The 54,094-nt window shown below is 67.3% G+C and carries 27 protein-coding genes and 1 pseudogene; 8 read left to right on the top strand and 20 right to left on the bottom strand.

Annotated elements, in window-relative coordinates; all coding sequences use genetic code 11:
* Positions 1–141: 141 nt before the first annotated feature.
* From cysC to RMP06_RS21475, 20 genes and pseudogenes are all read right to left on the bottom strand, one after another.
* Entirely contained in the window at positions 142–1,674 is a 1,533-nt protein-coding gene (gene cysC, locus RMP06_RS17490) for an adenylyl-sulfate kinase (RefSeq protein ID WP_310463073.1), read from the bottom strand.
* Positions 1,675–1,687: 13 nt separating this feature from the next.
* Complete coding sequence (locus RMP06_RS17485) at positions 1,688–2,464, bottom strand: 3'(2'),5'-bisphosphate nucleotidase CysQ (RefSeq protein WP_310463072.1); 777 nt, start codon at positions 2,462–2,464, stop codon at positions 1,688–1,690.
* Positions 2,465–2,513: 49 nt separating this feature from the next.
* Entirely contained in the window at positions 2,514–3,314 is an 801-nt protein-coding gene (locus RMP06_RS17480) for a sulfite exporter TauE/SafE family protein (protein WP_310463071.1), read from the bottom strand.
* A 54-nt stretch (positions 3,315–3,368) separates the two neighbouring features.
* Positions 3,369–5,606, bottom strand: coding sequence for an HAD-IIIC family phosphatase (locus tag RMP06_RS17475; RefSeq protein WP_310463070.1), 2,238 nt, complete (start codon positions 5,604–5,606; stop codon positions 3,369–3,371).
* 34 nt (positions 5,607–5,640) lie between these two features.
* Complete coding sequence (locus tag RMP06_RS17470; RefSeq protein ID WP_310463069.1) at positions 5,641–5,880, bottom strand: acyl carrier protein; 240 nt, start codon at positions 5,878–5,880, stop codon at positions 5,641–5,643.
* 57 nt (positions 5,881–5,937) lie between these two features.
* On the bottom strand, positions 5,938–6,798 hold the full coding sequence (locus RMP06_RS17465) for a 3-hydroxyacyl-CoA dehydrogenase family protein (protein ID WP_310463068.1): 861 nt from the start codon (positions 6,796–6,798) through the stop codon (positions 5,938–5,940).
* Positions 6,799–6,889: 91 nt separating this feature from the next.
* Positions 6,890–24,859 (bottom strand): non-ribosomal peptide synthetase/type I polyketide synthase, encoded by a 17,970-nt coding sequence (locus tag RMP06_RS17460; RefSeq protein ID WP_310463067.1) that lies wholly within the window; start codon positions 24,857–24,859, stop codon positions 6,890–6,892.
* A 79-nt stretch (positions 24,860–24,938) separates the two neighbouring features.
* On the bottom strand, positions 24,939–32,384 hold the full coding sequence (locus RMP06_RS17455; protein WP_310463066.1) for a non-ribosomal peptide synthetase: 7,446 nt from the start codon (positions 32,382–32,384) through the stop codon (positions 24,939–24,941).
* A 63-nt stretch (positions 32,385–32,447) separates the two neighbouring features.
* Positions 32,448–33,536: a hypothetical protein gene (locus RMP06_RS17450; RefSeq protein WP_310463065.1), complete on the bottom strand. Its 1,089-nt coding sequence runs from the start codon at positions 33,534–33,536 to the stop codon at positions 32,448–32,450.
* Between the two features lie 174 nt (positions 33,537–33,710).
* Positions 33,711–34,280: a YcjF family protein gene (locus RMP06_RS17445; RefSeq protein WP_310463064.1), complete on the bottom strand. Its 570-nt coding sequence runs from the start codon at positions 34,278–34,280 to the stop codon at positions 33,711–33,713.
* A 188-nt stretch (positions 34,281–34,468) separates the two neighbouring features.
* The gene (locus RMP06_RS17440) at positions 34,469–34,705 is read right to left on the bottom strand and encodes a hypothetical protein (protein ID WP_310463063.1); all 237 of its coding nucleotides are present in this window, start codon (positions 34,703–34,705) and stop codon (positions 34,469–34,471) included.
* 22 nt (positions 34,706–34,727) lie between these two features.
* The gene (locus RMP06_RS17435; protein WP_310463062.1) at positions 34,728–36,737 is read right to left on the bottom strand and encodes an ABC transporter substrate-binding protein; all 2,010 of its coding nucleotides are present in this window, start codon (positions 36,735–36,737) and stop codon (positions 34,728–34,730) included.
* Positions 36,734–37,666 carry a prohibitin family protein gene (locus RMP06_RS17430; protein WP_310463061.1) on the bottom strand — a complete coding sequence of 311 codons (933 nt, stop codon included), beginning with the start codon at positions 37,664–37,666 and terminating at the stop codon, positions 36,734–36,736. Before RMP06_RS17430 ends, RMP06_RS17435 begins: the two co-directional genes overlap by 4 nt.
* A 32-nt stretch (positions 37,667–37,698) precedes the next feature.
* A complete protein-coding gene (locus RMP06_RS17425; protein ID WP_310463060.1) occupies positions 37,699–39,330 on the bottom strand; it encodes a cyclic peptide export ABC transporter in 1,632 nt (543 codons plus the stop codon).
* Positions 39,327–41,024 carry a cyclic peptide export ABC transporter gene (locus RMP06_RS17420; RefSeq protein ID WP_310463059.1) on the bottom strand — a complete coding sequence of 566 codons (1,698 nt, stop codon included), beginning with the start codon at positions 41,022–41,024 and terminating at the stop codon, positions 39,327–39,329. The genes RMP06_RS17425 and RMP06_RS17420 overlap by 4 nt, the downstream gene beginning before the upstream one ends.
* Positions 41,025–41,419: 395 nt before the next feature.
* A complete protein-coding gene (locus tag RMP06_RS17415; RefSeq protein WP_310463058.1) occupies positions 41,420–42,211 on the bottom strand; it encodes a thioesterase II family protein in 792 nt (263 codons plus the stop codon).
* 10 nt (positions 42,212–42,221) lie between these two features.
* A complete protein-coding gene (locus tag RMP06_RS17410) occupies positions 42,222–43,013 on the bottom strand; it encodes a 4'-phosphopantetheinyl transferase family protein (protein ID WP_310463057.1) in 792 nt (263 codons plus the stop codon).
* A gap of 2 nt (positions 43,014–43,015) precedes the next feature.
* The gene (locus RMP06_RS17405; RefSeq protein WP_310461412.1) at positions 43,016–43,165 is read right to left on the bottom strand and encodes a hypothetical protein; all 150 of its coding nucleotides are present in this window, start codon (positions 43,163–43,165) and stop codon (positions 43,016–43,018) included.
* A 231-nt stretch (positions 43,166–43,396) separates the two neighbouring features.
* Positions 43,397–44,401, bottom strand: a complete 1,005-nt coding sequence (locus RMP06_RS17400; RefSeq protein ID WP_310463056.1) for a fibronectin type III-like domain-contianing protein — start codon at positions 44,399–44,401, stop codon at positions 43,397–43,399.
* 28 nt (positions 44,402–44,429) lie between these two features.
* Positions 44,430–44,876 (bottom strand): annotated as a pseudogene (locus tag RMP06_RS21475) (glycoside hydrolase family 3 protein); the annotation flags it as partial.
* Here RMP06_RS21475 and RMP06_RS17395 point away from each other — a divergent pair.
* The 8 genes from RMP06_RS17395 to RMP06_RS17360 all read left to right on the top strand — a co-directional run.
* Positions 44,823–46,283 carry a GMC family oxidoreductase gene (locus RMP06_RS17395; protein WP_409050194.1) on the top strand — a complete coding sequence of 487 codons (1,461 nt, stop codon included), beginning with the start codon at positions 44,823–44,825 and terminating at the stop codon, positions 46,281–46,283. The pseudogene RMP06_RS21475 and the gene RMP06_RS17395 overlap by 54 nt on opposite strands.
* Positions 46,284–46,331: 48 nt before the next feature.
* Positions 46,332–47,825 (top strand): aldehyde dehydrogenase family protein, encoded by a 1,494-nt coding sequence (locus tag RMP06_RS17390; RefSeq protein ID WP_310463055.1) that lies wholly within the window; start codon positions 46,332–46,334, stop codon positions 47,823–47,825.
* A 3-nt stretch (positions 47,826–47,828) separates the two neighbouring features.
* Complete coding sequence (locus tag RMP06_RS17385) at positions 47,829–48,443, top strand: alpha/beta hydrolase family protein (RefSeq protein ID WP_310463054.1); 615 nt, start codon at positions 47,829–47,831, stop codon at positions 48,441–48,443.
* Positions 48,412–48,762, top strand: a complete 351-nt coding sequence (locus RMP06_RS17380; RefSeq protein ID WP_310463053.1) for an alpha/beta hydrolase family protein — start codon at positions 48,412–48,414, stop codon at positions 48,760–48,762. The genes RMP06_RS17385 and RMP06_RS17380 overlap by 32 nt, the downstream gene beginning before the upstream one ends.
* Positions 48,763–49,024: 262 nt before the next feature.
* Complete coding sequence (locus RMP06_RS17375) at positions 49,025–50,611, top strand: ATP-binding protein (RefSeq protein ID WP_310463052.1); 1,587 nt, start codon at positions 49,025–49,027, stop codon at positions 50,609–50,611.
* A gap of 63 nt (positions 50,612–50,674) precedes the next feature.
* Entirely contained in the window at positions 50,675–53,002 is a 2,328-nt protein-coding gene (locus RMP06_RS17370) for a phage integrase family protein (protein ID WP_310463074.1), read from the top strand.
* A gap of 146 nt (positions 53,003–53,148) precedes the next feature.
* The gene (locus RMP06_RS17365; protein ID WP_310463051.1) at positions 53,149–53,847 is read left to right on the top strand and encodes an ISL3 family transposase; all 699 of its coding nucleotides are present in this window, start codon (positions 53,149–53,151) and stop codon (positions 53,845–53,847) included.
* A 55-nt stretch (positions 53,848–53,902) separates the two neighbouring features.
* Positions 53,903–54,094 (top strand): transposase (locus RMP06_RS17360; RefSeq protein ID WP_310463050.1); only part of this gene is annotated, 192 nt, incomplete at its 3' end.

Here is a 54,094-nt window from a genome sequence, read left to right as displayed (position 1 = left end):
GCCCAGGCCCTGCGACCGGATCATCTGCACGACCTGCAGCTTGAAGCTCGCGTCAAAGACTCTTCGTTTCGTGTTCGTCACGTTCGTTGCCCAGGTGATTTCCACCTATCGGTGTGTGCGAAATCATTAGATCAGGACACTTCAGGTTGGAGACCGCCGTGCCTCAGAAATGAAACGAACTACGTACTCATATACCTGATGCGCTGCCATGTCGGCACTGGTCACCGCGGACTCGATCAGAATATCAGGGCCCAGTGGCTCTTCATACGGTGAGTCAATGCCGGTGAAATTCTTCAACAGGCCACTTCTTGCTTTTTTGTACAAACCCTTGACATCACGCTGCTCGGCCACCTCCAAAGGGGTTCTGACATAGACTTCACAGAATTCATTCTTGCCGAACATGTTTCTGGCCATGTCTCGTTCCGCGCGGAAGGGCGAAATGAAGGCCGTGATGACGACAATGCCCGCGTCCACCATCAATCGGGCGACTTCGGCGACGCGACGAATGTTCTCGACGCGGTCCTCTGCGGTGAATCCAAGATCCTTGTTCAGGCCATGTCGAACATTGTCTCCGTCCAGCAGATAAGTCCTGAGCCCTGCCGCATAGAATTTCTTTTCGAGCAGATTGGCAATCGTCGATTTGCCCGCTCCCGACAAACCCGTCAACCAGATCACGCCGCTGCCGTGTCCATTCAGTGTTCTGCGGGCTTGCTTGTTGACGTCAAGGGCCTGCCAGTGAATGTTGTCTGCCCGACGCAATGCAAAATCGAGCATCCCGGCTCCGACCGTCGTGTTGGTCAGTTGATCGACCAGGGTAAAGCCACACATGTCGCGATTCCTGCTGCAGGTGGAATATTCGATCGGCTGGTCCAGTTCAAGCTCGACGACCCCAATCTCATCGAATTCCAGTTTTTCGATAGCGGCTTTTTCCCGGGTGCTGGTGTTGAGGTGATGTCTGAGGCGCTGCACGGAGGCCACCACGGTTCTGGTGCCGACCTTCATCCGATATTCGCGGCTCCTCAGCAAGGGGGCGTCGTGCAGCCATACCACCGTCGCCTGAAACCGATTGGCCAAATCGGTGCGGGTCAGGGACACACGCTGCCTTGCGTCGCTAGGGTCCGACTCGTTGTGGGTTGAACCAATTCGGGTGACAGTGCTTTCAAGTCTGGTCGCCTGAACTCGGCGCTCAAGGTCAGCGGCTTCCTGGTGATGCAGCAGTGTGGGGCTTTGGTACCAAGGTGTGTTCCTGCTTCCTTCAACGATATTGAAGCCCTTGGCACTGGATATTGGCAGCACGGTGATATTGGCGATGCCAAATTCCTGTAAAAAGCCAAAACACTGTTCCTTGATCCGGCCGAAAACTTCCTTGGAATAATCGACCAATTCCATCTGATCGACGGCGACCACCACTTGGCGGATTCCAGCCAGATGTGCCAGATAAATATTTCGACGGATCGGTGCCGCCATCCCCGTGTGCGCATCGGTCAGGATGATCACCAAATCGACTTTAGCGGCGTCGGGCATCCAGTGGCCGGAGGTATTCGGTTCCTCCAGACACCACTTGGATTCATTCCGGAGCTGTCCGATCAACGTGCCCAGGTCATTGTGGTTACTGCCGCATATGATGAAACGCGACGGTGGTTGATTGGCAAAGAGATCCGATGAGGCAACCATGGTCGATGTTCCTTCAGACATGATTTTTTGGGATGGGTTTCAGCGTCTCGCCAATCGCTTCGAGGAACAGGAGGGCCAATTCCGACCGACACACCAGCAAATCGGGCATCCAGGTATTTTCCTGGTTGTAAATGCACACGCTGCCATCGATTCGGCTGGCATGCAGTCCCGCAGCCAGTGCCACACCCACCGGCGCACAGGAATCCCATTCATGCTGCCCACCTGCATGCAAATAGGCATGCGCCTGCCCATTCAGCACCGCCATGGCTTTCGCTCCGGCAGACCCCATCGGGACCAGTTCCGCATCCAGCGCCTTTGCCACATGGGATGCGAAGTCCGGGGTGCGGGTCCGACTGACCACGATCTTAAGTTTCTCCGCGGGGGCTGCGGGGCGGGCGGGCGGTGGTGCGGTGGAATGGACGGTGCCGGTGGCGGGCAAGGCCACTGCGCAGGCGGCGGGAATACCGCGAATCGCCAACGCGACATGCACGGCCCAATCCGTTCGCGCCTGGTTTACCTCGCCATATTCGCGCGAACCATCCAGCGGATCAATGACCCAGACCCGCTCCTTGGCCAGACGTGCCGGGTCCGGGGCAGATTCTTCGGACAGCACGCCGTCGTCCGGGCGGTGGGTTTGCAGCAGGCGCAGGATCACCTGATTCGCGATGGCGTCGCCTGCCAGAGCCAATGCTTTGCCCTCCAGCAGCGGTGATCTGCGCAGCGCATTCAGCACATCGCCTGCACATCGCGCCACTTCAGCCGCCAATGCATGGTCATCCAGGAACTTCATGGTTGCCCGATCAATGAGATTTGATTCATTCAATTTGAGTCAAGCCAACTCAATGCAATTGCGCGAATGCGAGCTTCGATCCCACGGCCAGCAGGACAGTGGCCAGACCGAACTTGAGTACCGAATGCGGCAACCTCGTCGCCAGCCTGGCGCCCAACATGGCACCGGGTATGGACCCCAGCAGCAGGGTTCCCAACAGCGGGAAATTCACGTTGCCGATCATCAGGTGCCCGAATCCTGCCAACACAGCCAGGGGAATGGCATGCACGATGTCGGTGGCGACCAGTCGTGGCGGGGTCAGCCGCAATGGATACAAATAGGTCAGGAATACAGCACCCAAGGCCCCGGCCCCCACGGAGGTCAGGCTGACGAGAATGCCCAGAACACCGCCGGCCATGCCGGTCAGCGGGCCTTGCCAGTGTTTGAATTGCTCGGCGTCGTTCAGCCTGAACCGCCTGCCGAGCGCGTGCAATTGGCGCTGGAACACGAGGCCCAGCGCGGTGACCATGATGGCGATGGCGATCGTGGCATTGAGAAAACCTGCGGATGCCGTCCAGGAGGGATACAAACGAATCAGGCCCACGGTGACCAACGACATGGTCAGGCTGCCCATCCACATTTTCCGGAGTATCCCCCAATCGACCAGATTGCTCTTGTGGTGGACCTGTGATGCAAACAGTTTGGTGATCGCGGCGAACCACAGATCGGTACCGACCGCCGTGAGCGGTGCAACACCGAACACGATCAGCAGAAGAGGGGTCATCAGCGCACCCCCGCCGACGCCGGTCAAACCGACCAGCAATCCGGTGCACGATCCGGCGAGCACCTGCAAGAAGTCGATATTGATCATTGGAGTTGCTGAAATCGGAAGCTGGTGCAGTGCAGCGGGATTATCCGGACGAGGTCAGGCCATCCGGATGGTCAGGTAGGCAGGAAACTCGTGAATCTGGTTCAAGTCATTTTCCAGGACAATGCGCCCGCTGTCAGCCGCTGCCGGCCGCTCACTGAAATGGGCGAATTTGTAGGTCATGTACATCATCCGGTTGCGGTCGTTGGCGACAAACTCCGCCAGCAGTTGCACGCCTTTGGCGCGGGCCGCGTTGCGGATGTAATTGATCAGCACGCCACCGACACCGCGGGACATCACACGGCAGGACATGAGTAGCAACTTGATGGTCCAGATCTGCTCGCCGCACTCGATCAGCACCAGCCCGATCTTTCCGTACGTCCCGTACCGGTCCTCCAGCCCCGCAATCAGCAGCAGGTGCCGATCCGACTGCCGCAGGCGGTCCAGTTCCTCATAGGAATAGGTGTCACCCGTGGTATTGAGCTGGTGCGTGCGCAGCGTGAGTTCCTCGGCCCGTTTCAGATCCTCCTCACGGGCAGGTGTGATCGTCAGCATCATGTTCAGCGTGGCGAGGAATTCGTTTTTCGGGCCGGCGAATTTTTCTTCCACTGTGTTGCGCTGCAGGTCGCTGAGGTACATCTGCCGACGCTTGGCGGAATCGTCGGTGATGAAACGGGGATGCATGCGCGGCAGCTCCGCCACCTTGTCCAGGTCGGTCGCATCGATGCACAGCACGTCCGGCAGCGAGAAATTCACCTCCTCGCGCTCGAAGGGCTGGTCGTCGATGAAGGCAAAGGTGTCCAGGCCGATGTTGAGTTTCTGGGCAATTGCCTTGATGTTGTCGGCCTTGGAACTCCAGTTGATCTGCGGATACAGGAAATAATCGGCCAGCCCCAGATCCTCCAGCTTGGTCATGGCGTGGTGATGCTCATTGCGACTGGCGATGGATTGCAGAATGCCGCGCTGGTCCAGGGCCTTGATGGTCTCGACCACGCCGTCGCGCAGGCGGACTTCCGTGTCTTCCAGCAGCGTGCCGTCCCACAGGGTATTGTCCAGATCCCAGACGAGGCACTTGATTTTCTGGGCTGCCTTTTCTGTTTTGACTTCTGCTTCTATTGCCAGTGGCTTGGGGGCTGCCTTGGCTTTTCTGGCCCGGCGCTGTTCCAGCAGCATTTGCTGGTAGCCGTTCTTGGCGATGATGATCTGCTGGATCTGGTTGCTGCCTTCGATGATTTCCATGATGCGGGCGTCGCGGAAATAACGCTGCACGGGGAAGGCGCTGTGGCAGCCGTTGGCGCCGTGGATCTGCACCGCGCTGTTGGCCGCGCGCGTGGCGGCGCGCGACGCAAAGTACTTGGCCGTCGAGGTTTCCATGATCATCGACGGATCGCCCTGGTCTTTCAGGCCGGCGGCGTGGTAGCACATCAGTCGCGTGGCCTTGGCATCGGTGAGCATGTCCGCCACCAATTGCTGGATGAGCTGGTGCCCCTTGAGGAATTCGCCGAACTGCTTGCGTTCGCTGGAATAACGAAGGGAAGCCTCGACACAGGCCTCGACCAATCCCAGGCAGCCCCAGGCCACGCAATAACGCCCGTGGTCCAGCGCAGAACCGGCGACATGGGAAAAACCGAACCCGATGCGGCCGACCAGTTGGTCAGCAGGAATCTGGCACCCGTCGATTTGCAGTTTGGCCAGCATCGCCGAGCGGAAACCCAGCATGCCCTTGATCGGCTCCGTGGAGAATCCCGGCGTGTCGCGTGGCAACAGAAAGGCCGACGGTTTCCCCTCGCACTGGGCGATGACCACGAACAGATTGGCCACCTGGCCGAACGAAATCCAGCGCTTCTCACCGGTCAGCACATAGCCGCCGTCCACCGCCACCGCGCCGGTCTGCACGGAACCCGCGTCGCTGCCGAATTCCGGCTCCGTCAGGCCAAAGGCGCCAATGCGCTCGCCGGTGGCCAGTTTCGGCAGCCAGGTGGTTTGCTGCTCGTGGGTGCCCCATTTCAGGATGGACTGGCAGACCATGCCATGCACGATCACCAGGCTGAGCAAGGAGGCGCTGGCCCGGCCGATTTCCTCGCACAGCAACCCGAAGGTCATGGCGTCCATGCCTTGCCCGCCGTACTGCGCGGGCACGGTGGCGCCCAGCCAGCCGGTGTCCGCCAGTGTCCGGATGAGGCCCTCGGGCATGTGTTCGTCCTGGTCGTGCTGATCGGCGAACGGAACGACTTCCCGGGCCGCGAAGGCGCGGAAGGCGGCTCGGGCTTCTTGTTGCTGTGCGGTCAATGCCATGTGAAATGCTTCCGAAGATTTCCGATGCGTTACGTCACGCGGTCTTTTGTTGAATGAAGCTGGTGATGGCGTTCACCGAACGGAAATTGGCGATGTCGAGGTCCTGGTTTTCGACCTTGATGGCAAATTCCTTTTCCACGAACAGGACCAGTTGCATGGCGAACAGGGAATTCACCAGCCCGGACGCAAACAGGTCTTCATCGTCTTCCACATCGACACTGACAAACTGTTCGAGGAACGACAGGGTTTTTTCGCGGATGTCTTGAGCGCTCATGGGTAGTCCTGGCAGGAAGGTATTGAAAGGGGGAATAAATTGGAAGGAAATGGAGAATCAGGCTTTTGGGTAATGGTAAAAACCTTGGCCGCTCTTGCGACCATGCAAGCCTGCGCGCACCATTTTCTGCAGCAGCGGCGAGCACCGGAACTTGCTGTCCTGCAAATCGTCGTAGAGCACCTGCAGGGTATCGACCACGGTGTCCAGGCCGATCAGGTCGGCGGTTTCCAGCGGCCCCATCGCGTGCCCATAGCATTTCTTGAAGATGTCGTCGATGTCCCGGGCCGTGCCGACGTTCTCCAGCACGAGATTGGCCGCTTCGTTCATGAACAGGTGCGAGAGCCGGTTGGCGACAAACCCCGGCGAGTCGTTCACCAGGATGCCGTCCTTGCCCATCTGCTTGAGGAACTGCCGGGCCGTCGCGATGGTGGCCTCCGAGGTATGAAACCCCCGGATCGTCTCGACGGTCTTCTTCATCGGCACCGGGTTCATGAAGTGCATGCCGATGACCCGGTCGGGCCGCTGGGTGAGTGCGGCCAGGCGGGTGATCGAGATGGCCGACGTGTTGGCCGCGAAGATGCAATGCGCCGGGCAGACCGCGTCCAGCGCCGGATACACCGACTGCTTGACGGCCCATTGCTCGCTGACGTTCTCGACCACGAAGTCCGCTTCGCACAGGCGCCCGAGGTCGGTCGTGCCATGGATGCGCGCCAGCACGCTGTCGGCGTCCACCTGCGGCGCCGCCTTGCTGAACATCCCCTGAAAGCGCAGGTTATTGCGGATCTGCGTGCGGGCCTTGTCCAGGACCGCGTCGTTCAGGTCAATCAGCACGACCTGGTGCCCGGTCTGGGCCAGGCTGTGCGCCACGCCGATCCCCATGACCCCGGCGCCGATCACCCCCACGGTGCGAATGTCCATGTGATCTCCTTGGTTTCCTTGGCTGTCGTTCATCAATGCAGTCGTCATGTCAGTCGTCCATTCGGTGATGGATCCGGTTGTTCTGTTGGCATCAGGCCGGCACCACGTCCGGTGCAGGCAGCCGGGCCGTGCGCTGGCGCAGCTCCAGACCCGCCTTCAGCCGTTGCGCCAGCACCTCGACGTGCGGCCGGCTCACCATCGTGTGGTGCTGCCCGGGCACGACCACCACCTCGACCGGGCCGGTGGTGCAGGCCCGCCAGCCGTGGTCGGCCGGCAGCGCCGGATCCTCGGGGCGACGCTCGGTGGCCTGGAACAGCGTGATGGCCACCGACAGCGGCTTCGGGTGGTGGCGCAGAGCGGCGGCCATGTTGCTGCGGTAGGTCCGCACGAGGCGCCGGGTCTGCGCGACCTCCACGTCGGCCGGGAAGACGCCGAGCTGGCGGCCCTGCTCGACGACGTGGTCGAGCTGCGCCTGCGGGTCGAGCCGGCGCAGGTGGTCGAGGTCGAGCGTGGCGTCCGACGCCGCGAAGTAATCGGCGAAGAACTGCGCATCGTCCTCAGGCTCGGGCGTCAGGTCGCGGATGACCTGCGGTGCGATCGCGTCGAGCATGCCCAGGAAGCTGACCGACTCGTGCCGGGCCTGCAGTTGCGCCGCCATCTCCGCTGCCACCAGGCCACCGAACGACCAGCCGGCGAGCTGGTACGGCCCGTGCGGCTGCACCTCTTTCATCGCATGGAGGTAGGTGCGGGCCATCTCCGCCACCTCGGTGGACGGGGTCTGGCCGTCCTCCAGACCTTCCGCCTGGAAGGCGTGGACCGGCTGGTCGGTGCCGAGCTGCTGCGCCAGTTCGAGGTAGCACAGCACGTTGCCGCCGGCCGGGTGGACCAGGAACAGCGGCGTGGCCTGACCCGCCGGCTGGATCGGCACGCGGCAGGACCACGGCCGTGCGTCGGTGCGCTGGCGCAGCACGGTGGCCAGCGACTCGATGGTGGTGTGGTGGAACAGCGTCGTCAGGCTCAGGCGCTGGCCGAAGACCTGCGCGATCTGCGCCACCATGCGCACCGCCAGCAGCGAATGCCCGCCCAGCTCGAAGAACGGGTCGCGGATGCCGACCGGGCGCACCTTGAGCAGGTCTTCCCAGATCTGCACCAGTTGCAGCTCGACCGTGTCGCGCGGCGCGTGGTGGGTCGTGTCGCGGCGCTGCGAGTCCGGCGCCGGCAGCGCCTTGCGGTCGATCTTGCCGTTGGGCGTGAGCGGCAGGCGGTCGAGCACGGTGAAGCTGGCCGGCACCATGTAGGCGGGCAGCCGCTGCTGCAGATGCTCCCGCAGCATGGCCACCAGCGCGGTGCGGTCGAGGATGTCGAAGGCCGGCGTGTTGGCGTAGCTGCGCCACGAACGCGGCGCCGCCGTCGAGGCCTCGGCCATCGCGCGCGGCAGGATTGGTGCGGGCGTGTCGGTGCCGGGCACGACGCGCTGCAGCACCGCGGTGTAGTGGAAGCGGTCCGCGTGGTGCAGCGCGCAGTGCCATGACGCCTCGCGCGCCAGCGCCCGCAGCGTCGCCGGATCCACCCACTCGTCGCCTAGCACGTCCACCTGCTGCTTCAGATCGGCCACCGTGCCGTCGAAGTGGTCGAGCCGCTCCAGCACCTGCTGCTCCGTGGCCAGACGGGCGTTGGGGATGCACTCGATCTCGATGACATCGGCCTGCAGCTCGGACAGCCGCTGGCCGAGCTGCGCCAGCGTCAGCCCGTCGCCGGCCCAGTCGAGGCGACGCACCGGCGGCTGCGCACGCACCGCCGCCGCCGCCGCGCCACCGACCTGCAGCGTCACATCGACGCGGAAGCAGCTCATCTCGTTGTGGGCGACGCCGCGCCGGAGCTGGACGTCCACCCCGGTGATGGCCGGCAGGTGCTGGCGCAGCGCGGTGAAGAAGGCCGGATCGACCAGCAGCTCGCGCTCGCGGGCCAGGCTGGCGCGCACGCGCTGCTGCAACTCCTTCACCGACAGGCCGTCCTGCGCCTGGAAGAGCTGGATCGAGGCGTGGAAGGCCTCCATCCACTGCAGGTTGCGCACGTCGCCGACGAAGATCCGTCCGCCCGGCGCCAGCAGCGCGACCGCCCGGCGCAGCACCTCGACCAGGTACTCCACCGACGGGAAGTACTGGATGACCGAGTTGATGATGACCAGGTCGACCGAACCGGGCTCGACCCCTTCGATGCGATCGGCCGCCGCGTGCAGCAGCGTGACGCGGTCGCCGAAGTCCCAGCCGGCTTTCTGCTGCTCGATCCAGTGCAGTGCCTGGGCCGAGATGTCCGCGCCGGTGTAGTGCGCGCAGTGCGGCGCCAGGCGGAACAGCAGCATGCCGGTGCCGCAGCCGATCTCCAGCACCCGCTTCGGGGCCAGCGCCAGGATCGGCTCGATCGTCGCGTCGAGCCAGTCCTTCATCTCGGCTTCGGGGATCGGCTCCAGCGTGTAGCTGCTGTTCCAGCCGATGGCGTTGCGCTGCCGGTCCTCGATGTCGTCGCCGGACTGGCTGTAGGCGTCGCTCCAGACCTGTTCCCAGTGCCGGATCTGGTCCTCGCGGCCTTCCGGTGCAGCGTCTTCGGACGAGGCTTCGTCCTGCGGCACCACGTAGGCGAGCAGGCTTTCGCGTGTCGCATCGGTGATGACCGCCGATTCGCGCACGCGGGGATGCTGGTTGAGCACCTCCTCGATCTCGCCGAGTTCGATGCGGAAGCCGCGCACCTTGACCTGGTGGTCGATGCGGCCCAGGCATTCGAGCGTGCCGTTGCGCAGCCAGCGCGCCAGGTCGCCGGTGCGGTAGAGCATCGTGCGCTCGCCGAACAGGTCGATCTCGATGAAGCGCTCCGCCGTCAGGTCGGGGCGGCCGAGGTAGCCGCGCGCCAGCCCGTCACCGCCGATGCACAGCTCGCCGGGCATGCCCGGCGGCACGACGCAGCCCTGCGCGTCGAGGATGTGGACCAGCGTGTTGCCGATCGGCTGGCCGATGAGCTGCGGGCGCTCGGGGTGACTCGTCACGTCCTGCATCGACGACCAGATGGTCGTCTCGGTCGGGCCATAGACGTTCCAGAGCTGCCGGCTGTTGGCGAGCAGCTTGCGGCCCAGCTCACTCGGCATCGCCTCGCCGCCGCACAGGAGGGTCAGCGGCGTCTGCTGCTGCCAGCCGCTCTGCAGCAGCAGCTTCCAGGTCGCCGGCGTGGCCTGCATGACGGTGATCTGGCGCTCGGCCATCTCCTGCATCAGCCGCTCGCCGTCCATCGCCGTCTCGCGCGAGACGATGACGACCGGGCTGCCGCTGACCAGGGGCAGCCACAGCTCCAGCCCGGCGATGTCGAAGGACAGCGTCGTCAGCGCGAGCAGCCGGTCCTGCGGCTGGACGCCCAGGCGCTGCTGCATGTAGCCCAGGAAGTTCAGCAGCGCGCCGTGCCCGATCATCACGCCCTTGGGTCGGCCAGTGGAGCCGGAGGTGAAGATCACGTAAGCGAGATCGCCGGGGCCGCTGCGCCGGGGGGGCGCTTCGGCAGGCTGTTGTGCGATGGCCGCGGCGTCACGGTCCAGGCAGACCATGGTCGTGTCGCTCGGCGACAGCAGCGGGCACAGGGACTCCTGGGTCAGCAGCACCGCCATCGCGGCGTCCTCGCGCATCATCTGCAGGCGTTCGCGCGGGTACTCCGGATCCATCGGCACATAGGCGCCGCCGGCCTTCAGGATGCCGAGCAGGCCGACGAGCATGTCGAGCGAGCGCTCCACGCACAGGCCGACCAGCGCGTCCGGCCCGACGCCCAGCCCCATCAGGTGGTGCGCCAACCGGTTGGCGCGCTGGTCGAGTTCCGCGTAGGTGAGCGCCTCGTCGCCGAAGCGGGCCGCGACCTCGCCGGGACGCTGCGCGACCTGCGCCTCGAACCGGTCCACCAGGGTCTGCGTGCGCGGGTAGTCGAACGCGGTGCGGTTCCAGCCCTGCAGCTCTTGTGCTTCCGCCGGCGTCAGCAGCGAGAAGCTGGCATACGGCTGCTGCGGTGCCTGCACCAGCCGGCGCAGCAGCGCCTCGAAGTGGCCCGCCATGCGCCGGATGCTCTCTGCCTCGAACAGGTCGGTGGCGTATTCCCAGTCGCACAGGAACTGCCCGCCTTGCTCGGTCATGCTCAGCGTCAGGTCGAACTTGGCCGTCGTCAGCTCGGTTTCCAGCACCGACACCTCGGTCTCGCCGAAGGACAGCGCGCCCATCGGCGTGTTCTGCAGGATAAACATCACCTGGAACAGCGGCGAGTGGCTGGTGCTGCGTGCCGGGTTGAGCTTCTCGACCAGGTACTCGAAGGGGATGTCCTGGTGGCTGTAGGCGCCCAGCGCGGTGCGGCGTACCTGGCGCAGCAGCGCCTCGAAGCTCTCACCGGCGTCGAGCCGGCTGCGCATCACCAGCGTGTTGACGAAGAAGCCGATCAGGTCCTCGGTCTGGCCCTGGGTGCGGTTGGCGATCGGGCTGCCGACCAGCAGGTCGGTCTGGCCGCTGTAGCGGTACAGCAGCACCTTGAACGCCGCCAGCAGCGCCATGTAGGGCGTGACACCCTGTTCGCGGCAGAGGCGGCGGAGGTCCGCGCCCAGGTCGGCCGGCAGCACCGAGCCGAGGTGACGCCCTTGATACGTCTTGACCGCCGGCCGCGAGAAGTCGGTCGGCAGTTCCAGCAGCTCCGGCGCCTCGGCCAGCGTGTCGCGCCAGTAGCCGAGCTGCTCCTGCAGCGCCGGGCCGGACAGCCAGCGTTTTTGCCAGGCGGCGTAGTCGGTGTACTGGATTGCCAAGGCGGGCAGCACGGGCGCCTGCTGCTGGCGCGCCGCGTCGTACAGCGCGCTCCAGTCGCGCACGATCACGCCCATCGACCAGCCGTCACTGATGATGTGGTGCATGTTGAACAGCAGCACATGGTCGTGCGCGTCCAGCTTCAGCAGGTGCAACGCGAACAGCGGCCCGGCGTCGAGGTCGAAGGCGGCCCGACCGTGGCGGGCAAGCTGCGCGTCGAGTTGCTGCTGACGCTCGGCCTCAGGCAGCGCCGAGAGGTCTTCCCGGCTCAGCGGGTCGTAGACCGGCAGGCGCTGCACGGTGCCGCGGCCGTCCACCTCGGGGAAGCACAGCCGCAGGCTCTCGTGGCGCTCGACCAGCGCACACGAGGCCTGGCGCAGTGCCGCTTCGTCCAGCACACCGCGCAGGCGCAGCCCCAGCGGCATGTTGTAGGCCGCGTTCTGGCCTTCCAGATGCGACAGGAACCACAACCGCTGCTGGGCGTAGGACATCACGCGCGGGCCGTCGCCGGCCGGCGTCAGGGGGAGTACCTCGGCGGTCTGGCCGCGCTGCTGTTGCTCCAGCCAGCGGGCCTGCTGGGCCAGCACCGGTTGCTCGAACACCGTCTGCAACGACATCGCGACGCCGAAGCCCTCCCGGATGCGCGACACGAGCTGTGTGGCCAGCAGCGAGTGGCCGCCGATGTCGAAGAAGTGGCTGTGCGTGTCGGTGATGTCCTGCTTCAGCACTTGCGACCACAGCGCGCACAGCATCTGCTCGACGGGGGTCTGCAGCGCCTGGGCCGGGCCGCTGGCCCCCGCGCTGGAGAGGTCCGGCTCGGGCAGCGCCTTGCGGTCGATCTTGCCGTTCGGGTTCAGCGGCATGGCCTCCAGCAGGGTGATGCTGGCCGGCACCATGTAATCCGGCAGGCGGCCACCGAGCCAGCCCTTCAGCTCGGCGGACTGCACCGGCGCGCAGGGCACGACGTAGCCGGCCAGGGATTTGACCCCTTCGCGCTCGTGCAACACGACCACGGCCGCGCTCACCGCTGCATGGGCATTGAGCGCCGACTCGATCTCGCCCAGCTCGATGCGGAAACCCCGCAGCTTGATTTGGTGGTCGAGGCGACCGAGGTACTCCAGATCGCCATCCGCGCTCCAGCGCACCAGGTCGCCCGTGCGGTAGAGCCGCTCCGTGCAACCGAGCAACTCGCGGGTGATGAACTTCTCCGCCGTGAGTTCGGGGCGATTCAGGTATCCGCGCGCCAGGCCCGCGCCGGCGATGCACAGCTCGCCAGGAACCCCGGGCGGCAGCGGGTTCAGGTCACGGTCCACGATGTAGACGCGCGTGTCGGGCAGCGGTCGCCCGATCGTGGGCTCGCTGCAGGCCCCGCGTCCGGTCGTGGTCCAGGTCGAGTAGGTCGTGTCTTCCGAGGGACCGTACAGGTTGTTCACCGCCTCGATGTGCGGCAATGCATAGATCTGCTGCACCAGCGCGTTCTGCAGCGCCTCGCCGGCCAGGTTGACCACCCGCACCGAGCGGGGCACCTGCGCGCTGCGCACCAGCTCGGCCATGGCCGACGGTACGGTGTTGATCAGCGTGACCTCATCGCGGCAGGCCATCTCGGGCAAGTGCAGCGCATTGCGCGCCAGCAGCACCCGGCCACCGAAGCACAGCGGGCCGAACAGCTCGAACACCGACAGGTCGAAGTTGATCGAGGTCGAGGCCAGCATGCCCTGCAGCAGCGCGGCATCGAAGTGTTCGCGTACCCAGAACAGGAAGGTGGCGGTGCTGCGATGCTCGATGGTCACACCCTTGGCACGGCCCGTGGAACCGGAGGTGAACAGCACATAGGCCAGGTCGGTCGGCGCGGCGCGGCGCGCCAGCCGGGTGTCGGGCCAGACCTGCCAGAGCGCCGGCGCGTCGATCAGCAGCCTCCGCGCTGCGCCGTCGGGCAGGCGCTGCTCGACCTCGGAGTGCGTCAGCACCACCGTGGCCTGCGAGTCCTCGACCATGGCGGCCAGGCGGTCGGAGGGATAGGCCGGATCCAGTGGCACGTAGGCCCCGCCCGCCTTGAGGATGCCCAGCAGGCCCGTGACCATCTCCAGGGAGCGGGGCATGCACAGCCCCACCAGCGCGTCGGCTCGGACGCCCTGGGCGACGAGACCGTGCGCGATCCGGTTGGATTGCCGCTCCAGCTCGGCGTAGCTCAGCGACGCACCGTCGAAGACCACCGCGATGGCCTCGGGCGTGGCGTTGACCTGCCGCTCGAACAGATCGACCAGTGTCAGATCCTGGGGATGCGCCGACTCGGTCCGGTTCCAGGCCAGCAATTGCACCTGGTCGGCCTCGGTCAGGATGTCGATGTCGCGCACGGGCGTGTCGGGCTGCCGGGTGACCGCCCGCAGTACCTGCTCGAAGTGCGCCGCCAGCCGCTCGATGCGTGCCGGCGTGAACAGATCGGTGGCGAACTCCCAGTCGCAGACCAGCCCCTCGGGCGTCTCCAGCGCGTTCAGCGTGAGGTCGAACTTGGCCACGCTGCTCGTCCGCGCCACCGGCGTGATCTGCAGGCCCTCCAGGCGCGTGTCGATCTGCTCGTTGTTCTGCAGCACGAACAGGACCTGGAACAGCGGCGCGTGGGCCAGGCTGCGCCCGGGCTGCAGTGCCTCGACCAGCCGCTCGAAGGGCTGTTCCTGGCGCGCGAAAGCGCCGAGCGCGGTCTGGCGAACCTGCGCCAGCAGCGCCGTGAAGGGCTGCTGCGGGTCGATGCGGCTGCGCAGCACCAGCGTGTTGACGAACAGGCCGACGAGGTGCTCGGTCTGCGCGTGGCCACGGTTGGCCACCGGGGTGCCGACGCTGATGTCGTCCTGGCCGCTGTGGCGCTGCAGCACGACCTGCAATGCCGCCATCAGTGTCATGAAGACGGTGGCGCCCTGCGCACGGGCGAGGGCCGCGACGGCCTGGCTCAGTGCCGGATCGAGGGTGCGGGCAAAGCTCGTCCCCCGGTAGCTCTGCCGGGCCGGACGGGGGAAGTCGGTCGGCAGCTCCAGCAGCGCGGGCGCGCCGCGCAACTGCGCCGTCCACCAGGCGAGCTGCTCGGCCGCCGCCGGGCCGAGGCTCCAGCGCTGCTGCCAGGCCGCCACGTCGCGGTAGGCCACCGGCAGTGGCGCCAGCGTTGGCGCGGTGCCCCGGCAACAGGCGTCGTACAGCACGCCCCATTCGCGCACCAGCACGGCGATCGACCAGCCGTCGGCGATGCTGTGGTGCAGGTTGATCAGCAGCACATGCGCGGTCGGTGCTAGGCGCAGCAGGCTGACCCGGAACAGCGGCCCCTGCGCCAGGTCGAACGGGGCCAGCGCGTGTGCATGGCCCAGGCGCTCGACCTCGGCGGCCTGGGTCACGGCGTCCAGCGACTGCAGATCGACCAGTTCCAGCGGATCCCACGGCGCACGCTCGTGCAGCCGTGCCTGACCGGCCTCGACCGGGAAATGCTGGCGCAGGCTGGCCTGGCGCGCCGTCAGCGCCACCAGGCTCGCGCGCAGGGCCGCCTCGTCGAGATCACCCGTCAGGCGCAGGGCCGCGGGCATGTTGTAGGTGCTGGACGGCCCTTCGAGCTGTGCCAGGAACCACAGCCGCTGCTGCGCGGGCGACAGCACCTGCGGCTCGCCCTCGGCCAGCGCCGTGATGTCCTCCAGAGGCGCGCCGCGCTGCTGCGCGTCCAGCCAAGTGGCCAGATCTGCCAGCACCGGCCGCTCGAACAACGTCCGCAGGGGGCAGTCCACCCCGAGCTGCGCACGGATGCGCGCGGCAGCACGCGCGGCCAGCAGCGAGTGCCCGCCCAGATCGAAGAAGTGCGATGCGGCCGACAGCGCGGCGTTGCCCAATCCGAGCATCTCGGCCCAGAGCGCGCCGAGCAGTTCCTCGGTCGGGCCGCGCAGTGCCCGCCCGGACGACAGTGCCACCACCGGCTCGGGCAGCGCCTTGCGGTCCACCTTGCCGTTGGGCGTCAGCGGCAGCGCGTCGAGCACGGTCAGCGTCGCCGGCACCATGTATTCAGGCAGCCGCGCTTGCAGCCAGGTCTTGAGCGCGTCCGGCTCCACCGCCGCGCGCAGCACCACATAGCCCGCCAGCGCCTTCAGCCCCTCACGCTCGCGCAGCACCACCGTCGCGGCGCTGACCGCCGCGTGCGCCATCAGCGCCGACTCGATCTCGCCCAGCTCGATGCGGAAACCGCGCAGCTTGACCTGCTGGTCGATGCGGCCGAGGTAGTCCAACTGACCATCGGCGCCCCAGCGCACCAGGTCGCCGGTGCGGTAAAGCCGCTCGGTGCGGTCGAGCACCTCGGCGGTGATGAACTTCTCGGCCGTCAGCTCCGGCCGGTTGAGATAGCCGCGCGCCAGGCCGACACCGGCGATGCACAGCTCGCCCGGCACACCCGGCGGCAGCACATGGAAGGCATCGTCCACGACATAGAGGCGCGTGTTGGCAAGCGGCCGGCCGATCGGTGCACGGTGCATCTCCGGTGTGCAGACACTGACCGTGGAACACACCGTCGTCTCGGTGGGACCGTAGGCATTGATGAACCGGCGACCGGATGCCCAGTGCGCCAGCAGCGCTGGCGAACAGGCCTCGCCGCCCACCACCAGGGTGGTCAGAGCCGGCAGCGCTTCAGGCGGCAGCACCGCCACCATCGACGGCGGCAGCGTTGCGTGCGTGATGGCCTGTTCCCGCAGCACGGCGAGCAGATCCTCGCGCAGGCGCTGGCTCGGGACAAGGTGCAGGGCCGCACCAGTTGACAGGGCCATCAGGACTTCCCAGGTGGCCGCGTCAAAGCTCAGCGAAGCGAACTGCAGCACCGCACTGTCCGGCTCCACATCCAGCATCTGACGCTGCGCCAGCGCCAGGTTGACAGCCCCCGTGTGCGCCAGCATCACCCCCTTGGGACGCCCGGTGGAGCCGGAGGTGTAGATCACGTACGCGAGATCTTGCGGCGAAATGCTTCGTGCCGGACGGGCGTCGGAGAAGGTCGCCCACGCCGCCACGTCGTCGAGCTGTAGCGCCAAAGTGGCGCTGGCCGGCAGCGCCGGCACCGCCGAGTGCGTCAGCAGTACCGCTGCCTGCGCATCCTCGACCATGAAGCGCAAGCGCTCCTCGGGGTAGTCCGGGTCTAGCGGCACATACGCGCCGCCCGCCTTGAGCACCCCCAGCAGGCCGACCACCAGTTCCAGCGAGCGCGGTACGCACAACCCGACCAGCGTGTCAGGACCGACGCCACGGGCCACCAGCGCGTGCGCGACCTGGTTGGCGCGGGCATCGAGTTCGGCGTAGCTCAGCGTCGCGCCCTCGAACACCGCTGCCAGGGCATCGGGCCTCCGGTCCACCTGCTGTTCGAACAGATCGACCACCGTCAACTCCTGCGGATACGCCACCTCGGTCTGGTTCCAGGCCAGCAACTGTGCCTTGTCGGCCTCCGTGAGCATCGGCAGACCGGCGATCGACCGACGCGGCTCGGCCACGATGCCTTCCAGCAGGACCTGCAGGTGCGCGTGCATCCGCGCGATCGTCTCGGGCCGGAACAGGTCGGTGCTGTACTCCCAGTCGCAGGCCAGCGTCTGGTCGCGCTCCTCGACGCTGAGGGTCAGGTCGAACTTCGCGGTCCGGACATCGGATTCGAGCAGCGTCGGCTGCAGGCCGTCGAGCACCAGCCCGTGGGCCGGCGCGTTCTGCAGCGCGAACATCACCTGGAACAGCGGCGAGTGGCTCAGGCTGCGCACCGGGTTCAGGTGTTCGACCAGGTGATCGAACGGCAGGTCCTGGTGGTCATGGGCGTCCAGCTCGGTCTGCTTGACCTGCTGCAGCACCTGCAGGAAATCGCCCTGCGGTTCGAGCACGTCGCGCAACACCAGCGTGTTGACGAAGAAGCCGACCAGGTGCTCGGTGTCGCGCTGCGTGCGGTTGGCCACCGGCGTGCCGACCAGCAGGTCGGTCTGGCCGCTGTAGCGGTACAGCAGCACCTTGAAGGCTGCCATCAGCGTCATGAACAAGGTCGCGCCGTGGGCTTGCCCGAAGGTCTGCAGGCGCTGCCCCAGCTCCGCCGGCATCACCAGACGCTGGTGGGCGCCCTGGTAGCGCATCGCGGCAGGACGCGGGAAATCGGTCGGCAGCTCCAGCAGCTCCGGTGCCCCGGCAAGCTTGTGGCCCCAGTAGTCCATCTGCCGCGCCAGCACCTCGCCCTGCAGCCACTGGCGCTGCCAGGCGGCGTAATCGGTGTACTGGATCGGCAGCGCCGGCAGCGCCGCCGGCTCGCCGCGCACCAGGCCGTTGTAGAGCTGGCACCACTCGTGGATCAGCAGGCCGATGGTCCAGCCGTCGCTGATGATGTGGTGCATGTTGACCAGCAGCAGGTGCTCCTGCTCGGCCAGCCGCAGCACGTGCAGCCGCAGCAGCGGGCCGGTGGACAGGTCGAACGGCGCCTGGGCATGGCGCGTCATCCAGGCGCGGCTGACCGCCTGGCGCTCCTCAAGAGTCTGGTCGAGGAGGTCGTCGATCACCACCGGGTCATAGACCTCGCCCTTGCGCACCACGGCCTCGCCCGCGATGAGCGGGAAGGACAGGCGCAGGCTGTCGTGGCGCTGCACGAGCGCGATGAACGCCTGGCGAAGCGCGGCCTCGTCCAGCCGCCCAGCCAGGTGAACGACACCCGGCAGGTTGTAGGTTGCGCTCTCGCCCTGGTCGTCATCCATCTGCGCCAGGAAACGCAGGCGCTGCTGCGAGAACGACATCACCAGCGGCGCGTCCGCGGCTTGCGGGCGGATCGGCGGCAGGGTGGCCACCGGGGTGTGACCTTGGCGGGACTGGCTGTCGAGCCAGGCGGCCAGGTCTTCCAGCACCGGCTGCACGAACAGCGCGTTGAGCGGGATCTCGACCGCGAAGGCTTCACGCAGTCGGGAAAGCACCTGCACGCCCAGCAGCGAGTTGCCGCCGAGCCGGAAGAAGTCGTCGTGCAGGCCGATCGGTTCGATGCCGAGCAGTTGCTGCCAGATCGCGGCGAGCTGCTGCTGCGTGGCCGTGACCGGGGCCAGGTAGTCGGTCGGCAGGTCCGGGCGGTTCCCGGACGGCAGGCCGGTGACGGTGCAACTGCCGCCGACCGGTACGGCCAAGGTCGTCGCCGTGGCTGCCGCCGTCGCCGTGCCCGCAGTCACCGGCAGGTGCTGCATCGGCTCGATCCAGTAGCGCTGCCGCTCGAACGGGTAGGTCGGCAGCGGCAGCCGCAGGCGCCGCTCGGCCCTGTGCAGCGCCGCCCAGTCGATGGCGACCCCCTTCAGCCAGAGCTGCCCCAGCGCGCCGAGCACCCAGGCGCGGTCGTCCTGCGTGGACGCTGCGCTGCGCAGCAGGTTCAGCGCCGTCAGCTTGAGCTGCGGCCGGTGCTGCTGCGCGAAGCTGGTCAGCACCATCTCCGGGCCGACTTCGAGCAGCAGGTCGGCGCCCTGTGCGGCCAGCGTCTGCAAGCCCTCGGTGAAGCGCACCGGCTGGCGCAGGTGCTCGCACCAGTAGTCGGCCGAGGTGGCCTGCTCGGGCGTGATCCAGGTGCCGGTCAGGTTCGAGACGAAGGGCCGCTGCGGCGGGTTCAGCCGCACGGTGCGCAGGTGTGTGCGCAGCGGCTCCAGCACCGGCGCCATCACCGGCGAGTGCGCGGCGTTGAGCGTTTGCAGGCGGCTGAACAGGATGCGCCGCTCCTGCAGCAGTGCGACGAGGCGGCCGATCGCCTCGGGCGAGCCGGACACGCTGGTGAGACCGGGTGCGTTGTGTGCGGCGACGTGCACACCCTCGGGCAGCAGCGCCTCGACCTCCTCGCACGGCAGCATCACGCCCAGCATCTCGCCGGCCGGCACCTGCTGCATCAGCCGACCGCGCACGGCCACCAGCTCCAGCGCATCGGCCAGCGAGAACACGCCGGCCAGGCACGCCGCGACGTACTCGCCGATGCTGTGGCCGATCATCGCCACCGGCTCGATGCCCCACGACAGGCACAGCCGGGCCAGCGCATACGCGACCGTGAACAGCGCGGGCTGCGCCGCCTGCGAACCCTTCAGCGCGGCGGCGGCGGCGTCCGTGGCTTCGGGGTAGATCAGCGCGCGGATGTCCAGTTGCAGGTGGGGTTGCAGCAGCTTGGCGCACTCGTCCACCGCGTCGCGGAAGACGGTTTCCTGCTCGTAGAGGCCGCGGCCCATGCCGGGGTACTGCGAGCCTTGGCCGGGGAACATGAACGCCACCCGGGCGCGGGCGCCATCAACGCGGCCGCGCTGCCAGTGGCGGGACTTCTCCTGCCCGATCTGTGCGATCAGTTCCGCCGCGTCGCGCGCCACGATGAAGCCGCGGTGCGCGAAGCGGGCGCGGCCGACGTGGAAGGTGTGGGCGACATCGGCCAGGTTCACGTCGGGATGGCGCGCCAGGTGGCCGGCCAGGTCGTGGCGGTACTGCTGCAACGCCGTCTCGGTCTTGGCCGACAGGCAGATCAACTGCCACGGCCGCGCCGGGTCGGAGGTCTGCGCGGGCGCCTCTTCGAGTACGACGTGGGCGTTGGTGCCGCCGATGCCGAAGGAGCTGACGCCCGCGCGGCGCGGCGTCTCGGATGCCCACGGCCGCAGCGCCGCGTTGACGAAGAACGGGCTGTCGTCGAAGTCGATCTGCGGATTGGGCTGCTTGAAGTGCAGCGTCGGGGGGATCTCGCGGTGCTGCAGCGCCAGGACCGTCTTGATCAGCCCGGTGACGCCCGCGGCGGTGTCGAGGTGGCCGATGTTGGTCTTGACCGAGCCGAGCGCGCAGTAGCCGGTCTTGCGCGTGCCGGTCCGGTACGCCTGGTTGAGCGCGCTGACCTCGATCGGGTCGCCCAGCCGCGTGGCGGTGCCGTGGGTCTCGATGTAGCTGACGGACTCAAAGTCGAGGCCGCGCATCGCGTCGCGCACGACCCGCGACTGGCCCTCGACGCTCGGCGCGGTGAAGCCGACGCGGCCAATGCCGTCGTTGTTGATGGCCGAGCCCTTGATGACGGCGAGGACGGTGTCGCCGTCCTCGCGGGCGTGGCGCAGCCGCTTGAGCACGACCGTGGCCACCCCGGCGCCGCCGACCGAGCCCTCGGCGTCGGCGTCGAAGGCGCGGCAGTGGCCGTCGGGCGACAGGATCGCGCCTTGCTGGTAGACGTAGCCCTGCTTTTGCGGGAAGAACACCGTCACGCCGCCGGCCAGCGCCATGCGGCACTCACCCTGCAACAAGCTCTGGCGCGCCACGTGAACGGCGACGAGCGAGGTCGAGCAGGCGGTGCTCAGGCTGATGGCCGGGCCACGCAGGTCGAGCTTGTACGCCGCGCGCGCGGCGACGAAGTCCTTGTCGCCACCCATCAGGAGCTGCTGCTGGCCGAACTGCGCCCGCAACGCCTGGTTCGGCCACAGGTTGTTGAAGAAATAGGTCGGCGACCCCGCCCCGGCGAAAACACCGACCGGGAACGCGAGTTCGCCCACGGCGTAGCCGGCGTGCTCCAGCGCGGTCCACGCGGTTTCCATGAACAGCCGCTGCTGCGGATCGAGCAGCTCGGCCTCGCGTGGCGGATAGCCGAAGAAGGCGGCATCGAAGTAGTCGGGCCGCTCGATCGTGCCGGCCGCGCGCACGTAGTCGGGCCGGTTGAACACCTGCGGATCGACGCCGCTGGCCAGCAGCTCGTCGTCGCTGAAGACGTGGATCGACTCGACGCCGTCGCGCAGGTTCTGCCAGAAGGCCTCGATGTCGGCGGCGCCGGGGAACTGGCCGGCCATGCCGATGATGGCGATGTCGTCGCCGTCATCGGGTTCGGTGGTCGGCCGTGTCGCCGCGGGCGGTGTGGCCTCCGTCGGTCGGTCGGTCGCCGCAGCGGCCTCGTTCTCGCTGCGGGACAGGTGCGCCGCCAGCGACTGGATGGTCGGAAATTGGAACAACGTCACCACCGGCAGCTTGCGGCCCAGCCGCTCGCGCAGCCGACCCAGCACCTGCAGCAGCAGCAGCGAGTGCCCGCCCAGGTCGAAGAAGTTGTCGTCGATGCCGACCTGCTCGCGCTTGAGCACGGCCTGCCAGATCTCGGCGATCTGCTGCTCCAGCGCGGTCTGCGGCGGCAGCAGGCGCGCCGCGGTAGAAGCCGCCGACGCGCGCTCGGGCGCTGGCAATGCCTTGCGATCGACCTTGCCGTTCGGGTTCAGCGGCAGCGCCTCCAGCACCGTGAAGCTGGCCGGCACCATCCACTGCGGCAGTCCCTCGCGCAGCAGTGTGCGCAGCGCCGCTGGCAGATCGGTTGTCGCCGTGGCCCCGGCGGTCTCCCGGGTGGTGACATAGGCGGCCAGGGCGCGGTCGTCCCCGTCGCCGTGGACGATCACCACGGCCTCGCGCACCGCCGGATGCCGCATCAGCGCGCCTTCGATCTCGCCCAGCTCGATGCGGAAGCCGCGCAGCTTGACCTGCGTGTCCAGGCGGCCCAGGTACTCCAGGTGCCCGTCCGTTCGCCAGCGCGCCAGGTCACCGCTGCGGTAGACCCGTTTGCGCTGACCGAAGACCTCGACCTCGACGAACTTCTCGGCCGTCAGGTCCGGCCGGTTCAGGTAGCCGCGGGCCAGCCCGGCGCCAGCGATGCACAGCTCGCCGGCCACGCCCGGCGGCACGGGTTGCAGGTTCGCATCGAGCAGGTGGATGCGGGTGTTCGGCAGCGGCCGGCCGATGGACGCGCTGCCCGTCGGCGCGGCGGCCTGGTCGATCCAGCAGGCAGTCGCGGCGACCGTGGCCTCCGTCGGCCCGTAGCTGTTGACGAGCTGTGCGGTCAGCCTGCCTTCCCGTCGCCACTGCAGCCACTGCTGCACATGCGGGGCGGAGACGGCCTCGCCGCCGATGATCACCAGGCGCAGGCGTTCAGGCCAACGCACCTGGGCACTGACCAGTTGGTGCCAGTAAGCGGTTGGGCCTGGGAACACGGTGATGCCGTGATGGCTGCAGGCGTCCAGGAAATCCTGCTCGGTGCCGAGCATGTCCTTGTCGCGCAGCACCAGACAGGCGCCTGCTGCGAGCGTGGCGTGGATCTCCTCGGCCGAGGCATCGAAATTGATCGACGAGAACTGCAGCACCCTGTCCGCCGCCGTGAGCTGGTACTGACGCGCTATCGACTGCACATAGTTGGCCAGCGCCGCGTGCTCGATCATCACGCCCTTGGGGCGGCCGGTGGAGCCGGAGGTGTAGATGACATAGGCCAGGTGCTGCGGCCCGCTGCGGCGCGCGGGGTTGCCGCGGGCGGCGTCGTCCAGCGTCACGCGGTCGAGGCAGCACATGGTCGTTCCCGCCGCCTGCGGCAGGCGCGCCTGCAACGCGCTGTGTGTCAGCAGGATCTGCAGGCCGGCATCCTCCAGCATGAAATTCAGCCGGTCCTGCGGGTACTCCGGGTCAAGCGGCAGGTAGGCGCTGCCCGCCTTCAGGATCGCCAGCAGGCCGACGATCATCTCGACCGACCGCTCGACGCACAGCCCGACCAGCGTGTCCGGCCCGGCGCCGAGCGCGATCAGGTGCTGCGCCAACTGGTTGGCGCGGGCATTGAGTTCACCGTAGCTCAGCAATTGATCGGTAAAGACCAGCGCCGTGTGCTCGGGGTGGCGTGCCGCCTGCGCCTCGAACAGATCGACCACCGTCCGGTCGGTCGGCAGATCGAGCGGATGGCGCCCCCAGGCCGTCAGTTGCTGCACGTCGGCCGGTGTCAGCATCGGCACACGCCCCACCGGCCGCGCCGGCTCGGCCAGCACACCGCGCAGCAGTTGCTCGAAACGGCCCGCCACGCGCGCGACGGTGTCCGGTTCGAACAGGTCGGTGCGGTATTCCCAGTCGCAGTCGAGCCGGCCGTCCTGTTCGACGACGCTGAGCGAGAGGTCGAACTTGGCGATCGGGTGGGCAGGCGGCTGCAGCGTCAGGCGGGCGCCGCCGAGTTCAAGGCTTTCCTGGTGCGCGTTCTGCAGCGCGAACATCACCTGGAACAGCGGCGTGTGGCCGGTGCTGCGGGTCGGGTTGAGCTGCTCGACCAGGTAGTCGAAGGGCAGGTCCTGGTGTGCATAGGCCGACAGCGCGGTCTGGCGCACGCCGTGCAGCACGTCGAGGAAGCTCGCCGTGCCGTCGAAGCGGGAGCGCAGCACCAGCGTGTTGACGAAGAAGCCGATCAGGCCTTCGGTCTGCGGGTGCGTGCGGTTGGCGATCGGGGTGCCGACGGCGAGGTCGTCCTGCCCGCTCCAGCGGTGCAGCAGCACGTCGAACGCCGCCAGCAGCGTCATGAAGACGGTGGCGCCGTGGGCCTGGCTGAACTGCCGGACCTGCGAGCCGAGGTCGGCGTCGAGCGAGACCTGCAGGTGCCGGCCCTGCACGCGCATCAGCGCCGGGCGCGCGAAGTCGGTGGGCAGCTCCAGCACGTCGGGCAGGCCCTGCAGTTGGGTCTTCCAGTAGCCGAGCTGGCTGGCCAGCACACCCTGATCCAGCCACTGCCGCTGCCAGGCCGCGTAGTCGTTGAACTGGATCGGCAACGGCGGCAGCACCAGCCCGTCGTACAGCGCCTTCCACTCCCGGATCATCACGCCCACCGACCAGCCATCGCTGATGATGTGGTGGGTGTTGAAGGCGAGGATCTGCTCGTCCTCGCCCAATTCGATCAGTTCCAGGCTCAGCAGCGGGCCCTGGGCGAGGTCGAAGTGCTGCTGCGCATGCACGGCCAGCAACTCCTCGACCCGCTCGCGCCGGGTGGGCTCGTCCAGCGTGCGCAGGTCGGTGATGTGCAGCGGGTTGTAAGCCTCGCGCACGCCTGACACCGCCTGCCCGTCCACCACGGGGAAACAGGCGCGCAGACTCTCGTGGCGCTCGACCAGCGCGTTCAGCGAGGTCGCCAGCCGCCGGGGATCGAGCCGGCCCTCGCAGCGGAAGACCGCCGGGATGTTGTAGACCGCTTGCTGTTCCTCCATCTGTTCGAGAAACAGCAAGCGCTGCTGCGCGAAGGAGGCGGGTACCACCGTGCCTTCGGCGAGCCGGGGAATCGGCTGTTCGAACAAGGCCTTGCGGCGCAGGAATTCCAGGATCTCGCCCTTGCGCTCGCTCAACTCTGCACGCACACCTTCCGTAAGTGCGCCAGCGGGTGCCTTGAAACGCAGTTTGTCGCCTTCCGCCCAGATCTCGATGTTCTTTTGTTGGAGTGCAAACAGACGATCTTCGATGTGGTCGATGTGGCTCATGTCTTGTCTTCGTTCAATTGTTTTCAGATCCGGACTCAGGCTGTTCTGCTGATTCATCGCTGGAGGCAACGCCTGCGGGTCACAGCTCGCCCTCTTCCATTTCCATGAGGTCCGTGGTGGACGGGCTCATGTCCCCGATCAGCCGGGACAGCTCGCTCACGGTCGGCCGCTCGAAAAGCTGCCGAAGCGGCAGTTCGATGGCAAAGGCCGTGCGGATGCGCGAGATCAGCTGGGTGGCCAGCAGAGAGTGCCCCCCCAGGTGGAAGAAGTTGTCATGCGCACCAATCTGCTCGGGCGGCAGACGCAGCACTTCGGCCCAGAGGGCGACCAGGCGTTGTTCCTCGACGGTGCTGGGCGGCTCGGTCGGACGGCGTTCGGCGGTATCCACCCCCAGGGCGGCGAGCGCGCGGCGGTCGATCTTGCCGTTGCCAGTCAGTGGCAACACGTCCAGGAACTGGAAGCCCGTCGGCACCATGTAGTCCGGCAGCCGGCTCTTGAGCCACTGGCGCAGGTGGTCAGACCGTTCCGCCGCTTCGGCCTGAACGGTCGGCACCACGTAGGCCAGCAGACGGGCCTGTCCCATGGCATCGTCAAGCAGCACCACGGCTTCCTGCACGGCATCGTGCTGGTTCAGCACCGCTTCGATTTCACCCAGTTCGATGCGGAAACCGCGCAGCTTGACCTGGTGGTCGATCCGTCCCAGGTAGTCCAGGCTGCCATCCGGCAGGCGCCGCGCCAGATCGCCGGTCCGGTAGAGCCGCTCGATCCGGCCGAACAGGTCCAGCTCGACGAAGCGTGCCGCGGTCAGCGCCGGGCGGTTCAGGTACCCGCGGGTGACGCCTGCGCCGCCAACGTACATTTCTCCGGGCACGCCGTCGGGCAGGGGTTGCTGCAGTGCATCCAGGATCCAGACCTGCAGGTCGGGGATGGGCACGCCGATGTCACCGGCCATCGGCTGCGCATCGCCCTGCGTGCCGCCCAGCGGGCAGTAGGTGACATGCACGGTGGTTTCCGTGATGCCGTACATGTTGACCAGACGCGGTCGCGTCTCGCCGTGCTGGGCCACCCAGGGCGCCAGGATGGCGCGGTCCAGGGCCTCGCCGCCAAAGATCACCTCGCGCAGGGCCAGCCGCTCGGGCTGGGTGTCCACGCCGATGAGCTGCCGGAAGGCGGAAGGCGTCTGGTTGAGGACGGTGACCTGCTGGTCGATCAGCAACTGGTAGAACGCTTCCGGGTCGCGGCTGGTCAGGTAGGGCACGACCACCAGCTTGCCGCCATGCAGCAGCGCGCCCCAGATCTCCCACACCGAGAAGTCGAAGGCGCAGGAGTGGAACAGTGTCCACACGTCCCGTGCGTCGAAGTGGTACCAGTGGTCCGTCTCGGTGAACAGGCGGCTCATGTTGGCGTGCGTGACCAGACACCCCTTGGGCTGGCCGGTCGAGCCGGAGGTGTAGATCACGTAGGCCAGGTGGTGCGGCGCGGTGCAGGTCGGCACGTTCTGCGGGGCATAGCGCTGGATCTGTTCCCAGTCCTTGTCGAGGGCCACCACCCGCAAGCCACTGTCCGAGGGCAGGCGGTCTTGCAGGTGTGCCTGGGTGAGCAGCACCGGGACGGCCGCGTCCTCCAGGATGAAGCGCAGGCGCTCCTGCGGCTGGTCCGGGTCCAATGGCAGGTAGGCGGCGCCGGCCTTGAGGATGCCCAGCAGGCCCACCAGCATGTCCAGCGAGCGTTCGACGCACAGGCCGACCAGTGTGTCCGGGCCGACACCCAGTTCCATCAGGTAGCCCGCCAACTGGTTGGCGCGCTGGTTCAGCCCGTCATACGTCAGGTGCTGATCGTCGTACACCACGGCCACTTTGTCCGGATGGGTGGTGACCTGGGCCTCGAACTGGACGATGACGGTGCGCTCGGTGCCCTCATTCTGGAAGCCCGTCGGTCGGGTCGCTATCAGGCGCTGGACCTCGTCTGGGGTCAGCAGCGGCAGCCGGCCGACCGCCTGGGTCGGATCGGCGCAGAGCCCTTGCAGCAAAACTTCGAAATGCCGGGCGAGGGCCGCCACGGTGTCCGCATGGAACAGGTCGCTGTCGTATTCCCAGGTGCAGGCCAGCCCGTCAGCCTGTTCGGACGCGGTCAGGGTCAGGTCGAACTTGGCCACCTGGTAGTCCGGCTGCAGCACCGCCATCTCCAGCCCGGCGAGCGCCGGTTGCTGCATCGACTGCAGCATGAACATGACCTGGAACAGCGGCGAATGGCTCATGCTGCGCGCCGGGTTGAGCCGCTCGACCAGCAGCTCGAAGGGCACATCCTGGTGGCGGTAGCCCTCCAGCGCGGTCTGCCGCACCTGCCGCAGCAGGTCCAGGAACCCTTGTTCGGGGTCGATCCGGCTGCGCAGCACCAGCGTGTTGACAAAGAAGCCAACCACGCCTTCGGTCTGGTGCTGGTGGCGGTTGGCGATGGGGGTGCCGACCGCCAGATCGGTCTGCTGGCTGTAGCGGTGCAGCAGCACGTTGAACGCGCTCAGCACGGTCATGAACAGGGTCGCCCCGTGGTCCTGGCTGATGCGGCGGAGCTGGTCGGTCAGTGCGGCGCTGACATGGCTTTTCAGGTGCCGGCCCTGGTGGCGCATGACGGCCGGGCGCGGGAAATCGGTCGGCAGTTCCAGCAGGTGCGGCATGCCGGCCAGTTGCTCCTGCCAGTAGGCCAACTGCTGGGCGAGCACCCCCTGCTCCAGCCAGTTCTTCTGCCAGGCCGCGTAGTCGCCGTACTGGATGGACAAGGCCGGGAGCTGCAGCGCGGTCTGCTGGACGGCGGCGCTGTACAACTGCGACCACTCTTTCACCAGCACGCCCATCGACCAGCCGTCGCTGATGATGTGGTGCATGTTGACCAGCAGGACGTGGTCCTCCGGTCCGGTTCGGAGCAGGTGCAGGCGCAGCAGCGGTCCGCGTTCCAGGTCGAACGGCCGGTGAACCTGCTCGTCGAGCCACCGGCCGAGCCATTGCGCCTGGGCGGCGGCCGGCAGCGCGGGCGGTTCCACCAGCGTCAGCGGGTCGAATGGCGCACCGACGCGCACGCTGGCCGCGCCGTTGACCGTGGGGAAGGTCGCCCGCAGGCTTTCATGCCGCTCGATCAGGGTGACAAAGGCTTGGCGCAGCGCGGCCTGGTCCAGCCGCCCGGTCAGGCGCAGGGCCAGGGGAATGTTGTACGTGGCGCTCTGGCCTTCCAGTTGCGCCAGGAACCACAGCCGCTGCTGGGCATAGGACAGCGGACGCGGCTGCTGTGCCGGCAGGCGCGGGATGGTGACCCCTTGCAGATCGCGCGCATAGCCCAGCCTCTCGGCCAGCACCCAGGTGTCAGGGCTGAGGAAGTCTTCCTTGTAGGCGTCGCGCCAGCTCTCGGCCACCTGGGCATCGATCTTCTGGTGGGTGTGGAACTTGATGTCGCCCAGCATGTGGCCTTCGGCGTGGACGCCGTCGGTCATGCGCTGCTTCTTGTCCTGGTAGGGATCGAGCATGGCACCGTCCACCGGCAGGCCGAGGAAATCGCACATCGCCTGCACGGTGGTGCGCGGCTGCGCGGTCAGCTCCTCGAACTTGACGCGGTGCTGGCGCTCGGCCGGGATGGTCGCCAGGAAGTCGACGATGTTCTGGTTGCATTGCCACCACAGCAGCTCGGCCATCCGGGTCGAGGAGCCCGATTCGGCCAGCGCGGCCAGCGGCGCGGCGTAGGGGTGGCCGGCGCTGATGCGCTCCATGCGCGCGTTCTCGAACGAGCGGATCATGCCCAGCGGGTGGCGCTGCAGGTGGATGTAGAGCGCACCGTCGAACAGCGCCTCGGCCTGGCGCAGGATGTCGGCACTGACGCTGTAAAAAGGCGTCTTGTCCACGAGCAGCCGACCCGGCGCGGCGTCCTGCAGCACGCGGTAGAAGTCGCCGGTGTCCAGATCCTGCGCCTCGAACTGCGCCATGCGCTGCCAGGCCTCGTCGGCACTGCAGCCGTGCAGCTCCATCAGCGCCCGCACGGTGCCCTGCAGCCAGAAGGTGTCGTGCTCGGCACAGCGTTGTGCGCGCTCGCGCAGGTCGTTGAAGCCGAGCAGTTCCAGCTCCGGCGGCGCGAACAGCCCCGGGTGACCACCCAGCATGACGCGCAGCAGCGTCGTGCCCGAGCGCGGCGGCGCCAGGATGAACACGGCGGGCGGGTTCTTGCGCGTCGATCGACGCGGGCGGAACTGCTGCTTCGGGAGGAGTTGCTGGAGCTGTGCCCAGTCTCCGTCGGCCAGCCGGTCGCGCGCGGTCTGTTCCGCCGTGGCGGCCGAGGCGGTGCCGTCCAGCCGCGCCATCAGGTTCGGGTAGTGCGCCCGCATGCCCTCGACGAACTGCCCCAGCGTTGGCGCCGCGAACAGGTCGTAGATGTGGAAGATTTCCTGCGTCGTGGCGTTCAGCTCGTTGATGAAGCGGATGCCGTTGAGCGAGTTGCCGCCGATCGCGAAGAAGTCGTCGTGAACGCCGACCTGTTCCACGCCGAGCGTTTTCTGCCAGAGGCCGGCAATCAGGCACTCCGCCGGGGTGTGCGGCGCCACAAAACCGGTGCGCTCCACGGCGTCGGGCGCGGGCAGGGCCTTGTGGTCAATCTTGCCGTTCACCGTCAGCGGGAAACGTTCCAGCACGATGAAGGCCGAGGGCAACATGTAGTCCGGCAGCCGACCCGCCAGCCAGACGCGCAGGCCGTGCTCGGCATCGGCCAGCGGCTGCGCCAGCGTGAGGTACGCCACCAGACGGGTGTTGTCGCCCTGGCCATGGGCTTGCACGACCGATTCCTGCACGGCGGGGTGCTGGGTCAGCAGGGTCTCGATTTCGCCCAGCTCGATCCGGAAACCACGGATCTTGACCTGCTGGTCGATCCGCCCCAGGTATTCCAGGCTGCCGTCGGGCAACTGGCGCGCCAGGTCGCCGGTCTTGTACAGACGGTGTGTCTGGCCGAGCAAGGTGGTTTCAATGAAGCGGCTGTCGGTCAGCTCCGGCCGGTTCAGGTAGCCGCGGCTGACGCCCGCGCCGCCCACGAACATCTCACCGGCCACGCCGATGGGCACGGGTTGCTGATGGGCATCCAGAATCCAGACCTGCAGATCGGCCAGCGGGCGCCCGATGTTGCCGCTTTCGGTCTCGTCGCCGGTGAGCGGGCAATAGGTGACATGCACCGTGGTTTCGGTGATGCCGTACATGTTGGTCAGTTGCGGCTGACGGGTTCCATGCTGCGCGAACCACGGCTGAAGCGCGGCGCAGTCCAGTGCTTCGCCACCAAAAATGACGTGGCGCAGGGCCAACTGGTCCGGTTGCCGGTCCACCTGGATCAGTTGCCGGAAGGCCGAGGGCGTCTGGTTGAGGACCGTGACCTGCTGCGTGATGAGCAACTGGTAGAACGCGGCCGGGTCGCGGCTGGTCAGGTAAGGCACGACCACCAGCTTGCCGCCATACAGCAAGGCGCCCCAGAGTTCCCAGACCGAGAAGTCGAAGGCGTAGGAGTGGAACAGTGTCCAGGTGTCGTCGGCGCCAAAATGGTAGAGCGGCTCGGACACCGCAAACAGGCGCGTGACGTTGGCGTGTGTCACCAGGCAGCCCTTGGGTTTGCCGGTGGAGCCGGAGGTGTAGATCACGTAGGCCAGATGGTCCGGCTGCAGCCGGACGGCCGGGTTGTGCGCCGGGAAGCTGGCAATCGTGGCTTGGTCGCTGTCCAGGCACACCGTGGTTGCCGCGTGGTCCGGCAGGGACTTCAGCAGCGCACTCTGGGTGAGCAGCACCTTCACGGCCGAGTCCTCCAGCATGAACGCGAGGCGCTCGGGCGGGTAGTCCGGGTCCAGCGGCACATAGGCGCCGCCCGCCTTGAGGATGGCGAGCAGGCCGACCACCATCTCCAGCGAACGCGCCGTGCAGAGGCCGACCAGCGTGTCCGGCACGACGCCCAGGCCGATCAGGGCGTGCGCCAGCCGATTGGCCTGCTGGTTCAGATCGGCGTAGCTGAGTGGCTGCCCGTCATACACCACGGCCGTGCGGTCCGGATGCTGTGCGGCCTGTGCCTCGAACAGTTCCACCAGCGTCGCGGGCGGCGCGGCCGGGGTCGTCGAGGTCGCCGGGTTCTGATTCCAGGCGGCGAGCTGCAATTGTTCCGCCTGGCTCAGCAGGGGAATCGTGCTGACCGCGCTGTCTGCATCGTCCAGCACATGCGCCAGAACCTGCAGGAAACCGGACTGGATGCGCTTGGCCTCGGCCGTGTCCAGATAGGCCAGGTTGTAGACAAAATCCACCTGCACTTCATCGTCGTCGTGGAATTCCCAGACGGAAATGATCAGCGGGCTTTGTTTGCTGTCGTTGGTCAGGGCGATGGTGTTGCCTTGAAATACGCCGGATTCCGTGTCGTGGTCGTGCTTGGCGTAATTGAATTGCAGGTCGATCAGGTTGCGCTGGCCGGATTTGTGGAAATCCATGGCACGGTACAGCTCGCCGATGGGGAGTTTCTGGTGGCGATAGTCGGACTTGAGGGTTCGGCCCACCGCCTGCAGCAATTCCCGGAAACTCAGCCCGGTCCCGAAACTGAACCGGGACGGAATCATGTTGATGAACAGGCCGACGGTGTCCTTGAACGCGGCGCCCCCGCGGTTGAGGATGGGCAGGCCGACCGCCAGTTCGTCCCGGCGGGCCGTGCGGGTGAAATACACGTACAGGGCGCTGAGCATGACGTTGAACGGCGTCGCCCCGGTGTCCTTGGCGAAGGCGATCACGCGGTTGTAGAACGTCCGGCCCAGCCAGAGCACCTGACGCTCCGACAGCACCTTGCGGTCGGCGGTGCGCGACGTGCTTTTCCTGAACAGCGGCTCGGGCAGCGTCTGGTATTTGTCGGCCCAGTAGCGCAGGTCATCTGCAAAACGCGCTGACCTCGTGTAGTGCTGGTCATTTTCTATGAACGCCTGGTATTCAGGAAAATGCCAGTCGTTCGGTCTGTATTCGCCGCCGTCCTGCAACATCGCGCCGTAAATGGCCCCCAGCCGCCGGTTGAGCAGCGAGATACCCCAGCCATCGGTGATGAGGTGGTGGTAGACAAAAAAGAACTTGTACTGGTTTTCCTGCAGCCGGATCAGCGCAAAACGGAACAGGCGCTGGTCGTGCAGGGTGAACGGGGCGATGAACTGCGCCTGCATCCAGCACGCAGCGGCCTGTTCAGGAGAATCTTCCTCGGAAAAATCAAGGACCGGCAGCGAAACGTCCACCGCCGGCGCACCCGGATAAGTCTGCTCCGGCAACTCGGACCCCGGCACCGCCCGCAAGACGGTGCGCAGGGCGTCATGTCCGGCCACCAGCCGCTGGACGGCCTGGGCAAACAACCGGGCATCCACCGCCCGGTTGATTTCAAAATACCCTCCGATGTTGTACAGCGGCACATGCGAATGCAACATCTGGTCAAACCAGATCTCACGCTGCGGCGACGTGAGCGGAAAGGCCTGGCTGGCGGTTGTGGCAATCGTGGGGCACATGGAGGGAATCTTTGCCGTTGACGTGGTGGAGATGCGTTCGCGTTTGCTTTGGTGCGCGCGTGCTCAGCGCATCTGGATGACAGAGGCTTGCGGGAGCTGGCCGGGGTTGAGTTCGGTCTGGGCGAAGACGAACTGCAGGCCCTGGAAGGTGGTGCGGTAGCGCATGGAGCCGGCCTTGTCCGAGATGACGTACTTGCGCCCGGCGTAGTCGATGCGGGCGGCTTCCGGCTCGGTCAGATCGGGCGCGGACTCGATGCGCAGCACGGCGTCGCGCTGACCTTCCGGCAGGCTCTCGCGCAGCGCCGCGGGCAGCGCGTCGGCGGCGGCACCGTCATACGCCATCGCGTAGAGCGCGCCGGCGAAGGTGCGCAGTTTCACGTCCAGCGTGAAGCCACTTGCCAGCGGCTGGTTGCCCAGCGTGCGGAACTGGGCCTTCGCACCCTCGCGCGTGACCAGGCGCTGCAGCACCGCGCCGCCCCGGTCGTCGGCGGTGATGCGCAGCGTCGTGCCCGCCGTGTCCGTGCCGGTGACCACCGCGCGGGCGTACTGCAGCGTCTGCAGTGCTTCCACCAAACGCAGGAAGTCGCCGTAGTTCTCGGCGTCGTCCGCATCGAACAGGTTGCGCAGCACCGTCTTCTGGCCGCCGGCGGTCGTCAGCGTGACCTCGTCGGCGAGCATGCGCACCAGCGCCGTGGCCGAGAAGCCCTGCGTGGCCAGACCCGAGAACGTGCGCGGATCGATCGGCTTCATGATCACCGCCGAGAAGCCGGGGCCGCTCAGGGGCGCGAAGTTGAACATCGGCGCCTCGGTGGAGCTGCCGCTCAGGCCAAGCATGCGGGTGAACATCTCGGGCAGGGCACCGGGCATGGTGCCGAGTGTGTGCGAGGCCGAGCCCGTGCCGCCGCGCGTGAAGCTGTAGGTGGCGGTGATCGCGCCCATCTGCAGGAAGTAGGGCGGGTGGCCATTGCGGATGCGCGCCAGGTTCAGCAGCGTCTGCTGGTTGCCGACCTGGGCCTGGGCGTTGGAGTAGTCGAGGTAGCCCGAGCGCAGCGCACCAGGGCCGCTGCAGCCGGCCAGCATCACGGCGGCGGCCACAACGGACAGGGGGATCAGGCGACGCAGGCGGGTGCGCAACGAGGAGCGAGCAGACATGGTGGTTCTCCGAATGGGAGCGAAGCGGGATGAAGCGGGGTGACGCAGACGAAAGGGGCTGGTTGGCTGGCCGGCTCGCGAACGGCCGGCACTGTGGGCGGTGTGGAGATGCCCGGGTGCCGGCCCGCCCCGAGGCTGATCAGGGCCTCAGGGCGTCATGCGATCAAGCCCTGATCAGGCAGCGACCGGGGTGGCGTCGGCCTTGACCGACTTGACGACCTCGGCGCCTTCCTTGATCTTGGCCTTGAACATCTCCTTGAACTTGAACGGGTCGAAGTTGTCGAAGGTGCCGCCGACCTCGAAGTGCTTGGTCAGCACCTTGCCGGTGGCGTAGGTCACTGCCGCCGCGGTCGCGGACACGCCGGCCGCGCCCGCGATCGAACCCAGGCCCGGCACGGCCTTGGCCAGGCTGGCCAGACCGGACATGGCCAGGGAGGCGCCCGCACCGCTGACCAGCGAGGTCAGCAGCGAGCGCACGATCTTTTCCTTGAAGGGGACGTCGTACAGCTTGCTCAGGCTGTAGGCCATCTTGACCTGGATGCCCATGACGGCGGCCAGGTCGGCCAGCGGCACGGGGATCAGGCTCACGCCGGTGGCGGCGATGACGTGGTTCTTGACGATGTCGTTGGCCAGCAGCAGCCGGTCGGAGCGCACCACGTCGGAAACCAGCATGGGCTCCGGGGTGGCAGGTTCGACCACCGTGGCTTCGGCGTCGATGGTGTTGTTGTCAGCGGTTTGACTCATGGGAAGGTTCTCCAGAGGTTGAGGGGAGAGGGAGTGAAGTTCGGCCGGCTCGCTTGGCGCGGCAGAGGTCGGGGTGGGTTTCTTCTTGCGGATGGACAATCCTTTCGGGGTGGGTGGAGGGAACTGGGGATGTCTTGTTGTCGTTCCGCTCCGCTCCCCTGTCTGCCGCTCCGGATCACCTGGCGCACTCATGGCCCGACCGCGGGGGCAGGGGCAGGGGCCGCCGCCGGCTTGGCCGGCTTCGGCCGTCGTGCAGGCTTGTCCCCGGCCAGCACGAACAGCAGGCCCAGCACGGGCGACATCAGCAGCGAGGCCCACAGGTAGCCCCAGAAGCCCCACCTGCGCCGACGACCAAACGCCGCCACGAGCAAGCTGCCGAGGCAATACAGGAAGGGAAGCACATAAGGGTTCAGGGCAGCGGGCATGGCGGTGGACCGGTGTCGGTGATCAGGGGGTGGAGGGAGTCGAGGCGGGTGGCGCGGCGGACACGGCCGGCGCAGGGGCCGAGGCGGACGACGCGGGCGATGGCATGGCCTCGGGCGCACTGGTCGCATCCGAAGCCGCGGACACCGCCCCCTGCTGGCGTGCCTGCTTGGGCAGCGCAAATGTCGCCGCCACCGGCGGCATCTCTTCGGCAAACAGGTTCAGCAGCGCCGGGTTGCTCTGGTGGCCCAGACTGAGCAGGCGCTGCAGATCGACCTTGACCGCTGGCAGATTGACCAGTGCGCCGATCACGCCGTCCACCGCCTGGCGTGCCACCATGCGCTCGATGTTCTTGACCGCCGGGCCGAAGTAGTCCTGCCGACCCGCCTCATCGACGAACATCGCCAGCCCCGGCGGCATGACGCGGTTGCCCGCTGCACTGATCGCGAAGACCGGCACGGCCACGGCACGCAGCTTCGCGCCGACGGCGACGGTGTCCACGAAGCTCAGGTCATCGAAGCGGGCCAGCATCAGTGCCTGAGGCTGCGACGGCGAGGATGCGGTCAGCGTCTGCAGACACTGGGCCAGATCCTCGTCGAGCGCATCGTCATGCACCACGCAATGTTCGATGGCCACCCCTGCGGTCTTGCCCAGACGCTGCACCTGCGCGGTGACCTCTTCGAGCGTGTCGGGATCGTGCGAGGCGATGATCACTCCCAGGCGCTGCATCGGCAGCAGGCGCCGGGCCATCTCGAACTGCAGCGCCGCGGTCTCTTCGAGCGACGCCTCGGCGCGGAAGGACTGGCTGAACCCCGCGGGCAGCGGCTCGCCGGTCTGGCGCGCCTCGGCCTCGGCGCGTTCGAGCTGGTAGCGCAGGTGCAGCCCCGGCAGCGGCTGCCACTCCCCTCCCAGCAACTGCTGGAACTCGTAGTGCTTGGCCCGCAGCTCGCCATGGGCGTCGAAGGCGTGCAGCCCTGTCACGCCGACCCAGTAAGGCATGAAGTGCAGCGCCGACATCACGGCGGACGTGCGTGTGGTCTTCGCCGACTTGATCGCGCGTGCCAGCAGCATCATCGAGTCGTAGCCCTGCGCGGCGTTGTGGTCCGGCTCGCGTCCGTGGACGGCGCGGAAACGCTCGACGAAGGCGGCGTTGCGCCAGCCCGCCTGGCTGCTGCGGTAGAGCACCGGCGTGATGGTGTTGTTGCCGGCCGGCCCGACCGCGTCCTTGAAGTCACGCGAGTTCAGCGAGTCGATGCCGATGACGGGTACCTGCACGCCGAGTTCACGCAACTGCTGCACCAGGCGCACGCCGGAGGCACTGGAGGCCGACAGGAACACGGCGTCGAACGGCTTGGAGCGCAGTTGTGCCACCAGGCTGCGGTAGTCCTCGTCGGTGGCGATGAACGAAGCCCGGTGCGTCACGCGCACGCCACGCGCCACGGCCGAGTCCTCGAACAGGAAAGCCAGCTCGCGGCTGTAGTCATCGCGTGCGTGCAGCACCGCGACCCGACCGTAGCCGAGCATCGCCGACAGGCTGGCGAGCTGCTCGGCCATCACCGGGCTGCTCGGCGCCATGCGGAAGGTGTACTGGAAATCATGCCCGGTCAGGCTCTTCTTGGTCGCGAAGGGTGGCATGAACACCACCCGGGCCGCCTCGTAGACCAACGAGGCTGGCACCGCCACGCTGGAGCTGCGGTGCCCGAGCACGGCCACCACCCGGTCGTCACCGACCAGACGCTGCACGAGGCGGCTCTCCGAGTCCGCCTCGCTGGTGCCCTGCTCGATGCGCAGTGTCACGCGCCGGCCCAGCAGCTTCTCCGGCCGCTCGTTGAGCTGCTGCACCGCCAGCTCGATCCCCTTGACGTAGTCGGACTGCTGCGGGTCGGCCACGGCGGCGACAACGATGTCGGCCTTCGCATCGAGCGCCTGGCGGTCGCGCGCGTCGGCCAGCGCGGCGTAATCCTCGCCCGGCCAATGGCTCCAGGCGACCAGGCCGGCGGCGGCCACCGCCAGCATCACGATCAGGCGCTTCATGGCGTGACGTTGATCATCAGCTTGCTGTCGCCGGCAGCCCCTGCGGCGCCATGGCCACCGCCGCCGCCCATGATCAGCGTCTTGGCATTCGGCGACTTGGCGAGATCGCGCATGGCCTGGATCTGCTCGCGCTGCAGCACCTTGTCCGTCAGGCTCTCGGCGAGGATGGCGTTGTGCTTCTTCAGCCCTTCCGCCTCGATCGTCAGCCGCTCGGCCTCCTTGCGCGCGGTCTCCATCCGGAACTCGTAGGACTTGAGCATCTCTTCCTGGGTCAGCTTGTCCTCGATGGCCGTCTTGAGCTTGTCGGGGAGCTGGATGCCGCGGATGATGATGTCCTCGACCTGGATGAAGTTGCGCCCTACCTCATCCAGCGCCGCGAGGATGGCGCGCGTGAGCAGCCCGTCCTTGTTGGTGTAGATGTCCTCGGCGACGTACTGGCCGAGCTGCTTGCGCATGACCGATTCGACCTGCGGAATGATCACGCGCTGGGCGTAGTCCGGCCCGATGCGCTGGTGCAGCACGCCCAGCATCTCGACCTCGGGCTGGTAGCGGATCGCCAGCGAGAGCTTCACGCTCAGGCCCTTGGCGGTGAGCACCTCGAACTCGTGCAGCGCGACCTGCTTGCGCGTCTCGTAGGGGTTCATGGTGTTGAGCGGGCTGATGAGGTAGAGGCCCTCGCCGTAGACGTGGTCCACCTCGGTGCCGGAGAACAGCCGGAACAGCACCCCTGCCTGGCCCGGCGGGATGACCACGACGATGCGGTTCCACAGGAAGATCACCAGCAGCAGCAGCAGCAGGTTGGTGACGATGAAAGCGGGGATGTGGTCGTGCAACCAGAGCGACAGGCGCTGGCGGCGTGTCTGTGGCGCCTCGGGCGTGTCAGCCTCGGCGTCTTTCGGGTCGTCGAACCATTCCTGGGGAGCGGTCATGGGGAGCGGTCCTTGCCGAGCGAGCGCTCGTGTCAGGCGACGATGCGGCCATCCTGGAGACGGATGAGCCGGTCGGCGCAGTCGAAGTAGGCGTCGTCATGCGAGACGACGATGACGGTGGTGCCGCGTGCGCGCAACTCGGGCAGCAGCTCGCGGTAGAAGCGCTGGCGGAACCCCGGATCCTGGTCGGCGGCGACCTCGTCCAGGATGCACACCGGCTTGTCGCGCAGCACCGCAACGATGAACGCCAAGCGCTTGCGCTGTCCGGTGGAGAGGGCCGTCTGCGTGAAACGGCCGTCCTCGAAGCGGGTCTTGTGCTCCAGCCCCATCACGGTCAGCCAGCGCTGCACCTCGGCCGGGTCCACGCTCTCCAGCCCGTAGAGCCGATCGAAGAGGTGGAAATCGGTGAAGACGATCGAGAACAGTTCGCGGTATGTCGGGCGCAGGCCGGCGTCCACCGTGGCTCCATCCAGCCGCAGTTCGCCTTCCAGCGGCGCGTACAGCCCAGTGAGCAGCTTGAGCAACGTGGACTTGCCCGAACCGTTGCCGCCGACAATGAAGACGAGTTCACCCCGGTGGATCTCCATCTCGTGTGGTCCCGAGCGGAAGGTGATCTCGCCCGCGGCGTCGGTGTAGTGGAAGCTCACGCCGTGCAGGCCCAGGCGCTCGAAGACCGGTGCTGAAGGGGCATCCGGGTCGATGCCCTCCCCCCCAGCTCGACCATGGGCCGCCGCATCGATCTCGGCCTCCAGCGTGTACAGCCCGGCCACAGCCGCCTCGGCGCGTGCGAGCATCGGCAGTGTGGTGGCGAACATCGTCAGCGGTCCCATCAGGAACAGCACCGTCGAGAGCGTCTGCTCGACCTTGTCGTGGTGGGTCGGCGAGATCTCGGGCAGCACGAACACCAGCACCGCCAGCAGCACATAGAAGATGCCGCTGGAGAACTGCAGGTCATCGACCGTGCGCTGGTTGACTTTGTGGCGAGGCCCATGCGCCTGGCGTGCCCGTGCAGCCAGACCAGTCTGGATCGCCTGACTGCGCGCACGGTTGAGCTTGACCTCCTTGAAGCCCTGCACCAGGTCGCCGAACAGACCGAAGAAAGCGCCTTCGCGCTCGGCCGACAGGCGCATCTCCTCGGTGGTGCGGTGGTAGTTGCGCATGAGCTTCGGGAGCACGACCACGAAGACCAGCGCGACCAGACCGAAGGTGGTCGGGCTCTTCCAGGCCATGTACACGCTGCTCACCGCGAACAGCGCAAGCGACTGCAGGCCGTACAGCGCCTGGGTCATCGCATCCGCGACGAGCCGGGTGTCCTGCTGCAGCGGCGTGAAGTGGCCCGTGCCGGCGTGGCGCTCGACGTAGGCGAGGTCGGCCTGCAGCAGCCGGGTGGACAGGCGGACCCGGACGCGCTCCAGCGCATGCTCGGACGCCGTGAAGCCTGCCCGCAGCGCGCGGCGCAGCCCGCCCAGGTACAGCACCATCGCGACGATGTAGAACACCAGCAGCGCCGTGCGCTTGGCCGTGAATTCCGCCGACTCTGCACCCAGGTTGGCCAGGGCCATCAGCATGCCTTGCCCGGCCCCCGAGAGCGCCACGGCCACCAGCACCGACTGGAGCGGCTGCCCTGATTCACGGCGGTAGAACGCCAGCAGGTGGCCCTTCATGCCGTGTCTCCGGTGATTTCGGCCACCTCTGCGGTGGCTGGGGCCGGCAGCAGCGCCACAGTGCCATGGCGCTCGTCGGCGACGACGCGCCCGGCGTCGAGCCGCAGCAGCCGGTCGGCGCAGTGGAAGTAGGCGTCGTCGTGCGAGACGATCAGCAGCGTGCGGCCCTGCGCCTGGAGTTCCGGCAGCAGTTCCTCGTAGAAGCGTCGCCGGAAGGCCGGGTCCTGGTCGGCCGCCAGCTCGTCGAACAGGCAGATCGGGCGACCTTCGAGCACGGCGGCGATGAAGGCCAGGCGCTTGCGCTGCCCGGTCGAGAGGTCGGTGTGCGTGAAGCGGCCCGCCTCGCAGCGGGTCTTGCCTGTCAGCCCCAGCCGCTCGATCCACGCGTTGACCACCGCGTCATCCACGCCCTCCGGCAGGCCGTAGAGGCGATCGAAGAGATGGAAATCGGTGAAGACGGTCGAGAACAGGCTGCGGTAGGTCTCCAGCGTGCGTGGCTCGACCGGCTCGCCGTCGAGCACGAGCTGACCTTCTTCAGTGGCGTACAGGCCCGTGAGCAGCTTGAGCAGCGTGGACTTGCCCGCGCCATTGCCACCGACGAGAAAGACCGTCTCACCGGCGCGCAGGTTCAGGTCATGCGGGCCTGAGGTGAACAACGGCGTGCCGTCTGCATCGAGGTAGCGCATGCGCACCTGTTCCAGCCGGATTTCGTCGAACTGGCGCAGCGGATCGACCGGGCTGCGGTGGTACGGCTCGATCGCCGCATCCAGCCGGGCTTCAAGGGCGTAGAGGTGGCCGATCCCCGCCTCGATGGCCGCCATGCCGGACAGGCCCTGCGTGACGGTGCCGATCGGCCCGAGGATGTACAGGATGGTGGTCACGAGCTGGTGGGTGGTCTGGCTGCTCTGAGACAGCACGATGGGCAGCAGGAACACCACCGCCATCAGCAGCAGGAACAGCGCGGCGCCCCCGAAGAGGTGGTCGAAGACGGTGGCCAGGTTGACCTGGAGCTTGAGTGCGCGCGACTGCTCGGCGACTTCCACGAGGTGGGCACGCAGGCCATGGCGCTCGCACCGGCTCAACTGCAGTTCCTTGAAGCCTTCCACCACGTCATCGAGCGCGCGCTGGTACTCGACTTCCTTGGCGTGGGCCTGTCCCATCGCTTCCATGATGGCCGGGGTGCGCACCAGCCGCACGCCGATGAAGCCGCTCACGACCAGCACCACGGCCAGGCACGCCAGCGGGGAGAGCCACGCCAGGTACAGCGTCGTGAACACCAGGATGACCATCGCCTGCAGCGTCGTGACGACCTGCTCGCCGGCCTGGGCGATGACCTGGGTGTCCTGCGTCAGTGCCGCGAAACCCGGCAGCCCGCCTGTCTGCTCGATCAGGCGCAAAGGTGAGCGGCGCACCTTGTCGGTCAGCCGCAGCCGCAGCCGCTCGATGGTGCGCTCGACCGCCCCCATGGCCTCCAGCATCGAGCGGCGCTGGGTGTACACGTACAGCGCAAACGCCGCCAAGTAGGCCGCGAAGAGCCGGCCGTCGTGCCCGGATTCATCGCCCGCGTGCGCCGCCGCCACGTTGAGCAGGCCCAGCATCAGCGCGTTGCAGGCCCCCGTCAGCAGCGACATCACCACGATGCGCCGCTTGGGAACGCCTGCCTCTTGCGTCAGGAAACGCTTCAGTTGCTGCATGCCGAGCAATCGCCTTCAAGGCCGCTGCGCACGCAGGGTCACAGGGACAACCGGGCAGGCAAGCAGGGAGGTGCTGGGCAAAAGGTGATACACGGGCAGGGTCCGAGATTGACAATCAGATGTATTGCTGTCAAAGACGGCCTCCCCGGATGGGTGACAAATCTGCCGTTTGTTGCAATTGATTTGTCAAAATCACGCAAAATTGCCTGATCTGATACGACTAAATTGATAACAATTCACTTGACTAAATTCTAAGTGACAAAAATATAAATATCGATTGGAGCGACTTGGTTGTTTCTTCCTGTTTCTTGTTGTGTGACAAGGAGCACGAATCAGGCGTATCCACACTCCCGGTGTTGACAAGCGCCCGTGGCGCACCGATCAGATCGGGCTGCTCAGGTTGGGCTGGTCAGCGCCGCATCCATGAGCAGGCGAGGCTGCTGCCACAGTGCAAAGTGCTCTCCGGGGATGCTCGTGACATGCGCTCCACCTTGGGTGAAGTCAGCCCAGCGCGCTACCTGCTGCGGCGTAGCATGTGCATCCCCGTGCGCAGCCAAGGCCGTGATCGGACAGTCCAGCCGCCGCACGGTATCCGACGGGATCTGGGCCGCTGCGCGCAGGCGTCGCACCAGCCTGAAATCGGCCTTGAGCAGCGGCAGCAGCAGCTCCAGCAACTCCGCGTGCTCGAACACCGCCTCAGGGGTGCCACCCAAGGTGCGGACATAGGCCGCGAACTCGGCATCACTCATCTGGTCCGGATCGACGCCGGTGGAATGGTCCGGGCTGCTGCAGGCAGCCACGACCAGACGCTGGGGAGTCGGCCCGCCCGAGGTCTGCAGACGGCGTGCCAGCGCATGGGCGATCAATCCCCCCATGCTGTAGCCCAGCAGCACGAATGGCCTGTCCAGCCAGGGCTGCACGGCCTGGTGCAGTTCGTCCAGCAAGGTCTGCGGGTCATCGATGAGGGATTCGGCGAAGCGCGCCTCGCGTCCCGGCAACTGGATCGGACACAGGTCGATATCGGCCGGCACCATGTCGAACCAGCCTCGGTAGATCGACGCCGAGCCGCCGGCATACGGCAGGCAGAACAACCTCAGCCTTGGGGACAGGGACAGCCTTGGCATCCACAGCCAGCGCGAGGCACTGGTCATCGACGAGGAGGCAGGACGATGGGAAGGGTTCTTCATGGGGGTGGATTCAGGCCACAGGGGCGGTGGTGGATGTCGGCGCGATCGGCGCCGGGTGATGAATCAGGCGCCAGGACACGGTCTCGCCCGGTTGACGTTCGCACGCCAGGGCCCAGTGATGTGTCTGTCCTTCCAGTGCGCCGTGCAGCCACCCGTGGCGTGACCAGTCCCGCAGCGCAGCCGCCTGTGCCACGCAGGGCCTGGCCTGCCAGCCGCTACCGTCCTCGCTGTGCAGCACTTCCAGGTGATGCGGCGCGATCTGGCTCAATCCAAGCCCCATCGCCTTGAGCACCGCCTCCTTGAGCGTCCAGTGCGTCATCAGGAAGTGCTGCTGCGCCCGCAAGTGGGGCCCGACCTGCTGCCAGCCCTGCTGCTCGTGGGGGCCGAGGATCGACAAGGCCAGTTCCCCGGGCTGTGCCAGCGCGTCGAACCGCTCGATGTCAACCCCCACCTCGCGCCCCCATGCCACCGCCACTGCTGCCCGACCAGCGCAATGCGAGAGGTTGAACCGCAGATCCTGCAGTGTCGGGTGTCGTTGCGGGCACACGGCCGGTTTGCCCCAGGGGCCGCGCACAAAGTGCCATTGCCCCGGCGCCACCACCGCATAGCAGCTCAGCACCCGGCGCAGCAAGCCATGCGCCTGGATGAACAGTACCCGATCGGCTGTGCGGCGAAAGCGCAGCGCCCGGGCCGACTCGTCGCCAGACAGCAAGGCGAGATCGTCCTCGCACTCCGTGGTGACCGGCAGCAGGTGCAGGTCGAGCTGTCCTCGCTCCAGGTCCAGACACGAAAGTGCAGGCACGGTCACTGCGCCCTGGCACCGGACTCGGTCAGGGCGACGGCGAGACCGAACTTGCCCACGCAGCAGGAGCCCTCGCCCCGCCCTTCGGAACGGGCCTGCAGTCCGATGGGCAGCTTGCGGCGGGGCAGTGCGACGGCAGCGGCGGTGCTCATGGCCAGCAGTGTAGTTGCGGGTCTGGGCAGCGGGCCACCGCCGACATGGCTTGGCTGTTCAACATTCATCCTCGACAGTGGCCAGGCTGGTGGTGCGCAGCCATTCTTGAATTCCGAATTCTGGGCCGCCCCCTTACCCCCTCCATTCCTGTTGAGATCGACATCGCCACAGTCAAACGCATCCCCAGGATGGTCTGGAAGTCGCGTTCGGTCACCTTGATCACCTCGGCTTCATGGATGACCGCCTCGGCTTCGCGCAGCAGCTTGGTCTTGGCCTCCGGTGTCATGCGCAGGCTCATGCTTGGCGTGCGTTTTTTCAGAAGTCTGCAGCGGCACGAAGAGGCAGCGGAGCCCCTCGATCCAATGGCCGTTGATCAGGTGAACCAGTCCATCAACGGCCCGTTCGCTCAGCTTGCCCTGACTCATGAGCCCGAGGCTGCGCAGTGGCATGTCCAGGAGGATGGCGTCCATCATGTTCAAGGTCTCGGCGTCGCCGTCCGCACCGACCACCTTCCGGCCTTCGCGTTGTGCGCCCCACACCAGAACCCGCCCCACCCAAGCACTGCGGATGTCCCGCAAGGTCGAGTTCGGGGTGTGCTCCGCGCCGGGATCGACATCGTGCGCAGGCAGCGCCCGCCCCAGCAACCGGGCGAAAGGGCCTTCGGGCGACCGATCCGAGAACGACATCGTTGCCGGGCGGAAATACTCCGGCACCCGGTCTGCGAGCGTCCTTGCCCAGGTGGACAGCCCATCGCCATGGTCGAACCGGACGGCCGCACGCAGCCGGATGTCCGCCGACGAGGCGCCGACCAGAATGTCGAAATCGCCTGCCTCGACCGCCCAGGCGCCGGCACCGCTGTCCCAGAAGGCAAAGGCGCGGCGGTCCAGCCACAGCGTCACCGTGGTGGACTGCCCCGGCGCCAGCCAGACCTTCGCAAAGCCCTTGAGTTCCTTGGTCGGGCGGAACACGCTGCTGACACGGTCGTGTACATAGAGCTGCACGACTTCGCTGGCAGGCACGGCCCCGACGTTTCGGAGCCCCAGCGTCACGCGCATCGGGGCGTCTGCGTCCGGTGCGGTTGATCCGGGCGGCGCCTCGACACGCAGGTCGGCATACACGAAGCGGCTGTAGCTCAGGCCGTGGCCGAAGGGAAACAGCACCGCCCGGTCGGCCGAGTCGTAGTAGCGGTAGCCGACATACACCGATTCGGCGTAGGCACACTCTGTGCGTTCCACCTGGGAAGTTGGCACGACAGGGCTCGGCCTCCAGGCTGGCGGGAAAGGTCTCGGCCAGCTTGCCACTTGGTGAGACCTTGCCGGTCAGCAGATCGGCCACGGCGCCGCCCCAGGCCTGCCCGCCCAGGTAACACTCCAGCACGGCGTTCACGCGCGCCAGCCAGGGCATCGTGACGGGCGCGCCATTGCTCAGGACCACCACCGTGGCGGGGTTGACTTCGGCCACGGCGGCAATGAGCGCGTTGTGGCTGGCGGGCATGTCCAGGCTGGTGCGGTCGAAGCCTTCGGACTTGACCTTCTCCGGCAGATCGGCAAAGACCAGCACGATGTCGGCACGCTGCGCCAGTAACTGTCGGCCGATCCCGCCTGCCGCGTCCTGCTGCTCGAAAGCGGCCCGCCCGACCGCAGCCCCTTGATTCACATGCCGCGCGGCATTGGCAAGTTGCTGGCGCCGCCCAACCCGTATCTGTGGCATCACCGCGCCGGGCAAGGTCCGCGCACCGCCGGTGGCGGCCAGGAAGACTGGTTCAAGGGCCGGACCCTGGGGGGATCGAGTTCCGTCAATGGCATGGTCTGGATGCGTGGTCTGCCGTCGGAATACGACGACTGGGAAGCGATGGGCTGCACCGGCTGGGGCTGGGCCGACATCGGCCGCCGCTACCGCGCCATGGAAGACCATCCGCTCGGCGCGGGTGCCGATCGGGGCACCGGCGGGCCGCTGAAACTGTCGATCCACCCCCCGGATCACCCGATGTACGAGGCGATCCTGACCGCCTGCGAACAGGCGGGCGTGCCGCGGGTGGCCGATGTGAACGCTGCGCCGCAAGGCGGCATGGGCTACCAGCCGCGCACGGTCTTCGCCGGTCGGCGCGTGAGCGCGGCCACTGCCTTTCTCGACCCGGTGCGGGCACGGCCCAACCTGAGCATTCGCACCGGTGCGCATGTGCAACGCATCGCGTTCGACGGCCAGCGCGCCGTCGGCGTCGTGCTGCGCGAAGGCGCGGGCGAGGTGGTGCTGCGGGCGCGGCGCGAGGTCATCCTGTCGGCCGGGGCGATCCAGAGCCCCAAGCTGCTGCAACTGTCGGGTGTCGGGCCGGGGTTGCTGCTGCAGAGCCTGGGCATCCCCGTGGTGGCCGATGCGCCGGACGTGGGCGAGCAACTGCTGGAACACCGCTGCATCATGGTGCAGGTGCGCCTGCGCGGTGGCAGCCTGAACCAGGAGTTCCAGGGCTGGCGCCTGGGCAAGAACCTGCTGCGCTACGCCCTGCGCCACGACGGGCCGATGACACTCGCCGCGCATGAACTCTGCGGTCTGGTCAAAACCCGGCCCGACCTGCCGCGCCCCGACGCAGAACTGGGCATCGGCCTGTACTCGATCCAGGTCGATGACAAGGGCAAGATCGCCATCGAAGACGAGCCTGGCATGACCTGGGTCGGCTACCCCACGCAGCCCGACAGCCGCGGCTCGGTGCGCATCACCTCCAGGGATCCCGACACCGAGCCTGCCATCCACGCCAACTACCTGCACACCGCGCGCGACCGCCGCCACGCGGCCGACCTGGTGCGGGTGATGCGCCGCATGCTGGCCCAACCGGCGCTGGCGGCCCGCGTCGTGGCCGAAACCCAGCCCGGCCCCAGCAGCCAGAGTGACGACGAGCTGGTCGCCGCCTACCTGAAATTCGGCTCCAGCACCTTCCATGTGGCCGGCACCTGCCGCATGGGCGCCGACGCGGGCTCGGTGGTGGACCCGCAACTGCGCGTGCGCGGGGTGCAGGGCCTGCGTGTGGTCGATACCTCCGTCATGCCCACGCTGATCTCCGGCAACACCAACGGCCCGGCGATGGCGATGGCCAAACGCGCCGCCGAACTCATTCGCGCTTGAACCCAGCATCCGACACGCAACACGCACCACCCAAGACCGAGAAACCCCATGTCGATTCCCCACACCCATTTCGACGGCCTGTTCATCGACGGCGCCTGGGTCAGCCTCAGCGCCGGCCAGCATGAAGACGTGATCAACCCGGCCACCGAAGAGCCGATCGGCCGCGCGCCGGTCGGCACCCTCTCCGAAGCCCGCGCGGCCATCGCCGCCGCGCGCCGTGCCTTTGACACTGGCCCCTGGCCGCGCCTGCCGCAGGCAGAGCGCACCGCCATGGTGCGGCGCATGCATGCGACCTTGCTGCGCCGCGCCGAACAGGTGATCCCGATGATGGTGGCCGAGGGCGGCTTCACGCTGCCGCTGGCGCATGCGATGCAGTTCCAGCGGCCGATGGAGCTGTTCGCGGCGGCGCTGGAGCGGTCACTCCAGCCGTCGAGCCGTGCGCTGCCGGTCGAGACCGCGATGAACCCGTTCAACCCCGCGGGCGCCGCCCTGATCGGCGCGGGCACCGTGGTGCGCGAGCCCGCCGGCGTCGTCACCGCCATCACGGCCTACAACGCGCCGCTGCTGATCAACCTGTCGAAGCTGGTGCCCGCGCTGCTGGCGGGCTGCACCGTGGTCCTGAAGCCGTCGGCCTACACGCCGTTCTCGGCGCTGCTGTTTGGCGAGTTGGCGCTGGAGATCGGGCTGCCGCCCGGGGTGCTGAACATCGTCACGGGGGACGCCGAGGTGGCGCGTCTGCTGACAAGCGACGCCGACGTCGACATGGTCACCTTCACCGGTTCCGAAGGCGTGGGCGCGGCCATCCTGGCGCAGGCCGCACCCACCATCAAGAAGGTGCTGCTCGAACTGGGCGGCAAGTCCGCGCTGATCGTGCGCGCCGATGCCGACGTGCAGAAGGCGGCCATGGAAGGTGTCTTCCAGATTGCCAACCACTGCGGTCAGGGGTGCGCACTGGCCACCCGGCACATCGTGCACAACAGCATCCGGCCCGCCTACGTGGCGACGATGCAGGCCATCGCCGAGCAGATCGTGATCGGCAACCCCGCCGATCCGCGCACCCAGCTCGGCCCGCTGATTCGCGCGGCCTCGCGCGACAAGGTCGAGCGCATGGTGCAGCAGGGCCGCGACGAAGGCGCCCGGCTGGTCTGCGGCGGCACACGGCCAGCGCACATGCAACGCGGCTTTTTCTACGACGTGACGGTGTTCGACGACGTGGACAACCGCATGCGCATTGCCCAGGACGAGATCTTCGGCCCGGTGGCCAGCGTGATCGGATTCGACACCGACGACGAGGCGGTGCGCATGGCCAACGACAGCCGATACGGCCTGTACGGCGGCATCCATTCGCGCGACCCGGCCAAGGCCTGGGAGATGGCGCTGCAACTGCGAACCGGCGGCGTCATCATCAACGGCGGTCTCTACCGCCAGAACGACGCGCCCTTCGGCGGCTACAAGCGCAGCGGCCTGGGCCGCGAATACGGCGACGGCTGGTTGCACGAGTACACGCAGGAAAAGGCCATCGTCTACCCGATTGGTCTCTGAGCGATGCCACGCTGGCTCAGCGTCACTGTTGCCGCAGTGCTGGGGTTGACCAGCGTCGGCGGATGGTTCTTCTACTCGCCGATGCCGGCGGCCTCGCCAGCGGCTGCCGACAGCCGCACTGTCATGGTTGGTGGGCGCGAGCGCAGCTTTCTGGTGGTCGCACCGCCCGCGGTCCAGGCCGGCGCGCCGGTGCTGATCGTGCTGCACGGCTCGCTGATGGACGGCGGGAAGATGCGCGGCATGCTCGGCCCGCGCTTCGAGCGACTGGCGCGCCAGCACGGCGCCGTGGTGGTCTACCCGAGCGGGATCGAAGGCCACTTCAACGACGGCCGCCTGGTGGCCTCATACAGCGCACGCACCTTGAACATCGATGACGTGGGCTTCATGCGCGCGATCGTCGGTGCGCTGGCGGCGTCGAATGCCGTCGATCGCACACGGGTGTTCGCCTTCGGCTACTCCAATGGCGGTGCGCCTCGCCTCGGAGGCATCCGATCTGGTGGCCGGCATCATCGTCGCCAATGCCAACGTCCCGACACCCGACAACATGGGCTGGACGCTGGCGCCTGCAGCGGCGGCGACCAAGGTCGTGCTGCTCGAAGGCACAGACGATCCGATTAACCCCTACGGCGGCGGGCGCGTCACGATTTTCGGTTTCGGTGACCGCGGCACCGTGCTGTCAGCGCCCGCCAGTGCGCGCTGGTTCAGGCAGCGTGCCGGGCTGGCGGCCGATCCGGTGGCCGATGTCACGCGCCGCATCGGCGATCTCGACGTCCACCAGCAGGACTGGGGCGCACCGACGCGGGTGCGCCTGGTCACGATGCAGGGTGCGGGCCACACCGTGCCTCAGCCGGACTACCGTTTCCCGAAATTTCTGGGGGCCACTGTTCAGACCGATTCGATCCTGGATGAGGCCTGGGGGATGTTGAACGGCCGGTGACGTGGATGGGAACTGGGCCGCCCTGGGTTATGAGGAGGAATTTTCTCTATCAACCAGCATCCTGATAACTACCCTTCTCAGGGCGTCAGAAAAATGGGTTCATCGCGCACCTGCCAGATTGACAGGGTGCTTTTTGAGCCCCGCAAAGGCGGCTCGGCCTCGGCCCCCCGACCAGCCGACGTGACAGGCATTGAGCACTCTCGGCGCGACTTCCCGGCTTGGGCAGTGTCTCGCCAGCGGCCCGCCCTACTACACTTGCCCCATGACCCCCGCCGCCCCCGCACTGCCCCGCAAGAAGCTGCCCGTGGGCATCCAGACCTTCGCCAAACTGCGCGACGAGGACTGCTACTACGTGGACAAGTCGGGGCTGGCGATCGACCTGATCGAGTCGGGTTCGTACTTCTTCCTCAGCCGCCCCCGGCGCTTCGGCAAGAGCCTGCTGGTCGACACGTTCAAGGAACTCTTCGAGGGCAACCGCGCGCTGTTCGAGGGCCTGGCCGCCGAGACACGCTGGGACTGGTCCCGGCGCCATCCGGTCATCCGCATCAGCTTCGCCGATGGCATGCTCAAGAGCCGGACTGAACTGGACCGGCGCATCCAGAGCAACCTGCGCCGCAATCGCGCCGCCTTGGGTCTGCCCCGTCCGGCCGACATCGACCCTGACGACACGGCCGATGACCTGGCCGACCTGATCGAGCAGGCCCACCTGAAGCAGGGGGCGCCGGCGGTGGTGCTGGTCGACGAGTACGACAAGCCCATTCTGGACAACATCACCGATCCGGCCCGGGCCGTCGAGATGCGCGACGGGCTGCGCAACCTGTACTCGGTGCTCAAGGGGGCCGACCCGCACCTGAAGTTCGTGTTCCTGACGGGGGTGTCCAAGTTCAGCAAGGTCAGCCTGTTCTCGGGGCTGAACAACCTGCAGGACATCACGCTGGACGCCCGCTGGAGCGCGCTGTGCGGCTACACCGACCACGACATCGACACCGTCTTCGCGCCGGAGCTGCCGGGGCTGGACCGCGACGAGATCCGGCGCTGGTACAACGGCTACAACTGGCGCGGTGTGGGCATCTACAACCCGTTTGATGTGCTGCTGCTGTTCGACACCCGGGAGTTCAAGGCCCACTGGTTCGACACGGGCACGCCCACCTTCCTGGTCAAGCTGCTGGCCGAGCAGTCCTGGTTCACGCCCGATCTGGCGCGATTGAAGGCCGACGAGATGGAGCTGCTGAGCTTCGAGGTCGAGCAGATCGGCGCGGTGGCCCTGCTGTTCCAGGCCGGCTACCTGAGCGTGCATGCGGTCGAGGAGACCGAGACGCGGGAGCTGATCTACACGCTGGGCTACCCGAACCGGGAAGTGGAGATGAGCCTCAACCGGGTGCTGCTGCCCGGCTATGGCGTGCCGGGGCGGGCCGCTTCGCTCAACCGACAGACCCTGCTCAAGGCGCTGCGCGAGCGGGACTGGATCGCCATGGAAACGACGCTGAGAGCGCTGTTCGCCAGCATCCCGAGCGACTGGTACAGGAAGAACACGCTGGCAGGGTTCGAGGGGCACTACGCGAGCGTGTTCTACAGCCACCTGGCCGGGCTGGGGCTGGACCTGCGGGTCGAGGATGCGACCAACCACGGGCGCATCGACCTGACCGTGGTCCAGCAGGAACAGGTGTTCCTGTTCGAGTTCAAGGTGGTGGCGGATGAGCCCGAAGGCCATGCGCTGCGGCAGATCCGCGACAAGGGCTACGCCGAGAAGTACCTGGGCCAGGGTGCGGACGTCCATCTGATCGGTGTCGAGTTCAGTCGGACGGCGCGCAATGTCGTCGGCTTCGAGGTCGAGACCCTCGCCGGGTGATCGTGCCCGTCCGCAGGCAAAGACGCAGGTGAAGACCGGTTGAAGGAGGCTGGTTTGAACGCCATGAACGCCACCGAGGCCACGAAGGCGCAAGAAAGCCGCCCGCGCGGCCGTCCACGCGGCACCCAGACCCGGCTGCTGCACGAACACGCTGGCCACCTCGGGCGTCACCACTTCGCGTTCCTGCGCGCGCTGCTCGATGGCGTCGAGCTGGAGCAGGCCTGGACGCGCTACCTCGCGTTCTCGGGCGGCCCGAGCGACCGGCGGCATTTTGTCAGCCGCCTGCGCCAGGTGGTCGAAGCGATCGAACACGCGGGGGCGCGGCGGGCATGTATGGTCGAGCTGGCGGTGGCGCTGCCGGCGCTGAGCGCGCTGCCGGACTTCGTGCCCACCCGGGGGGCACGACGTGCCCCCTTGTCGCAAACAGCCACGGCCTTCACCGCCACCGCCGCCCCCTCCCTGGACGACTGGCGGTCCGCACAGTGCGGCGCCTCGGGCATCGACGAGGATTTTTATACGCAGGCCGAGTGGGTTGACCTCTATGGGGAGGCGTTCGGCCACGCACCGCCAGCGTCGGCGTCGGCATCGATGCCCGCTCTCGCCCTCTCGGCCACGGCACACGCCCACCTGGCCGAGACCGCTCACCCCGAAGTGAATCCGCGTCTGACCTCGGCGCAGCGCCGCGCCGTGATCGACGCACTGGCGACCCTGGAGCGCGTGCTGGCCCGCGAAGCGCGGCTGGACGACGAGACCGGGTTCTGGCTGGGCGCGGGCCTGCCGCGCGAACTGGCCCGGGTGGGGGTGCAGTCGCTGGGCGATCTGGTGCGCTACATCAACCTGCAGGGCTTTCGTTGGCACCGCACGGTGTCGCGGCTGGGCGCGGTGCGCGCCACGCGGCTCGTGGCGTGGCTCGTGCCTATCGCGCAGCAGGGCGATCAGGCGCTTCTGGACTCGGCACTCCGGCCCGAGAGCGACCTCGCACGACTGCGCCAGCGCGACCTGGCACGTGCGCCGGTGACGGATCTGGCTGCTCTGGCCGGCGGCACGGATCCTCTGATGCCGGTCGCGGTCCCGGTCATGGACATGGCCCTCCCGGATGCGCTCTCCGGACGCGACGGCCTGTTCCGCTCGCCCGACACCAACGTCTGGGGCGCACAGACCGACGTGCAGGCCATCCAGCAGTGGCTGAGTCGCTACCAGGGCCAGACCCGGCGCGACTACGCCCGCATCGCCGAGCGGTTCTACCGCTGGTGCCTGCAGGTGCGGCGCACCGCGCTGTCTTCGCTGCAGGAGCCAGACATCCAGGCCTACCAGGCGTTTGTCTCAGCGCCACCAGCCGACTGGGTGCAGCCGCGCAAGGTACGGCGGGAAGACGCCGCGTGGCGGCCGTTCCGGGGGCCGCTGGGGCGCAACAGCCAGCGCCACGAGTTCGCGGTGCTGGGCGGGCTGTTCGCGGCGATGCACGACAAGGGTTACCTGCGCGCCAACGCGATGTCCGGCCTGGGCCGCACGCTGGGGCTAGTAAAACCCAGCATCGATGTGCGACGTTCGCTGAACGAGGCCCAGTGGTCGTTCGCGATGGTGGTGCTGCGGGAGCGGCCGGACACGCCGGCGCGGCGGCGGCTGCAGTTGCTGCTCGACCTCGCGAGCACGACGGGGCTGCGGCTGTCGGAGCTGGCGACGACCCGGATGAAGGGTTTGCGGCAGGAACTGGTGGACGGGGAATCCGCGTGGCTGCTGGACGTGATCGGCAAGGGCGGCAAGCTGCGCACGGTGATGGTGTTCGACGACATCAAGGCGTTGATGGAGCAGCACCACGCGGACATGGACGCTGCCAGGGTGGGGTTCGAGGACGCCGTGGAGCGGGTGCAGGTGCCCAACAGCCGGCCGACCACGGCCGCGGGCGAGCGCATGGCCTCGGGCGACCAGGAGGCAGATGCCGTGGCGTCAACGGGCGGCGCGCTTCAAGATGCCTTGCGCGCCGAACACCTGCAGGCGTGGCGGCCCCTGATCGGGATTCTGCGGCGTCCGCCGCCGAGGCGGGATCTGGACGCGCGCGGGGTGCCGTTCGTGGACCGGGAGCAGCCCTCGCAGGCCGATCGGTATGGCGCGCTGGAGCGCTCGGCGATCTACCGGCTGCTGCGGCGCTTTTTTACGGACGTGGCGAACGCGGCGGCCACGCGCGAGGGGGCACCTCCCGCGGCCGAGTTCTTGAAAGCTTCGACCCACTGGCTGCGCCACACCTTCGCCAACGAGGCGATCAAGCAGATGCAGCCACAGGTGCTGCAGAGCCTGCTGGGGCACTCGGACCTGCGGGTGACCTCGGTGTACGTCAAGGCGCAGGCGGCCGACCTCGTGCGCGGCATGCGGGCCCTGCCTCGCAAGCGCTGAGTCGAGCTATCGCGAGCAGTGTTGCCCCTGGTTGTTGGCGCCGGACCAAATCTGGGTCTTCCGCATTTTGTGTTGCGTCACCCATAGGGCGTAGAAAGGCGCAGACTGGGTCGCTGGCAGCGACGGCGCAGCCGAAAGGCAATGCCATGCTGGTGGTCCCCATGCTGTCTGAAGCCTTGGCGGTCATCGATCACCAGGTTCTGGGCTGGCACCTCGCCGGCCCACGACTGGTCTTCCAGATCGGCTCCACAGCCCGCAGGCCCTGCTGCCCACGGTGTCACAACTCGCGCGTGCGGCGGCATGGTCATTACCAGCGACACCCATCGGACCTGCCCAGCTTCGGCACGCCGGTGACGCTGGACGTTGAAGTGCGCCGATGGCGCTGCATGGCCCCGGGCTGTGGTGGACACACCTTCAGCGACTCAATGGGCTCGTTCGTCCAGCCGCGCAGTCGCTACAGCGTGCGCAGCCGGGTGGCCCTGGAACACCTGGGTTGCACCTCGGGTGGCCAGGCTGGAGCCCGGCTGTCATGGTCGCTGGGCCTGAGGGCTGGCGCCGACACGATCCTGCGAGCTGTGCACGCCCTGCCACCGCCGGCCATCGGTGAGCCCCTGGTGGTGGGCATTGACGATTGGGCGCTGGCGCGGGGTCACCACTACGGCACGATCTTCGTGGACCTGCAGCAGCACCGCCCTCTGGATCTGATCGCCGGCCGCGAGATGACAGAAGTGCGGGACTGGCTGGCACAACACCCGGGAATCCGCGTGGTCGCGCGTGACAGAGCCGGCGCCTACGGACAGGCCACCCGGCAGGCTCTGCGTGAGCGAACAGCCATCCCCCCTTGAATGAGCCTGTTCGGTCCGAGACGATGGTGTCCACCTGAACTGACTGGTGGAGACCATGAACGAGCCAAGCTTGATCCGAAGAAAGCACAGCGCCGAGTTGAAGGCGCGGGTGCTGAGCGAGTGCCGGGAGCCGAGGGCGTCGATCGCGGCGGTGGCATTGGCTCACGGTCTGAACGCCAATCTGGTGCGCAAGTGGCTGGTGGGGCGAGGGCTGGGGCGCCCGAGCCTTGATCCGGCCGAGTTGGAG

This window comes from Sphaerotilus sp. (genome assembly GCF_031429695.1).
Lineage (GTDB): Bacteria > Pseudomonadota > Gammaproteobacteria > Burkholderiales > Burkholderiaceae_C > Sphaerotilus.
The sequence above is the reverse complement of the archived record's forward strand: the minus strand, read 5'-3'. Positions and strand labels throughout refer to the sequence as shown.

What these genes read in the sequence shown, in the direction of transcription:
- cysC (WP_310463073.1), bottom strand. Translation starts at nt 1,674, where the DNA reads ATGGTTGCCTCATCGGATCTCTTTGCCAATCAACCACCGTCGCGTTTC.
- RMP06_RS17485 (WP_310463072.1), bottom strand. Translation starts at nt 2,464, where the DNA reads ATGAAGTTCCTGGATGACCATGCATTGGCGGCTGAAGTGGCGCGATGT.
- RMP06_RS17480 (WP_310463071.1), bottom strand. Translation starts at nt 3,314, where the DNA reads ATGATCAATATCGACTTCTTGCAGGTGCTCGCCGGATCGTGCACCGGA.
- RMP06_RS17475 (WP_310463070.1), bottom strand. Translation starts at nt 5,606, where the DNA reads ATGGCATTGACCGCACAGCAACAAGAAGCCCGAGCCGCCTTCCGCGCC.
- RMP06_RS17470 (WP_310463069.1), bottom strand. Translation starts at nt 5,880, where the DNA reads ATGAGCGCTCAAGACATCCGCGAAAAAACCCTGTCGTTCCTCGAACAG.
- RMP06_RS17465 (WP_310463068.1), bottom strand. Translation starts at nt 6,798, where the DNA reads ATGGACATTCGCACCGTGGGGGTGATCGGCGCCGGGGTCATGGGGATC.
- RMP06_RS17460 (WP_310463067.1), bottom strand. Translation starts at nt 24,859, where the DNA reads ATGAGCCACATCGACCACATCGAAGATCGTCTGTTTGCACTCCAACAA.
- RMP06_RS17455 (WP_310463066.1), bottom strand. Translation starts at nt 32,384, where the DNA reads ATGTGCCCCACGATTGCCACAACCGCCAGCCAGGCCTTTCCGCTCACG.
- RMP06_RS17450 (WP_310463065.1), bottom strand. Translation starts at nt 33,536, where the DNA reads ATGTCTGCTCGCTCCTCGTTGCGCACCCGCCTGCGTCGCCTGATCCCC.
- RMP06_RS17445 (WP_310463064.1), bottom strand. Translation starts at nt 34,280, where the DNA reads ATGAGTCAAACCGCTGACAACAACACCATCGACGCCGAAGCCACGGTG.
- RMP06_RS17440 (WP_310463063.1), bottom strand. Translation starts at nt 34,705, where the DNA reads ATGCCCGCTGCCCTGAACCCTTATGTGCTTCCCTTCCTGTATTGCCTC.
- RMP06_RS17435 (WP_310463062.1), bottom strand. Translation starts at nt 36,737, where the DNA reads ATGAAGCGCCTGATCGTGATGCTGGCGGTGGCCGCCGCCGGCCTGGTC.
- RMP06_RS17430 (WP_310463061.1), bottom strand. Translation starts at nt 37,666, where the DNA reads ATGACCGCTCCCCAGGAATGGTTCGACGACCCGAAAGACGCCGAGGCT.
- RMP06_RS17425 (WP_310463060.1), bottom strand. Translation starts at nt 39,330, where the DNA reads ATGAAGGGCCACCTGCTGGCGTTCTACCGCCGTGAATCAGGGCAGCCG.
- RMP06_RS17420 (WP_310463059.1), bottom strand. Translation starts at nt 41,024, where the DNA reads ATGCAGCAACTGAAGCGTTTCCTGACGCAAGAGGCAGGCGTTCCCAAG.
- RMP06_RS17415 (WP_310463058.1), bottom strand. Translation starts at nt 42,211, where the DNA reads ATGAAGAACCCTTCCCATCGTCCTGCCTCCTCGTCGATGACCAGTGCC.
- RMP06_RS17405 (WP_310461412.1), bottom strand. Translation starts at nt 43,165, where the DNA reads ATGAGCACCGCCGCTGCCGTCGCACTGCCCCGCCGCAAGCTGCCCATC.
- RMP06_RS17395 (WP_409050194.1), top strand. Translation starts at nt 44,823, where the DNA reads ATGCCGCGCGGCATTGGCAAGTTGCTGGCGCCGCCCAACCCGTATCTG.
- RMP06_RS17390 (WP_310463055.1), top strand. Translation starts at nt 46,332, where the DNA reads ATGTCGATTCCCCACACCCATTTCGACGGCCTGTTCATCGACGGCGCC.
- RMP06_RS17385 (WP_310463054.1), top strand. Translation starts at nt 47,829, where the DNA reads ATGCCACGCTGGCTCAGCGTCACTGTTGCCGCAGTGCTGGGGTTGACC.
- RMP06_RS17375 (WP_310463052.1), top strand. Translation starts at nt 49,025, where the DNA reads ATGACCCCCGCCGCCCCCGCACTGCCCCGCAAGAAGCTGCCCGTGGGC.
- RMP06_RS17370 (WP_310463074.1), top strand. Translation starts at nt 50,675, where the DNA reads ATGAACGCCACCGAGGCCACGAAGGCGCAAGAAAGCCGCCCGCGCGGC.
- RMP06_RS17365 (WP_310463051.1), top strand. Translation starts at nt 53,149, where the DNA reads ATGCTGGTGGTCCCCATGCTGTCTGAAGCCTTGGCGGTCATCGATCAC.